The following is a 57,671-nucleotide window of genomic DNA, read 5'->3' on the forward strand; positions in this document are numbered from 1 at the left end:
CCCCTCGAAATAGACGGCACAGGGCAGCGCCCGACAGCCGGCGATCGCGGTGGCGCGACGCGGCTGCGGTGTGCGTGCTGACTGGCGGGTTGTTGGTCCGGCGGGGCGTCCGAGATCCGTACGCCGGCCATCGGGTCCGCCGTCTGATGACCGAGGTCCCACGACGACGTGGGCCCGTGGAGCCAATTGGATCGGCCGTGCCTGGTGAGTTTCGAAACACCTGGCGGCCGATTGCGTGACGAGTAAGCCTGTCCTTCCTTCCTTTGTTTATTCCGTCACGCCCGGATCAATTACTTCTCCGACCATCGATATCCTCGCGGCGTGCCCACCCGGTGTCTTCTCAAGAAGTGCTCTAGGTCCGCGTTTCGGCCGACCTGCGCAATATGGGAGAAGGGTGGCAGTCACTTCGGGGAATAGGCGCGGGCACTGCCCAAAGTGGAATGTCCCGGTAGCCGGGGACGGGGGCCGGCGAGACGCCGGTCGGTGGCCCGGGGATCCCGGGACCTGGCCGTCAGTCGGCCGACGTGGCCTGCTCGGGGCCGGTGACACTCGCCGGGCTCAGGGCCAGGTAGTGCTCGTATGCCATCCGGCGCATGGCGGCGAAGGCGACCTCGTGCAGCACGGTGAGGGCCACCGCGGTGGCGGCGCTCTCCTGCGGCGACTCGTCCAGTTCGCGCCTGGCCAGGGCGTCTGCGGCGGACGCGTACAGCTCGAAGGCGTTACTGTCGCCGTCGCGGCCGAGGTACTGGAGCGCGGCGAAGACCTGCGTCAGGGTGCTCCTGGCCGGGGCGTCGGGCTCGACCCGCCACCCGACATTGCGGACAAAGTCATCGATACGCTGGCGCGCTGATTCGAGGGCGCCGGGCTCCGAGTCCTCCGCGGGGTAGTCCGCGAGCAGCGCCTTCGTGACGACCTTGGCCACCGCCTGGGGCGAGAGGCAATTGTCGTCGATCGCCGCCAGTACCTCTCGGACTGAGGCGATGCTCATCATTCCTATGCCGGTTAGGACCCGAATTAGTTTTAATCGGATAAGATGCTCTTCGCCGTACTCGGCCTGGTTCCGGGCGGTAGGTGTGCCCGGCGGCAGTAGTTGTTCTCTGAGGTAGAACTTGATCGTCGCGACCGGGACCCCGCTCTGCCTGCTGAGTACCGAAATTCTCATCGAACTCCAGAGGTTTGTGGGGTCCGCTCAATGCATGCTGCCACACATGATCGAGCATCGCAAGCCGTTCAAGTGGTAGCTAAAACATGCTCTGACCAGGGGTTATGCGGCGCCGGCAGGGCCGGAAACCCGCTGTCTGTAGGGTTCCGGTCCCTTCGTCGGCGACCGATGTGCTGGTGAAAACAAAAGCGATATTCCGCGAAAATCGCCGCTGAATCACCGCTATCAGCACCTAAAGCGGACGCAACGCCCGACCCTATGGCTCGGGTCGATGGATACCGGGAATCACCACCATCCTCTTTCCAAATTATTGCTCAGTTTGTCCCGGCTCGGTATGTACGGAACGTGTTTCCGCAGGCCAGCGCGTTGCCCACGAGGTGGGAAAGCCTTCGCCACCTGCGCGAACACTGTCTGCTGACGAAGGCGTTGCCGATCGTTACGGAGTGGTCTAGCATCGACAACTATCGCTTAGGGATGTGTGTGGGCCACGGAAGTGGGCTTTTCAAGCCCAATTCCGAATCGCACACCCTGGGTGATAGGGGCTTCGGGGATGCGCGGCCAGCGTACCGACGAGGAATGGCGAGTGAGGGGCCACCGCCATTCTGATCGGTAAACGTCAATAAGGAAGCGTTTTTGTCCCTGTGTGTCACCTGTCGGGTAACGGCTACGATCCGGGGGAGAATCGCGATGCACGATACCGCCGAACAAGCTGTCGAAAGAGTAATCGCCACGATGCTCGACAATCTGAGCGAGCCACTCACGATCGACGACATGGCCCGGGTTGCCATGTTCAGCAAGTTCCACTTCTCACGGATGTTCCAGCGGGCGACGGGCCTGTCGCCGGGTCGGTTCCTGTCTGCTCTGCGCCTGCAACGCGCCAAGCAGCTCCTGGTCTCGACCTCGCTCAACGTCGCGGACATCAGCATGCGGGTGGGCTACACCAGCGTGGGCACCTTCAGCTCCCGCTTCTCCCGCAGCGTGGGGCTGTCACCCACCACCTATCGCAGGCTCGGCGGCTTCGCCCCGCAGATCCACCCGGACAGCGGGGCCGAGGGCGCGTACGGCACGGTCAGGGGCGTCATCCACCCGCACCCGACGACCGCGCGGCAGCTCACCTTCGTCGGGCTGTTCCCCGACCGGATCCCGGAGGGCCGGCCGGTGAGCTGCGCCATCCTGGACCGCGCCGGGCAGTACGCACTGGAGAAGGTGCCGAAGGGCGCCTGGTACCTGCTGGCACACGCGGTTCCGGCCGGTACCGAGGAGTCCTCCGACACGGGGCTGAACAGCGACGACCTGTCCGTGGGCATCGTCGGGCCGATCGACATGCGCCGGGACAGCGTGGTCGAGTCCGTCGACCTGCAACTCAAGCCGATGCGGACGATGGACCCGCCGGTGCTGCTCGCCCTGTTCGACGTACGCAAGGACGCACTGATCCGAGCCGGCGCACACAGCGGCAACTCCTACGGGCCGTCGGCCGCGGCCTGACGGCAACAAACCCGACGAGCGCGAGCCGCTGACCCGGCCCGCGCTCGTCGGGCTGTCCGCCGTCGCCACCCGAAACGCGAAACGCACACGTTCCGTGGGGAGAACGGATGCAGCCGGCGTACCGGACGGGCACCGTGCCCCATCCGGTACGCCGGCTGCGAAGCTCAGCCGACGCTGTGCACCGTCATCGGCAGCCCGCCCCGCATCCGCAGCGACAGCATCGGCTCCGGCACCACGTCGTGCTCGGGCGCCTTCACCAGCCGCAGCTCGCGGGCGAGCATGGCGAGCACGAAGGCCGCCTCCATCATGCCCAGGTGGTTGCCGACGCAGAACCGGGGACCGGCACCGAACGGGATGTACGCGTACCGCGGCCGGTCGCCGGAACGGGCCGGATCGAACCGCTCCGGGTCGAAGCTCTCCGGAGACGGCCAGAAGTCCGGGTGCCGGTGCAGGGTGTACGTGCACACCAGCACGTCCGCCCCGGCCGGTACGTGGTACCCGCCCACGTTGTCCTCCTGCAGCGCCTTGCGCGGCAGCAGCCACACCGGCGGGAAGAGCCGCATCACCTCCTCCACCACCATCGCCGTGTACGTCAGCCGGCGCAGGTCCTCGTAGACCGGTGGCCGGTCACCGAGCACCTCGACCGCCTCGGCGTGCATCCGCTCCCACACCTGCGGATGCTGGTCGATCAGGTAGAGACTCCAGGTCAGCGTGCTCGCGGTGGTCTCGTGCCCGGCCAGCAGCAGGGTCACCAACTCGTCGCGCAGCCGCTCCCGCCCCACCCGGGGGTCGGACTCCTGCCCGGTCGAGATGATCAACCGGGACAGCACGTCGTCCCGGTCACCGGTGCTCGCCCGGCGTTCGGCGACCAACTGGTCGACGATCGCCTGCAGGTCCCGCCGCGCCCGCCGGAAGCGGAGCTGGCCGGACAGCGGGATCCAGGTCGGCACCGCACTCAGCGTCGCCAACTCGAACATCGCCTGGTCCTGCACCGTGGCGAAGGAGTCGCCGATCGAGCTGAACGCGCCCAGGTCGGCATCGAGCAGGGTCCGGCCGAGCACACCCAGGGTCAGCCCGGTCATCTCCTTGACCACGTCGACCTGCCCGCGGCCCTCGTACGCCCGCAGGCGCTCGACCAGCGCGGCCGCCTCCAGACCGATCACCCCGGCCTGGGCGGCGATCCGCTTGCTCTGGAACGCCGGCTGGATCACCGAACGCTGCTTGCGCCATAGCTCGCCCTCGCTGGTCAACAGCCCGTCGCCCAGCGCCCGCCGGGCGTGCACCAGACCGATTCCCTTGTGGTAGTTCGCGCTGTTGTCGGCGAGCACGTGTTTGGCGTAGTCGGGGTGGTTGAAGAAGTAGAGCGACTTGGGTCCGACCGGCAGGCGAACCGCGTCGCCGTAGGTCGCGGCGGCGTCGGTCATCATGCCGAGCCGGTCCCGGTTCATCACCGCGAGCATCCGCATGGCGGAGGCGCGCGACGGTCCGGGTGGCACCCGCCGTGCTCTGTCCAGGGTTGTCATGTCGCCACGTCACCTCACTCGGAGTCGAACTGATGGAACCTGCCCATGTGGAACAGCAGGGCCTTGTCGTCCAGATGCCGGTCCAGCGACAACAGTTCGCCGACGAAGATGGTGTGGTCCCCACCGTCGTACCCCGCTCGTAGCTTGCATTCGAAGTGGGCCAGGGCGCCGCGGATCAGCGGCGCCCCGGTGACCAGACCGGGTACGCAGTCGACGGCCTCGAACTGCTCCGCGCCCAGGGGGCGGCGCTTGTCGGCGAAGTACCGGGCCACCGCCTCCTGCTGCGCGGCGAGCACGGAGATGGCGAACGAGCCGGCCCCGGCCATCAGGTCGTGCATGACCGCCTGCCGCCCGACGCAGACCAGCACCAGCGGTGGATCCAGCGAGACCGTCGTGAACGAGTTGGCGGTCATGCCGTGCGGCGCGTCGCCACCGACGGTCACCACCGTGACGCCGGTGGCGTACGCGCTGAAGGAACGTCGGAGCAGTTGGGTATCGGCCTCCGTCGAGGACGGTTTCGCCTGAACATCCACAGTCGGCCTCCGCTGCCGTGCGGGTCAGGCCCGAGGCGCCGCGAGCACGTACGGCTCCAGCGCTCGGACCAGGGATTCCGGCACCCGGGCCGGGAGAGTACGGGTGTTCGGGCCGCGCATGCACGCCACCCGCTGGTTGCCACGGGCGATCAGGCTCTCGCCCCCGCCGGGGTCCAGCCGGACATAGTCGAAGCCGAACTGGACCTGGGTCTGCGCCAGCTCGACCAGCCGCATCCTGACCGACAGCTCGTCGAACGCGGTGATCTCGGCGAAGAACTCGCAGTCCACCTTCAGGGTGAACAGCTTCAGGTCGTCGCGCAGGTCGTCCAGCACCGCCGGGGCCCGCTCCTTGAGGAACATCTCCCGGCAGCGCCCCTGCCACCGCAGGTAGTTGACGTAGTACACGTTGCCGACGAGGTTGGTCTCCTCGAAACCGACCGTGTGCCGGTACTCGTAGTACATCTCCATCACGCTCAACGCCCTTCGGTCAGGATGGCGAACGCCACGGGTTCCGCGACGTCGCGCACCGTGGTGACGAACACGGCGACCCGCAGCTCGCCCGAGACGAGCACGGTCCAGCCGGCGCGCTCCGACGGCAGCAGCGACAGCGGTGCGTGGTTCGTCCGACCCGCCTTCTGCAGGCACTCCACCGCGGCCCAGACCCGGGTTCCCGCGATGTCCGCGCTCTCCCCGGTCATCTCCGCGACGAGCACGGCCAACTCGTGGTGCGGGCCGAGCAGCCCCTGCCAGACCGAGGCCGGTCGGGCTGCGGCGGCCTCGACGTCGCAGCCCAGCGGGCCGGTGCCGGCGACGCAGAGGGTGAGCCCGGCGCCGTGGGCACTGGACAGCACCCGGTCGCCGTCGACCTCCGGGCGGCCGTCCGGGCGGTAGCGGACCTCCACCGGGCGCCCGAAGGCCCGGCCGGCACCGAGCGCGGTGTGCGCCCGGCGGGTGGTGATGGCGTCGCCACCGTCGGCGCCCGCCGTACCGACCGGGTCGGGTTCGACCGCGACCGCCACCTGCGCGCCGAGCAGGTCGCCGACCGCCCGTTCCAGGTACGACCCGAGCAACGGCGCCGCCCACGGGCCACGCGCGTCGTTCTTGCGTACGGCCCGCAGCCGTAGGCCCTCCCACCGCTCGACGGCCTGTCCGGTCCGGTCGCGCAGCACGATGTCGTACACGTAGTTGTCACCGTCGCGGCTACGTTCGGTGGCGCAGTACCGCAGTTCCTCGGTGCCGGACATCCGTGGCCCCGCCGGGTAGATCCGTTCGATCCCGGCCGGCAGCAGCGTCGCGTCGGGTACGCACACCTGGTTGCCGTGCATCAGCGCGTCCCGTACGCCGGGGTCGCCGAGCAGCAGCTCGCCGGGAAGGTAACCGGCGAACCAGCCCACCGAGGCGTCGGCCGCCAGATCCGCGTCCACGTCCCGGGCGGCGGCGCGGTGGTAGCGCCGTACCCGTTGGAACCGGGGGCCCTGGAACAGCACGTCGCCGTACAGATCCCGGTGCGGCTCCAGCGGCACCACCGGCAGCCCCGCCGCGACCTGGTCCGGTGCGCCCTCCGGGATCACCCCGTCACCGCGACGCAGCCGGGCCCGGAAGTGCTCGGCGGCGAACGCCGTCTCGGCGCTGTGGATCGCCACGTCCACCGTGTCCGTGCCGGTGACAACCGCGGCGATCCGGATCCGGGTGCTGCCCTCCGGCGGCACCACGATCGGCCGCAGGAACTGCGCGTCCTCGATCACCGGCACCTCGGTCCAGCCGGTCATCGCGGCCGTCACCTGGGCCATCGCCTCCATGCCGAACACCGCCGGCATCAGCAGGTTGCCGTCGAGCAGGTGGTCGGGCAGGTAGAGGTCGGTGCCGCCGTTGAGGTCGACCTCGGTGACCAGCTCGACACCGTGGTAGCGGACCAGCGGCCGGTCGACGAAACGCAGCAGCGGCAGCGTCGGCAGGTCGTAGCGGACGGTGCCGATGCCCTCGGTACGCCCGCTGATCACCACCACCTCGGGGGTGTCCGGGTCCGCCAGCAGCCGCCGCAGGATCGCGATGCCCTGGTCAGGGGTGACCGGGGTGATGCCGTCGCGGGTCAGCGACTCCACCACCGACAGCCGCTCGCCCATGCCGACACCGGACCAGACCGACCACTCCAGGCAGATGCTGCGGCACCCGGGGTGCCGCCGCCCGATCTCCCGGGTCAGGTCGGCCAGCCACTCGTTGGCGGTGGCGTAGTGCGCCTCGCCGCGCAGACCGGCCCGGCCGATGATGCTGCCGAGCGTCACCAGCAGGCGCAGCCGCTCCGGACGTACCGCGTCGAGCACGACCCGCAGCCCGTCCAGCTTCGGGGCGAACGTCTGGCGGAACGCCGCCATGTCGAGACCGGTCAACGCGGCCGGCTCGTTGCGGCCGGCACCGTGCAGCAGCGCGGTGACCGGGCCGAGCGCCCCGACGAGTTCGGCGACGGCGGTGCGTACCTGCTCGGGGTCGGTCACGTCGGCCCGCGCGTAGCGTACGTTCACCCCCAGGTCGGCCATCCGCTTCAGGTTGGCCGCCAGTTCCTTGTCCGCGGCCGGGTCGGAGCGGCCCAGCACAGCCAGGCTCGCCCCGCTGTCCTGCACCATCGCCAGCGCGCACTCGGCCGTGATGCCCTTGCCGCCGCCGGTGACCAGCAGCACGTCGGTGGCGTCGAGCGCGGCCACCGTGCGGGCAGGTTCGACCGGCATCACCCGCAGCGTCGGCACCCGCCGTACGCCGGCCTCGTCGTAGTAGACCTCGGCGTAGTCCCCGGTCGCGGCGACCTCCGCCACCACCAGGTCGACCGCCGTCGCCGTCGCCGGCAGGTGGACGATCGTGGTACGCACCTTCGGCGACTCCAGGTGCAGCGTCTTGGCCAGCCCGGCCGCACCCCGGTCGTGCTGGACCAGTACGAACCGGTCGCCGACCGTGCCGCCGAGCACCGCCTGTGCACCGCGCAAGGCGTACTCGAGCTGTTCCTCGGTGCAGCCCTCGGGCAGGCAGACCAGCACACCCGAGCCGAGGTTCGCCCGCTGCAACGCGTGCCGCAGCGGTTCGGCGAGCGGGTTGTCGGCGTCGGCGTACACCTGCCACTGGCCGCCCGGTGTCGCGGCGACCGCCGCCCGGCCGGGCAGCGGCACCTCGTCCAGGTCCAGCGTCCACGGTCGGGCCCAGGCACCGGCACCGGCCACCACCTGCGTGGGGGTCAGGTCACCGCTGTGCGAGGTCGCGGCCAGCGCCTCCAGCGCGTCGGCGAGTTCGCGTACGGTCGCGGTGGCCAGGTTGGTCGGCGTCTGGGCCGCCGGCATGCCCAACTGGGTGGCTACCTGGCTGACCACCTGCCCCACCGTGATCGAGCTCAGGTGCAGGTCGTCGAGGAGCCGGCTGGAGTCGTGCACCAGTTCCAGCGGCAGTTCCGCCCGTTCCGCCGCGAGCCGGCGGATCAGGTGGGCGGTGCTCTCACCGGGCTGCCCGGCGCTCGCCGGTTCGGCCGGTCCGGCGGCGGGGGCGTTCGGCACCCGCTGCCGGGTGGCAAGGTCCAGCGGCGGTGCCGTCTCGCACGGGCTGGCGAAGAACCGGAACTCGGTGCCGACCTGCAACGGCCGGATCAGCCGGCCGTGGAACAGGGCCGAGTCGACCGGGCTCGCGCCGACCACGTACGCCGCACCGACCACCCGCAGCAGGCCGCTGATCGACTCGTCGTCGGTGTCGAGCGCGACCGCGGGCAGTTCCGCCGTGCCGACCAGCCCGCTGAGCACCCGGCCCGGTCCGACCTCGACGAACAGGTCGACCTCCTTGGCGGCGACCGCGATCGCCTGGCTGAACAGCACCGGGTCGGTGATCTGCCGGTGCAGCAACGCCGGCAGGTCGGTGTCGGCGGGCAGCGCCTCGCCGGTCACGGTGGAGATGATCCGCCGCTCGACCGGGCCGAAGTCCTCGCCCTCCAGGGCCGCGCCGAAGGCCGCCGCAGCCGGTGCCACCAGCGGCGAGTGGAACGCGTGCGACACCGACAGCCGGGTCGCGACGAGTCCGGCCGCCTGGGCTCGGTTGCAGGTCTCCTCGACCGCGTCGACCGGGCCGGCGACGACGGTCTGCTGCGGGCTGTTGTAACCGGCGATGACGACCGGCAGGCCGGCGGTCAGGTCCGCGGCCACGGCCGGCGACGCGGCGAGGCCGGCCATCGTACCGGTGGCGCTGTTCTCGGCCATGGTCCTGCCGCGCAGCGCCGCCACCCGCAGCAGGGCCTGCTCGTCCAGGGCGCCGGCCCACTGCAACGCGGAGATCTCGCCGAGGCTGTGCCCGACCGCGACGACGGCCTCCAGACCCAGCGTGGACAGCACCCGGACACCGGCCATCGAGCCGGTCACGATCCTGGGCTGGGCGACCGACGTGGCCACCATGTCGCCGGAGGCGGGCAGCGCGGCCTGGTCGTACATGTCGGCGGCCTCGGCGAACCGGCGGCGCAGCGCACCTCCGCTGGTGCCGCGTCCCGAGCCCTGGCCGGGGAAGAGGTAGCCGATCCGGCCGGGCCCGCGTACGTGCCCGAGCAGGATGCCACCGTCGGCGGCGAAGAGCTGGGTCTCACCGGCGTCGAGCGCGTCGGCGACCCGGCGCAGCCGCTGCTCCGCCTCCTCGGGGGAGGAGATCACCACGGCCGCCCGGTACGGCAGCTCGCGCAGTTCCCGGTGCAGGGTCGCGGCCAGGTCACCCATCTGGGCGTACGCGAGCTGCGGCACGAAGTCGATCAGCCGCTGCACCCGTTCCCGCAGTTCGGTGGGGGAACCGGCGTCGACCAGCAGCAGTTCGGAGTCCTGCACCGACGAGGCCAGCGCCCGGGTACGGGTGTCGAAGCGGACCCGCCGACGCGGCTGCTCGTTCTCCAGCACGATGTGGGTGTTGATGCCGCCGAAGCCCATCGCGGTGATGCCGGCCCGGACCGGGGCGTCGGACGCCCACGACTCGGCCTTGCGCAGCACCCGCAGCGCGGACCCGTTCCCGTCGAGCAGCTCGTGCGGGTCGACGCAGCCGATCGACGGCGGGATCACCTCGTGGTGCACCGCCATCGCCGCCTTGATCAGGCCGGCGACCCCGGCCGCGGCCTTGGTGTGCCCGATCATGCCCTTGACCGAGCTGAGCGCGGCCGGTCGGGCGTGCGGGTCGGCCTCCAGCCGGGCCTGGGTCAGCGCGGTGAGCTCGTTGGTGTCACCGACCTTGGTGCCGGTGCCGTGGCCCTCGAACATGCTGACCGTCTCGATGCCGAAACCGGCCCGCTCGTACGCCCGACGCAACGCCAGCCGGTAACCGTTGATCTCGGGCCGGGTGATGCTGCCCTTGCCGTCGGACGAGATGCCCCAGCCGGCGATGGAGGCGTAGACGCGGTGACCGGCCCGCCGGGCCTCGTCCTCGCGCATCAGCACCACCATGCCGCAGCCCTCGCCGGGCCAGAAGCCGTTGGAGTTGCGGTCGTAGACCCGCATCTCACCGGTGGCGAGCGCACCGGTCTTGGCGAAGCCGATGATCTCGAACGGGTCGATCGACAGGTCCACCCCGCCGGCCACCATCACGTCGAGGTCGCCGTCGAGCAGCGCCTTGCACGCCGTCGCCACCGACAGCAGGGACGACGAGCAGGCACCGTCCACGGTGTACCCGCCGCCCTTGAGGTCGAAGTGGTTGCAGATCCGCCCGGCGATGGTGTTCGACAGGCCACCGGCCAGGGTGTCCTCGTCGATCTCCGGGAACGGGCTCTTGAAGGTGGCCTCGAAGTCGTCGAGGAACGTGCCGAGCTGGTCGTCGTCCCACTCCTGCTCCTTGAGCGCCGCCGCGACCATCCGCCGCACGTACGGCCACCGCAGCCGGAGCTGGTTGGCGCGGGAGAACTCGCCGGTCAGGGTGTTGCCGACCACCACACCGGTGCGCTCGTGCGGCACACCCTCGGCCATCGGGAAACCCGCGTCCGCGAGAGCCAGGGCCGCGGTGTCGAGCGCCAGCCAGTGGGTGAGGTCGGTCGAGCGGTACGTGCTGCCAGCCACCTTGTACGCGATCCGGTCGAACTCGTACCCCTCGATGACGGCGGCGTTTCGGGCGTAGAAGCGGTCCGGCGCCTTCGGGTCCGGATCCCAGTAGTCGTCGAGCCGCATCCGTACGTCGGGCAGCCGGCGGAACGCGCGCCGACCGGCGACCGCGTTTTCCCACAGTTCTCTCGGTGAGGTGGCGTCCGGATACCGGCACGCCATTCCCACGATGGCAATTTTGGACATGGACACGACCTCTTCTCCTGCGGACGCCCGCTGCTGCGCGCCGTCCGCGACCGGCGATGTGCGGGGAACGGTTACGGGGCGGTGTCGAGGGAGTCGAACCGGGCGGCGATCCGGCGCCGCCACACCTCCCAGGACGGGACGTCCCCGTCGTCCGGCAGGTCCACCAGCGCCTCGTCGGTCACCTGCTGGGCTTCCTCCGGTGACATCCCGCAGAAGACCTGGGTGGCGATCTCGTTGTGCGGCACCACGAGTCCGGCCCGCACCCGGGCACCGGCGGCGAACGCCGACCCCTGCGCCACCTGCCGCTGGTACGGCCCGGCGTGCTTGGCGAACCAGCGCAGTTCGGTGTCGTCGCCGCCACCGGCGTACGTGGCGGCGAGGCCGGCACCGCTGTAGAGGTCAGACCGGCGGTGTTCCGGGAACCGGTCGATCAGCCCGGCGACGACCTCGGCCTCGGTCCCGCCGACGAACCACAGCGCCCGGCCGATGCCCTGGTCGATGGCCCGGTTCGCGTACCACTGGTGAGGTCCGGCCGGCCAGGGGAAGTTCTCCTCCTGGAACCGTTGGTAGACATACCGCTCGGTCTGGAAGTAGGCCTGGTGGAAGCCGTAGCCGTCCAGCACCAGCCAGCGCAGCAGCGGGTCCGGCGCGTACAGGGTCGACCAGCGGAACCTCGGCAGCCGGGCCATCGCCCAACCCACGCCGACGTACGCCATGTAGATGTGGTCGTCGCCCCGCCCGGCGAGGAAGTCGCGCACCAGTCCCCGGCCGCCGATCGGCAGTCCCTCGCGTACCGCGAAAGCCATCGCGGCACCCTCGTACGCGAATCCGCGGAAGCGGGTCGGCACCTCTTCGAGCCGCCCCTCCGCCTCGTCGGTGGTGACGGCTTCGGCGGCGTACGCGTACCCGGTCAGAAATGACCGGCCAACCGTTTCCAGCAGGTCCTTGGCCTCGGGGCTCTTGACGTGAAATCCGCGTACTTCGAGCCGGGTCTCGGAAACGTTCGGCGTCAGGATACGGCGCCGCAACGCGCGGTATGATTTCATGGAACGCTCCCCAACATCTATTCGTCCACGCTAATCCGATCCTCGCAGGGCCTGACCGGCATTTCTTCCTCAGAGTTGCCCATCTGGCCTTTGTGAACGGATGCCGACACGATCGAAGAAACGAACGGACCCGCCCGTTCGGCGAGCGAACGGACGGGTCCGGTGACCGCTGCGGTCGTCCGCTCAGCGCAACCCCGAGGGCGCGGTGACCGACTCCCGTACCTTCGCCCGCCACACCTCGTACTGCGGCACCCCGTCGGCGTGCAGCCCACCGACGGCCACGTCGTCGGCGAGCGCCGACGCGGCGGCGACGGTCAGGCCCGTCAGTGCACCCATCGCCGCCTCGGTCCGCTCCGGCACGTGCCCGGAGAACGCCCGCGCCTTGGCCGCGAACACCGCGCCCTGGGCCAGGTGGGGTGCGTACTCGCCCGCGTCCCGGCGCAGGTTGGCCAGTTCCGCCGGTCCGCAGCCACCGGCGAAGATGGCGGCCAGACCCACCCCGCTCCACAGGTCCGCCTGTCGGTCCACGTCGAACCGCTCCACCGCGGCGGCGACGTCGGCCACCTGACCGCCGTGGATGAACCACAGCGCCCGGCCGACACCCTGGTCGAAGGCGCGCGGGAAGTAGTCGGGCCAGCCGTCCCACGGATAGGGCGTCGGCCTTTTCTGTCCCGTCACCCATTTCTCGGTGTCGAAGTAGGCACGGTCGAATCCGAATCCGTCGACCGCGAGCCAGCTCATCGTCGGGTGGTACGGCACCCCGGTCAGGTCGGGCACCACGCGCTTCCACAGCGGTCGCGGCAGCCGGGCCATGGCGAAGCCGATGCCGATGTACGTGAGGAAGATGTGCGGACGTCCGGGACCACGCAGCAGGTCCCCGGCGAGCCGGCCGCGTCCACCCGCCATCGAGTCGCGGATGGTGAAGGCCATGGTCACACCCTCGTACGCGAATCCGTGCAGTTCCGGTTCGACCAGCTCGACCCGGCTCTGCACCTCCCACAGGCTCCGGGCGTCGATGCCCCATTCGAAACCGCAGATCACCGACTGCGGAATCGCCTCCAACCGGCGGGTGGCGTCGGTCGGGGTGATCGGGAAGCCCCGCCCCTCGAAGCTCACCTGCGTAAGCGATGGCGTCATGAGCAGGTTGCGCAGCGAACCAAGGGCGGTAGCCATGATCTCCCTTTCGCTGAATTGGCGCGGCCACCGGACGGCGGCGGTTCCATGGTGGACCGCCCGACCCGTAGCCCACGCCTCCTGCAGTGCTCTGTTCCCCGCCGATACGTCCACACGGGCCCCTACTCCGTCGCGGAGCGACGAGAGGAGCCCGTGTGGCAGGTCAGCTTGGGCGGGGGCGGCGCAGGAGCAGGTTGAGCAGAGCGCCGATGAGCAGCAGGGCGACGCAGGTCAGCACGATGCTGAGCGGGTCGGCGCCGCCGCCGTGGGCGTGGGCGCCGGACGTCGCCGGGTCGGGCGGTGGCGCGACCCAGCGTTCCGGTGAGCCGGCGGCGACCGAGAACTCGCTCATCCCGGTCACCTCACGCCCGTCGGGCAGCACCACGTGGTACGCCACCCGGTACGCACCGGCCGGCACCAGCGTGAGCGGCACCACGATCCGTTGGCCGTCCAGCCGCTCGTCGCCGCTGGTCACGGCGCGGCCGGTGCGGTCGGCGACGGTCAGGTGGAACTCCCGCGAATCGACCGGCCCACTGAAGACCAGGGCAACCTCGGCCGGTGGCCCGGGTACGGTCGCACCGTCACCCGGGCTGACCTCGGTCAGCTCGATCTCCGGCCCACCGACCACCGCCGGTACGACGATCGCCAGCGCGGCGAAGACCGCCAGCGCCGTGCCCAGCCTGGCCCGCCAGCGGCGTGGCCGGGCCGGCGAGGTTGGTTCCTCCACCCCGCCGGCCGTCGACACCGAGTCGAGCACGACTACCGGTGGCCCGAGGAGACGAGTTCCGGCGCGCAGTTGCAGTCCGCCTCGGCCCGCTCGGTGGGGCTCGGCCGCAGGTGGTAGTACATGGCGATGACCATGGGCAGGAACACCACGGTGTTGTAGAACAGGTGCAGCTCGACCCGGGGGAACACGAGCTGGGCGATGCTGGTCGGCACCGCCTTGCCGAAGAAGATCACGCCGGCCTGGGCCTGGATGAACAGCAGCAGGTGTTCGATGTGGTGCCAGAACTGGATGCCGAAAGCCACCATCCACCAGGTACGGGCGCGTCCGACGAAGCCCTTGCGCAGGAACCACAGCCCGGCGAGCATCACCAGGGCGTACCCGTAGTGCAGCCACTCGGAGCTGACCAGCCACGGAAACCACTGGCCGAGTACGCCACGCGACTGCTTCGCCGGCCGGTCGAGGACCCAGATCTGGAACGCCTGGGTGAGGTGTTCGGCCCAGTGGGCGAGCACGATGAGCATGAACACGTTGAGGGCGACCCGGTGCCGGGCGCCGTTCAACCGGTCGAGCAGGCCGGTTGCGGAACCGCCAGCCGGGGCGGTGTAGGCCGTCATTTTTCCTCCAGCGGGGATGGCGAGTGGTCGCTGTTGCTTGCCGAGGCGACAGGGATCGCCACCGTTACAGGTTGTCAGGCAGTCGAGACTCGGAGTTGTTCAGGATTGCTCTTTTTCGATGACCCGGACGGCTTTCTCAGCGCCCCGACACCGGCTCCACCGGCCCGGCTGCCAGGGCCGCGGGGGCGTACCAGGCGCCGACCTGCCGGGCGGTGATCCAACTCGCCCACGCGGTGACGTCGAGTAGTGCGGTGTCCTCGGGTTGCGCCTTGCGGAACTCCCGTACCACGTGCTCGTCGACCTGGTACGACGCGAAGGCGGTCAGCAGTGCCAGCCTTCCGGACGCCTGTTCCCCCTCCGGCAGGTCCTCGATCAGCCGCTCGCACCAGCGCCGGCTCAGCCCCGTCTCCTCGCCGCGCCACTGCCCGAGCCGCCGCCGCACCAGGTCGCGTACGGCCGGGGACAAGGCCCGTACCCCGGCCGCCTCGAAGGTGGCGTCGGCACGACCCACCGCCGCGGCGATGGCCGGGTTCCCGGCCGCCCACTCCGCTCCGGCGGGCAGCGGGGCCGGCGGCAGCAGCACCACCGACCGTCCGGCCGGGTGTTCGGCGCGCAACGTGGAGCGGAGCATGATGCTCGCGCCGCGCTTGAACCGGCGTCGTCCGGCGGCGTTGAGCCGCGGCGGGATGAGGAAGCTGGAGAGGAAGACGTTCACCATCCGCGACAGGTAGTGCATCGCCACCACCACACCGACCAGTTCGGCCCGTTCCACCGGTTCGAACGGCAGCGTGCCGGCGAGCGCGTCCTCGGGTTGGTGCGCGATCCGGGCCCAGGTCGCCATGGTCCGGGTGCGCGTGTCGACGACGTCGTCGACCTTGTCGGCGACCAGTGCTTCGGCGTCGTGCTCGGTGCCCAGCTCGTACATGCCGAGGCTGTGCATGTCGACGCAGTAGGGGCAGATGTTCGCCACCGCGACGGCGGTCGCCACCGCCTCCTTGGTCTGCCGGTCCACCACGTCGACCGGCAACAGCGTCTCGCGCATGATCATCCAGTACGCGGCAGCGAGGTCGGGCACCGGCGAGTGCAGCTGCACCGGGGGGACCACGAGCCCCATCTCCTCGGCCACCTGCCGGTACACCTCGGCCAGGCCTCCCTTGACGGCCGCCATCGGTGCCGGCGTGACGTACTTGACCTGACGTTGCACGACTGACGCCGCTATCCGCTTGACGACCATGGTGGCCTCCCCTGCCGCGATGCGCGACGAGGTCGCCGGGAGACCGGGACACGGTCGCGCTCATCGATGCCAGTATTGGCACACCGGACGGCCCCGTGACGGGCTCCGACCACACTGCGCACGTTTCGAGAAGGATCCGCCTGTGCTGGGCGGACGAATAGCCATCCGTACGGCCGGCGCACGTTGGAAGAAATCGCTTCCTGTGGATAGCGCCGTCAGTCGGCGACTGTCCATTTTCGAGCACCTCCCGCACGTGAGGAGATGCGCCGCATCGGTGCCAATCGGACCATGAGATGTGGCGGGCCGATATCGATTATCCAGGCGATACCCGGACCACCGTTTCGGCTTATCCTTCCGCATTCGCCCCGCCCGGCCGGGAGCAATTATCCAACCGATCCCGGTGCGATGTGTGGTGACCATTCAGCGCAGGAGGCGACACCGTGCAACCCGGTACCGCAGAAACTGATCATTGGAAGACGATGACGTTGGAGGCGTACGCCGACACGATCGTCCCGGGCGAGCGGCGTACGCCGGACGACCGGGCGGTCGCCGGGGCGGCCGAAGGCGGCGGCGCGGTCGCCTCGGGTGCGGTGGAACTGCTCGAACTGCCCGGCAGCGGCCTCGGGGACATGCTCGAAGGCTTCATGACGATGCTCAACGGCCACGCCGAGGAGTACGCCGGTGAGCACGGCCTCACCCTCGACGAGTCGGTACCGGCCTTTGTCGCGCTGCCGTTCGCGGACCGTACCGCCCTGGTGGTGCGACTGACCGCACCCGAGCACCCGGAACGGGGCGTCTGGGTCGGCCTGGCGATGTTCAGCAACATGGCCTTCGACAGCGCGGCGCACATGAGCACCGCGGACGCCCTCGCCGCGGGTCACCCGGGTCTGCTGGCGATCGGCTACGCCAAGCCCGAGCCGGACGGCGTCTGGCGGTTCCCGCGTTTCTCGTACGGCCGCGCCCTGTCCCAGCTCCACCCGCAAACCACCGCCACCGGGAGCCCCGCATGAGCAGTACGGAACGCACCGACGTCCTGGTGATCGGCAGCGGCTTCGGCGGCGCCATCGCCGCGTACCACCTGGCCGCCGGAGGCGCGAAGGTGGTCGTCCTCGAACGTGGACCGTGGCTGTCCGCGCAGGAGTTCGACCAGGACTTCGAACTCGGCAAGTCGTTCACCCGGATCTTCGACTTCACCCTCGGCGACGGCATGAGCCTGCTCGGCGGCAACTGTGTCGGCGGCGGCAGCGTGGTCTACTTCGCGACCATGCCGAGGGCGCCCCGGTTCGTCTTCGAACGCCACGGCAGCATCGGCCGCCGGATGTGGCCGGCCGCGATCACCCGGGACACCCTCGACCCCTGGTACGACCGGGTCAGCGAGGCACTGCCGGTGACCAAGACGAGCTGGGACGAGGTGCCGTACGCCGGTGGGCTGTTCGCCGCCGCCTGCGACCACGCCGGCCGTACGGCGAACCCGGTGCCCTCCGCGGTCGACGTCTCCATGTGCACCAACTGCAACTGGATGATGGCCGGCTGCAAGTTCGACGCGAAGCGGTCCCTGCTGCTCAACTACCTGCCGGCGGCGATCTCGCACGGCGCCGAGATCCGCCCGCTGCACGAGGTGCAGTACCTGTCGCGCAACGACGACGGCGGCTACCGGGTGCACTACTCGACCGTGGACGAACTCGACTACCGGGTGCACCACGAGCACGGCACCATCGACGCGAAGATCGTCATCCTGGCGGCCGGCGCGGGCGCCACCCCGGTGATCCTGCAGCGCTCGGAGGAGACGCTCGGCACCATGCCGCACGCCGTCGGCCGTTACTTCTCCGGCAACGGCGAACGCCTCAACACCGCCATCATCGACGAGGACAAGGTACGCGACGTGCTCGGCCTGAGCCGGGAGAACGGTCTCGCGTACGCGGCCAACCAGGTCGGGCGCGGGCCGGTCGTGGCGACCTGGGACCACCTCGACGGGAACCTGCCCGAGTTCGACCGCTTCTCGCTGGAGCAGCTCTACTTCCCGCCGGGGCTCGGCACCATCCTCGCCCAGGTGCCCGACGCGGTCGGCCCGAGCTGGTTCGGGGTGGAGAAGAAAGAACTGATGCGTCAGTGGCCGTCCTGGCTCACCATATTCACCATGTCCGAGGACGACAACGAGGGTGTGTTCGGGCCGCCGCCGCCGACCGGTAACGCGAACCGGATCTCGCAGCAGATGCTGGGCCAGGGCGCGTTGCAGTACCGGCCGACGGCGAACACCCGACGCGGCTGGGACCTCTCCGACGCGGAGGTCAAGGCGATCCTGGAGAAGGACGGCCTGTCGCGGGTGATGCCGTGGACGAACGAGGTGGTCGGGGCGTACACGGTGCACCCGTTGGCGTCCTGCCGCATCGGCGACGACCCGGAGACCTCGGCGCTCGACGACCGGCACGAGTTGCGTAACCACCCGGGCATCTTCGTCACCGACGGCTCGGCGGTGCCGGGTGCCCTGACCGTGAACCCGGCGCTGACCATCGCCGCCCTGGCCGAGCGGGCCATGCCCGGCATCGTCCGGGCCGCCCAGGAACGCGGCGTGCCGGTCACGTACGTCGGTGCCCTGCCCGAGTCCGCCAGCGCCAGTGTCCGTGCCCCGAGCCTCGATCTCGTCTGATCCCACCGGCACCGGCCCCGATCCAGGGGCCGGTGCCGCCCCCCATTACCCGCTCCTGATCGGAAGGGAACCCGCATGAGTGGGCTGATCGAACGGGCGTCGCGCCGCCCGGCCACCGCACACGTACGGCACGTCCAGGCGGTGCCGCCGGGCGCCGCGACCGGGCTGGTCGCCCAGGTGTACCGGCAGGTCGAGCGGGACTTCGGCATGCTCGCACCCCCGGTCAGCCTGCACTCACCGGCGCCCGGGGCGCTGGCCGCGGCCTGGCTGATGCTGCGCGAGGCGCTGCTCGCCCAGGGGGCGGCGACCCGTGAGGCGAAGGAGGCGGTCGCCGCCGCGGTGTCGGTGGCGAACCGGTGTCCGTACTGCGTGGAGGTGCACGGGGCGACGCTGCGCGGGCTGCTGCGGGGCGAGTCGGCGGCGGCCGTGGCCGAGCAGCGCTGGGACGACGTCTCCGATCCCCGGCTGCGCGAGATCGCCCTCTGGGCCGGCGCCTCCGGCCTGGGCACGCCCGTCGCCCCGGGCGGCGAACCTGCGCCGCTGCGCGCCGACGAGGCACCCGAGCTGATCGGGGTCGCGGTCACGTTCCACTACGTCAACCGGATGGTGAACGTCTTCCTGGTCGAGTCGCTGCTGCCGGCCGGCATTCCCGGACCCGCCCTGCCCGGCGTACGCCGGATGGCCGCCTGGCTGATGGGTTCGCTGGCCCGCCGTACGGTCGAACCGGGCGACTCGCTCCAGTTGCTGCCCGCGGCCCCGCCCCCGGCGGACCTGCACTGGGCCGCCGGCAACCCGAACGTCTCCGACGCCTTCGCCCGCGCGTACGCCGCGATCGAAGCCGGCGCCGAGCCGGTGCCGGACGAGGTCCGCGCGCTGATCCTGGAACGCCTCGCCGACCCGACCGCCGAACCGCCGGGGCTGAGTGCCCGTGCCTGGGCCGACAAGGCCGTGGCGGGACTGCCCGAGGCGCACCGCCCGGCCGCGCGGCTGGGCCTGGTGACCGCCTTCTCCTCCGCGCAGGTCGGCCCGGACCTGGTCGACGCGTTCCGTCGGGTCCACCCCGGCGAGGACACGCTGATCGAGTTCACCTCGTGGGCGAGCCTGGCCGCCGCGAGGCAGATCAGTACGCAGCTCGCCCCCGCCGGCACCACCCCACCTCCCGCCGTACGGCACCTCGAAGCATGACCACTACCCGGCCGGCACCTCGAAGCGTGACCACACCCAGGCCGGTCAACCCGTGGGCCGCGCTCGCCGTGCTCTGCCTGGGCAACTTCCTGATCCTGCTCGACACCAGCATCGTCAACACCGCCGCGCCGGTCATGATGAGCTCGCTCGACACCGGCATCGGCACCGTGCTGTGGGTGCTCAACGGCTACCTGCTGGCACTGTCCACCTTGCTGATCGTCTTCGGCCGGCTCGGTGACCTGGTCGGCCCGCGCGCGGTGTTCGTCGGCGGGCTCGGTGTCTTCGCGCTGGCGTCGCTGCTCTGCGGCGCGGCGCAGAGCCCGGGTCAGCTCATCGCCGCGCGGGTGCTCCAGGGCATCGGCGCGGCGGCGTTGCTGCCGCAGGCGCTGGTGCTGCTCTCGGCGATCTTCCCGCCGGCCCGCCGGGGTGCCGCGTTCGGCATCTTCACCGCCGTCGCCGGCATCGCCGCGGTCAGCGGACCGACGGCCGGCGGCCTGATCGTCACCCACCTCGGCTGGCAGTGGATCTTCTACGTCAACGTGCCGCTGAGCCTGGCCGGGATCGTGCTGGCGCTGCGGCTGGTCCCGGACCTGCGCCAGCCGCGACCGAAGAGCTTCGACCCGGTCGGGCTGCTCCTGGCCACCCTCGGCCTCAGCGGCCTGGTGTACGCGCTGGTCGAGGGCGAGCGGCACCACTGGGGCACGATCGTCGGCCCGGTGACGGTTCCGCTGGTCCTGGTCGCCGCCGGAGTGCTGCTCGGGCTGTTCGTGCTCTGGGAGCGGCGCCAGCCCGAACCGCTCGTACCGCTCGGGCTGCTGCGCAACCGCGACTACACCATCGCCACCGTCATCACCCTGATCACCTCGTTCGCCCTCTACGGCTTCCTGCTCGTCTTCGTCATCGAGACCCAGACCCTGTACGGCATGACCCCGCTGATGTCCGGGCTTGTCGCGCTGCCGTGGACGATCACGCTCAGCGCGGTGGCACCGGTGGCGGGCCGGCTCGCCGACCGGCTCGGTGGCCGGATCCTGCTGGTGTTCGGCCTGGCCGCGTTCGCGTTCGGGGTGCTGGGCATGGCGTACCTGCCGGCGCGCGACTCGGGCGTGTGGGTGTTCTTCGCCCCGCTGGTCCTGATCGGCATCGGGATGGGCGCGGCTATCGCGCCGACCACCACCGAGGCGATGCGCGGCATCGTCCCCGCGCAGGCCGGGGCCGCTTCCGGGGTGCTCAACACGGCCCGCCAGGTCGGCGCGGCGCTCGGTGCCGCCGTGATCGGCGCGGTGCTGCAGAACCGGCTGGTCGCCTCGTTGCACGACTCGGCGCAGCAGCAGGCGGAACGGTTGCCGTCGGAGGCGCGACCGGGGTTCGTGGCCGGTTTCGCCGACGCGACCGAGCACGGGTTGCGGCTCGGCAGCGGTCAGCAGGGCGGTTTCACCGTCCCCGAGCAGTTGCCGCCGGACCTCGCCGAACGGGTCGAGCGGTCGGCCGCGGAGGCATTCGGCGACGCCCTGCTCGCTTCGGCCCGCCCGACGTTGACCGTGGTCGCCGCCGTACTGCTGCTCGGCAGCGTGCTCGCCACGTTCATGGTCCGGCGTACGCGGGCCGCCCGGGTGGCGGCGGCACAGCCGGAGCAGGTGGCCGCCGAGCGGCGCTAGGAGCCCTTCCGGCCGTCATAGGGTGGGGTGCTGGCCGCGGACCGGGCTCAGCGACTCCAGCAGCGCGGCGATGTACAGGATCGTCGATTCCGCGTAATAGTTCGCCGCCAGCTGCACACCGATCGGCATGCCGTCGCTGTTCGTGCCGAACCGCATCGACAGGGCGGGTAGCCCGGTCAGGTTGAACGGGACGGTCGGCGTCATCAGCCGGAAGGCGTCCACGGTCTGGCCGTCGACGGTGAACTGCTTGAGTCCGTGCGCGTGCGCGGGAATCGACGTCACCGGGAGCAGCAGGGCGTCGTACCGCTGGAAGTATTCCGCGAAACCGTCCCGCAGCCGCTCGATGCCCTGCTCGGCCTCGACGTAGTCCTGTACGGGCGTGTCCGGGGTGCCGATCATGGTCTTCGAGTACGTGAACCTCTGGTCCTCGTGACCCGCGGTGACCTGCCGCATCAACGGTTTCATCTCCATCACGTGCTGCCGGGCGAAGATGTCGAACGGGTTGTCCCGCTGCAGAGCCGGGATGCTCACGGCCTCGACCCGCATCCCCGCTCCCCGTAGGGCGTCGGCGGCCTCCTGTACGGTTGCCGCGATCTCCGGGTCGATCGGACCGAGTCCCGAGTCGACCAGCCAGCCGACGCGTACGGGCCGGTCCGGCGAGGCACCCAGGCCGGCGTCGAACTCGCCCGGGACGGCGGCGAAGCCGTCGGCGCCGTCCGGACCGGCCAGCAGCGAGTACGCCAGTGCGAGGTCGCGGATGCTGCGGGCCATCGGGCCGGCGTGCCAGTCACGACGCGGCTCCCGAGGCCAGGTCCCGGTCATCGGGATGCGCCCGTGCGTCGGCTTGAGGGCCGCGACACCGGTGTCCGCCGCTGGTCCGCGCAGTGAGATGGACAGGTCGCTGGCGAGTCCGAGCGGCGACATCCCGGCGGCGATCGCCGCGGACTCCCCACCGCTGGAACCGCCGGAACTGCGGTCGAGGTCCCAGGGGTTGTTCGTCCTGCCCGTCAGGAGGTTGTCGGACTCGATCCAGTACGCGAACTCGGGAAGGTTGGTCTTCGCCAGGAGGATCGCACCGGCCCGCTTCATCCGCGCCACGCTGGTGGCGTCCGTGTCCGGGACACGCCCCGCGAAGATCGGCGAACCGCGCTGGGTGAGCACCCCGGCGGTGTCGAACGAGTCCTTGACCGTGAAGGGCACGCCGTGCAGCGGTCCGACTTCCCCGCCCGCCGCGAGCTGGTCGTCGGCCGCCCGCGCGGCGTCCAGCGCACCGTCGGCGAGCGTGACGATGGCGTTGAGCTTCGAGTTGGTGGCCTTGATCCGGTCGAGGTGCGCCTGGACCACCTCGACCGAGGAAGCCTTCCTGGTGCGGATCAGCTCGGCGAGTTCGGTCGCGTCGAGCCGGTTGAGGTCGGTGGTCACGATGGCTGTCACGATGGATCCCTCCCCAGACGTGGATGACCTCGGTGATGGATCGAGAGTCCTCCCGCATCTTGCGACGAAACCGACCGAAGCGCGTACGTTAAGGCCGAATTTCGCCCCGATGGGGGAGTGCGCTCGCCACCAGCGATGTCGGTCCCGGTCCGGTGCCGTCCAGCGGCCCGGGACGTCCGGGGGCGGACGACGAACGCCGGCCGGTGGGAACCGGCCGGCGTCCGACGTTCTCGGGCGGAATCAGGAGCGCTGCACGGCGGCGAACTGCCCCGGGCGGCGGCCCGGTCCGGCCGGGCCCCGGTAGGCCTGGGCGATGTCCAGCCACTGCTCGGCGTCCGGGCCGGTGGCGACCAGGTCCAGGTCGTCGCGGTGCCGCCGCCGGGTGACCAGCAGGCAGAAGTCGGCGGCCGGGCCGGTGATCCGCTGCTCGGCGTTTTCCGGGCCGCTGACGAACTTCGCCCCAGACGGCAGGGTGAGTTCGAACCGGAACTCCACCTCCGGCGGGGTCAGGTTCCGGGCCAGGTAGCCGAAATCCCAGGTCCGGACCGCGAACCCGACCAGGTGCGCGATCCGGTCGGTGAATTCCCGCTGTACGCCGAGCGCGTCGGCGATGTCCTGACCGTGCCCGAACATCTCCATCATCCCCGCGGCGGCGAGAACCGGCGCGGGCAGCGGCCGGACCAGCCACGGTACGAGCTTGCCGGCCGGCACCGACGCCAGCGCCTGCTCGGCGTTCGCGCGTTCGGTCCGCCAGTGGCCGAGCAGCACCTGCGGCGGCGCGGCCAGGAACGGTGCCATCGCCGCGTCGACGTTGGCGTTGAAGTCGGGGCTCAGGCGCTGGGCCATCGCCATGAAGCCTTCGGGGCGTGACGCGGCCATGGCGGCCAGGTGGAAGGTCGCGGCCAGGTGGGCCACCTGGTGCGCGATCGTCCAGCCCTCCGACGGGGTGGGCAGCGCCCACTGGGCGTCGTCGAGGTCCGCTACCAGACCGTCGATGTCGTTTCCGTCGGCGATCAAGGCGGGGATCACGTTTTCCGGTGTTGTCACGCGTGTCTCCTCATCACTCGTTCGGCTGGCTTCCGGTCCGGAGGGGGCGGACCGGGCCCGCCGCGGCACCGGCCCGCCCGGTCACCCCCGCTGTACGCCGAGGCAAATGAGCACGCCGACCGCTCCATCGGTGCAGTCCGACCAAGCTTCGCTTCGGTCGACCTGGGCTGTCTTCTCTGTGGATGCGGACTGCCTTTTGCGCACGCTGAAACGCTCCGATGTGGAATTGCGGATTGGGCACTTTGGAAGAAGGACAGCGGGACAGAATGTCCTACGGTCGGGAAATGCGGGTGTACGACATGATTGTCGACGAGCGTCGGCGGGCCGCGGACCTGCTCGCCGGCCTGACCGTCGACCAGTTGCGCAGCCCGAGCCTGTGCGCGGGTTGGACGATGCACGACATCGCCGCGCACCTGGTCACCTTCCTGCGGTTCGGTCAGGCGAAGCTCTACCTGGGCATCGCCGCGACCGGGGCGGACCTCGACCGGGTCAACGTCACCCTCACCCGCTGGTACGCCAAAAGAAGCACCGACGTGCTGATCGACCAACTGCGCCGGGACGCTTTGTCGCGTACCACCATTCCTCGGTCCGGATATGATCCGGTGCTCGCCGACATCGTGCTGCACGACCTCGACATCCGACGCCCCCTCGGCATTCCACGAATCCTTTCCGAGGAACGGTTGTGGGTGGCGTACCAGCATCTCGCGGCGAAGCCGTCGCCCGGATTCGCGTTGGGCGGGCGGCTGCGCGGGCTGCGGCTGGTGGCCGACGACGCCGGCTGGGACCACGGCACCGGAGCGGCCGTACGCGGCAACGCCGAGCCGTTGGTGCTGGCGATGGGAGGCAGGATCTCCGCGCTGGACGAGCTGACCGGTGACGGTGTGCCCGTACTGCGGGAGCGGTTGACCTCGGCGACGAAGATGCGCCCCGCGCAGCGGCTGGGCAAGGTGCTGGGGGTGCTGGTCAGCCCACCACCACCGGACCGCCGATCCCGCGACGCGGTCGGGCTGGGCTAGCGGCCGGTACGCGTGCCGGCGGTCGCCGCCTGTCGGAGCGCGTCGAGCAGGCCGTGCAGGGCCGGCTGGGCCGGGGACGACTCCCGTACCGCCGCGTAGATCACCCGTACCGGGACCGGGTTGCGGACCCGGCGTACGACGACGGCCGGGTGGCGGCTGCCGAGCCCCATCTCCGGCACCAGGCCGATGCCGAGCCCGGCGGCGACGAATCCCTGCGCGGTGGCGTAGTCCTCGCTCTGCACCACGAAGTCCGGGCGGAAGCCGGCCGAGTCGCAGGCGCCGAGTACGGAGTCGAGGCAGGGGCCGGGCCATTCGCTGCCGACCCATGGCTCGTCGGCGAGGTCGGTCAGGTCGAGCACCCGTTTCGCGGCGAGCCGGTGCCCTCGGGGCAGCACGGCCACGTACCGGTCGTCGAGCAGGTGCGCGAACCGGAGGCCGTCGCCGGCCAACCGCCCCGGGTCCTGGACCACGATCGCCAGGTCCGCGCCGCCCTGTTTCAACTCCGGTAGCGAGTCCTCGGGCTCACCGAGCCGCAGGTCGACGCGGACGCCCGGGAAGGCGCGGCGGAACAGGGCGACCGCGGGTGCCACCAGGCTCGCCCCGGCGGTGGCGAAGTAGCGGACCGCCAGCCGACCGGTGCGCCCGGCCCGCAGGTCGGCCAGCGCGGTCTCCGCCTCGGCGACCTGCTCACCGATGGCGGCGGCGTACTCGTTGAGCAGGCGGCCGGCGTCGGTGGGGCGTACACCGCGCCCGGTCCGCTCCAGCAGCGCGATCCCGGCCTCCTTCTCCAGCACCGTCAACTGTTGGCTGACCGCCGAGGGGGTGTAGCCGAGGTCGCGGGCGGCGGCGCTGACCGAACCGCTGGTCACGACCGCGCGCAGCAACTGCATTCGTCGTACGTCAAGCATTAGCTCAGCTTAACGCTGCGTGCAGATCTTTTCGCTTGTCTTACAACTGCTTCCGGGACACGGTGAACGTCGGTCCACCCGTCAGGAGGCGAAGGTGTTCGGTGGTCAGCGCGCAACCCTCGTACGCATGGGGGTGCTCGCCCTACTCTGGGGGTCGGGCTTCCTCTGGATCAAGGTCGCCCTCGGCGGCGGCCTGACCCCGCTCCAGATCACCGTCATCCGGTGCGCCCTCGGTGCGGCCGTGCTGCTCGCGCTCGCGTACGCCGCGCGCCAGCGCCTGCCGCGCGACCGGCGGACCTGGCTACATCTCGTCGTGGCCGCCTTCTTCTGCAACGCCCTGCCGTTTTTCCTGTTCAGCGTCGGTGAACAGACCGTCGACTCCGGCGTGGCCGGCGTCCTCAACGCCACCACTCCACTGTGGTCGTTGCTGATCGGCCTCGCCCTCGGCGCCGAACGGCACCCGCATCCACTCCGGCTGACCGGCCTCGGGCTCGGCTTCGCCGGCACGCTGCTCATCTTCGCGCCCTGGCACCGGGCCGGCCTGACCAGTTGGGGCGCCCTGCTGCTGCTCGCGGCGGCGGCCAGCTACGCGATCGCGTTCGCCTACATGGCCCGGCACCTGACCGGCCGGCAGACCGGTCCGCTCGCCCTCTCCGCCGCCCAGCTCCTCACCGCCACCGGCCTGACCACCCTCGCGTTGCCCGCCGGCTCCGCCGGCCCGTCGACACCCACCCTCACCGCGATCGTCGCGGTCGTGGTCCTCGGCACCCTCGGTACGGGCGTCACGTTCCACCTCAACGCCCGGCTGATCGCCACCGAAGGCCCGGTCACCGCCGCCACCGTCGGCTATTTGCTCCCTGTCGTCTCGGTGGCGCTGGGCGCGCTCGTCCTCGACGAACAGCTCAGCCTCCGGATCATCGCCGGCATGGCGGTCGTGCTCGTCGGCGTCGGCCTGACCCGCACCCGCCCCTCCGGCACCGCGCCCGTTGCTCATTGTGACGACCGAACGGATACAGCGTGCAGCCCCACTCACCCTGGCGGGTCCCCGACTTCCGGGTCCTCTTCACCGCCACCACCCTCAGCCAGCTCGGCACCAACATCGGGTACGTCGCCGTACCGCTGATCGCGGTCACCGCACTCGACGCCAGCCCCGGCCAGGTCGGCGCGCTCGCCGCCCTGAGCACGGTCGCCTTCCTCCTGATCGGGCTGCCCGCCGGGGCGTGGGTGGACCGGATGCGCCAGCGCCGGGTGCTGATCACCGCCGACCTGATCCGAGCCGCCCTGTACGCCTCCGTCCCGGTCGCCTGGTCCCTGGACCTGCTCACGCTCGGCCAGCTCTACCTGGTTGTCCTGCTCACCGGTGCCGCCACCGTCTTCTTCGACATCGGTTCGCAGAGCGTGCTGCCGCAACTCGTCGGCCGCGACGGACTGGTCCAGGCGAACGCGGCCGTGGTGAGCCTGATCGCCGCCGGCAACGTCGCCGGACGCGGTGCCGGCGGTTTCCTGGTCCAGTTGCTCACCGCCCCCGTCGCCATCGCCGGTACGGCGGTCGCGTACCTGGCCTCGGCGCTGCGCCTCACCGCCATCCGCCGTACGCCGGCACCGCCGCCGCCCGAGCGGCGCATCCGGCTCGGGGCGCAGATCGGGGCGGGCCTGCGGCACGTCTTCGGCAACCCGGAACTGCGGGCACTCGCGCTCACCGCGGCCCTGGGCAACCTCGGCTCGCAGATCGTCAACACCATGCTGCCGGTGCTGTTCATCCGCGAACTCGGCCTGCCGGCGGGGCTGCTCGGTCTGTTCTGGGCGGCCGGTGGAGCCGGACTCCTGCTCGGTGCCCGTTGCGCCCGCCCGATCGCCGCCCGCCTCGGGTACGGCCGCACCCTGGGCCTGGCCGGTCTCTGTCTGGCCCCGTCCGCGCTGCTCGTACCGCTGCTCGACCGTGGCCCGTGGTTGTGGGTGGCCGGGGCAGGCTGGGTGCTGGCGCTGTTCAAGACGGGTCTGGACAACGTGCTCGGGGTGAGCCTGCGCCAGCGGATGACCCCCGACGTGCTGCTCGGCCGGATGAACGCGACCTTCCGCTTCCTGCTCACCGGGGCACTCGCGCTCGGCGCCGCCGTGGCGGGCCTGGTCGGCGAGCTGACCAGCGTGGACACCACGCTCTGGGTCGGTGCCGCCGTCATGACGACCGCCTTCCTGCCGGTCTTCCTGTCGCCGGTCCGTACCCGCCGGGAGCTGCCGGCCGCCCTCCTCGTCCGTGGCTGACACCTTGTTCTGTCAGGAACCAATGATGTAGTGCTAGACAATGGTGTGTGCCGCACAGTAAAGTGTGATGCATGGCGAACGACGAACTCCTGCGGACACACCTCCAGGAGCTGCGGCGGGGCACGGTGGTCGCGGCGAGCCTCGTCGCGCTGCGCCAACCCGGCTACGGCTACGCACTGCTCCAGCGCCTCACCGAGCACGGCTTCCCGGTGGACGCCAACACCCTCTATCCACTGCTGCGCCGGCTCGAAGACCAGGGCCTGCTGACCAGCGAGTGGAACACCGACGAGAGCCGACCGCGCAAGTTCTACCGCACCAGCGACGAGGGCGAAGAGATCCTGGGACGACTCCTCGACGACCTTGCGGCCATCCAGACCTCCATGACCGGCCTGATCGAAGGAGTGGACCGATGAACACCCTGACCGACCGCTACCTCGCCGCGACCCTGCAATCGGTGCCGGCACAGCGCCGCGACGAGATCGCCGCCGAGCTGCGCGGCTCGATCGAAGACATGATCGAGGACCGGGCCGGCAACGGGCAGGACCCCGCCACCGCCGAACGGGAGGTGCTCACCGAACTCGGCAACCCTGACCGCCTCGCCGCCCGTTACGCCGACCGCCGGCTCCAGCTCATCGGCCCGAAGTACTACCTGCACTGGGCCAAGCTGCTGAAGACGCTGCTCAGCTTCGTACCGGCGATCGTCGGGACCGTGGTCGCGATCGTCGACGCCGCCGACGACGGGACGGTCGGTGGGGCGATCGGCTCGGGAATCGGTGTCGCGATCGAGGTCGCGGTCCAGATCACCTTCTGGGTGACCCTCGGATTCGCCATCGCCGAACGTACCAACACCCCCCTCGGCCTGCCCGAGTGGAACGTCGACCAGCTTCCCGCCGTACCGGTCAAGCGGGAGATCAGCCTCACCGACACCATCGCCGCGATCGTCACGATCGGGCTGAGCATCGCCTACCTGGTGTTGCAGCACTTCCACTCGTGGCTCGAAACCGACAACGGCACCAACATCCCGATCATCGACCCGGCGCTGTGGAACTCATGGCTCCCGATCCTGATCGCCCTGCTGGTCCTCAGCGCCGGCTTCGAGTTCGTGAAATACCGCGTCGGACACTGGACCTGGCCCCTGGTCGGCGTCAACGTCCTGCTCGACCTGGCCTTCGCGATCCCGGTGTGCTGGCTCCTGCTCAACGACCAACTGCTCAGCCCGGCCTTGGTCGGACACTTCGACTGGCTCAGCGAGGGCGACAACCTCCACACCCTCGCCACCTTCAGCACCGTCGGGATCGCCGTCATCACCGTCTGGGACATCATCGACAGCATCATCAAGACGGTCCGCCGCACCGCCTGACCCACGTACAACTGCCCGTCGGCCCGGCACGCACCACGTGCCGGGTCGACGTTCGCGTACGCCTCTGGTCAGGCGGCGATGACCCGGGCGGCGTGGAACATGTCGGCGGGGAGCGGCCGGTCGAGCCGCCAGATGACCCGCATCGGCTTGTCACCCGTGTGCCGCTCGTACGTCATCGCACCCGCGTACAGGTAGGCCGGCACCCCCAGGTCGCCGTCACGGTCCTTGGTTTCGCGTACGAACAGGTGCACGCTCGACCCACGCTTCGCGTGGTTGATGTAGCGCTGCCCGGTCGCCGAGGCCGACGAGGTGGTGCTCTGCGACTCCCACTGGAACAGCTCCGGGGTGATTGCCCGGTCCGCGTACATGGTGGTGGGGGAGTAGTGCTGCTCCGACTTGACCAGGGTGACGAAGAAGATGTCGGCCTGTTCGGCCTCGACCCACTTCACGCCCTCCCGCATCGACGCCGGATCCGGTACGCCGAACGCCGCCAACACCTCGTTGCGGCTGTACCGCGCATGCACCCGCAACGGCACACGCGCCGAAGCCGCCGGCCCCACCACCCGGTGCATCCGCTCCCGCAGCACCTCATAGAGCTGCCCCAACTCGGCCTGCCGGTCCGGGTGCTCCGACCAGAGCCGGACCAGCCGCTGCTCCCGTTCGCTCGCCGGCACCTTCGGCCCCCAGAGGCTGAGGTGCATCAGGTCGGCCAGCCGCCCCGGTGCCGGCGCCTCACCGGCGGCGATCTGCCGCAGCAGACCGAGCCGGTCCGGGTCGTCCAGGTGCAGCATCCGACCGATCGCCGGGCCGAGCACCCGGTCCTCCGGGCCGGGCGCGCTCGTCTCCAACCCCGCGAGCCGCCGCAGCCCCGCCCAGCCACCCATGCCCTTACGCCGGTAGAGGTCTTCGACCTCCAACCCAGTCTCGTGCAGGTATTCGGTCAAACTCATGTCCCCGAGTGCCCGCAGCTCCGCGGTCAGGTTCCTGGTCGAGCTGGGCAGTGCGTTGCGCAGGTTCGCCAGCACGATCTCCTTGGCGACCCGGTCCAGTTCCACGTGGCAGCCACTGGGCAGGGTGGGAAAATCTTCGCGTACGGCGACTTCGACCGCCCGCCGGCTGACCCCGGTCAACGCCCGCCAGCGCAGGTCGAAGCGGAAGTTGGCGTGCTGCCCGCCGATGAAGTCGAGCACGGTCAGACAGGCTTTGTTGTCGTCCAGGCGCAGCCCACGGCCGAGCTGCTGGAGGAAAATGGTGGCGCTCTCGGTCGGGCGCAGCATCAGGATCGTGTCGACCATCGGCAGGTCGACGCCCTCGTTGAACAGGTCGACGGTGAAGAGGACCCGTACCTCTCGGCGTTTGAAGGCGTCGATCAGCGCGCGGCGACCGGCGGCATCGACCCGCGACGTGACCGCCCGTGCGGGTACGCCGGCCCGGGTGAACCATTCGGCCATGAACTCGGCGTGCCCGATGCTGACGCAGAAGCCGAGCGCCCGCATGCTGCCAACATCGACCTTGTCGGCCAGAGCTTGCAAGATGTAGCGGGCGCGGGCGTCGTTGCCGGTGTAGACCCGGTCCAGGTCGGCGGTTTCGTAACCCTGCCCGCGTTTCCACGTCAGCGTCGACAGGTCAACATCGTCGTGCAGCCCGAAATACTGGAACGGCGCGAGCAGTTGCCGCTCCAGCGCCTCCCACAGGTGCAGCTCAACGGCCGTGCGTCCGTCGAACCACCGCCGCACGTCGCCGCCGTCAGCCCGGTCGGGCGTCGCCGTCAACCCAAGGAGCACGCGAGGCCGTACGCGCTCCAACAACCGGGCGTACGTCGGCGCCTCGGCATGGTGGAACTCGTCCACGATCACCATGTCGTACCGAGTCGGGTCGATGTCCCGCCTCTGTAGCGACTGGATCGAGGCGAAAACGTGCCGCCACTGCGTCGGTTGCTCACCACCGACCAGGACCTCACCGAAACTCCCGTCCCGCAGCACGTGCCGGAAGACGGATCGGCTCTGCCGCAGGATCTGTTCCTGGTGGGCGACAAACAGCAGCGATTCGACGGTCCCGCGTTGGCGCAGCTCCCGGTAGTCGAGGGCGGCGACAACGGTCTTGCCGGTGCCGGTCGCCATCACCACCAGGTTGCGGTGCCGCCCGTGGACCAGCCGCTCGGCGGCCAGGTCGGACAGGATCTCACGCTGGTAGCCGTACGGCCGGACGTCGATGTTGGTGATCTCGACGTCGGGTTCGCTGATCGTGCCGTTGCCGGTGTGCTCGTGCGTCAACGCCCGACGCAGCCGCTCCCGGTCCGTGGCCGGGGCGTACGGCTCGAACGCCGGGTCGCTCCAGTAGTCGGTGAAGGTCGCCTCGAACGTGTCGATGACCGAGGGTTGTTCGAGGTTGGAAACCCGGATGTTCCACTCCAGGCCGTCGACCAGCGCCGCCTTCGAAAGATTCGAAGACCCGACGTACGCGGTGCTGGTCCCGTTGTGACGGCGGAACAGCCACGCCTTGGCGTGAAGGCGGGTGGTCCTGGTTTCGTAGGAAACCTTGACCTCGGCGCCCAACTCGACCAGCCGGTCCAAGGCCCGTTGATCCGTCGCGCCCAGGTAGGTCGTGGTGATGACCCGGACCCGGCCACCACGCTCGATCAGCTCCCGGATGGGGCGTTCGACCAGGCGCAGCCCGTGCCACTTGATGAAGGCGCAGAGCAGGTCAACCTCGTCGGCCGAGGCCATCTCGGTCGCCACCTCGTGCCCGATGCGCGGCTGGTGCCGCCCGTTGACCAGCAGCGCCCCGGTGGACAGGGGAGTGCGCGGGCGTACGGGGAAACTCGGCTTCGCCGGTGGGGTGGGCGGGTCCGCGATCGCGGTGAGGAGCTTGTGAACGTCGGTCACCTGGTCGGCGGTGTCGACGGCCCGTGGCTCGATCGACGCGATCGTCTCGGCGATCTGGTTCGCGATCGCGACCTGCCGAGCCAGACTCTCCCGATCGGAGCCGCTGACCGCACGCAACGCCCGAGTGGTCAACGCGGCAACGTGCCGCCCCAACACCTCGTGCGCGTCCGCCGGATCCAGATCCGCACGTTCCACCAGCTCAGACCCGATTCCGTCAAGCTGACCAGCCAACCCGTACGTGATCAGGTGCTCGTAAATCCCCCGCTCCAGCTCAGTCACGCCAACAACCTAACCACCCGTACGCCCACCCGCTGTCCCTGCCACCGCGACATCGATCGTCTGCAGCCTGCCTTGGTGACTAGGAAAGGGCATCGGTTCCCTACACCTCGCCGCTCGGGCGGCGATCCCGACTTCGAGGCGACCAGTCGGGGCAGGGCGACCTGAGGCAGGCGCACTGCTCAACAATCGGGACAGCCCCATAATGCGTCCTTTAGAGACCTAGGACGGGCGTCATTGTTCTCCGGACTATGATGCCGGCAAGAGATGAAAACCTCCGTCGCAGAATTCGCCTGAATCACTCAGTGCAATAAATAGCGCCGACTTCCAATGATTAAACCCGTGCCGGGCAACAGCACTATCCGCCTCGCGGCGTAAGTACCGACGGACTGCGTCCTTGTTGCCTTCGTCATAGTAAGCATCCAGGGCCCATGATCGATCACATAACTCAGCTACGGCCTCAGCCTGAAAATATCGATCAAGCTGAAGTCTCTCGAACTGAAACTGAAAATTCCTGACGTGATCGGATGCGCTTGGAGTCGAGGATACGCTGTAGGAGACTGCAACGGTTTCGCCCACATCGACCTCTGCCCTCAAAATCGGCTCCAAGGGCGGACTTTCGTAATAGGAGTGGAGAAAACGCCCTTCTAGCTCCTCGACAAGGTCCCGCTTCAAATTGTTACAACGATGACATACTGGAACGAGATTCCGGAGAAGGACGGAGAACTCTGGATATCGCGCCTTCGGAAGGAAATGATCGAGTGTGGCTACTTGACCTCGATCACACATTGGACAGCGTCCAGCGGGAGCTAAGGCCAAGAGTTCGGCGCGTAGCATCGCGTGGGGTCGACCCGACGAGAGTTGATCATAGTTTCCAATTAGAGCTTCCTTCCCGTCGTCTGAGACGCCAAGTTCGGCAACTCGGCTTGGGACCCCGCGTTCGTCAATGTATGTCTGGTAGGACTTGAGGACGCTCGGGCTGATCGCCGCAAGGGCGGCCCTCACAGATCGATACCTCCGGGCCTGGCAGATCTCTGTGAAAACTAGGTTGTCGTCGCGCGATGGTTCGGGAAGAGTGTGCATACTAAGCTCGCGCCCTTCGGACGCTGGCCACGTAACTTCTAGCCTGAACGCTCATACCTTCGTCAAATAGGCCGTCAATCTCGTCGAGGGTTAGAGTCTCGGCCAACCGTCGAAGCACGCCTTGGTAGTCAGTCGACGAACTGTCCAAGTTGAATATGTGGCGGGTCAGGAGTCCTAAATTCTCGCCGAAGGTCTCAATCTCGGGCTCGTGGACTAGGGTTAGATCATCAAAGCGTCTAAGGATCTTGACATAGCGTTTCGGAATTTCTTGCAGGACCAGTGGTGCATGTGTTGCCACAACAGCGAAAGAATCACGTTCGTTGAGCAATATTGTGATACCACGCAGTAGGGCCGCCAATAGTGGCGGATGGAGATGGCTCTCTGGTTCGTCAATTAGTACCAGTGAACGCCGTTGAAGATTGGTGACGAGCTGGACGATCATGTTCAAGACGATCTTATGGCCTGTGCTCAGGCTCGGAAACAGGTCAGTGCGAAACTGCTTTTGATATAGAGACGAGGGTTCGAAGCTCAAGCGTTGAAAGGACGGGTCCTGTGCGATCGGTACGAGCGCTTTATCGAGAAGTCGACGCCCGCGACCCTCGTGTATGCGCGACAAGGATCTAAAAAATTCGCGCGATATTTCGCTGATGCTCTTGAGTCGATGTGGTTCCGTGTCGCTCGACTTGCCATTATCGGTCGTAAAACTCCGTAAGCCACAGTATGCGTAGCCCCGAACATCACCCGAGCGTTCTAGATGCTCCCGCTCCTGCGGGGTTCGTCCAGGAACCTCGAAAGTGTCGAACGCGCTATATGAAACCGCGATTACTGACCCAAACGGAATAGATTCACTACTCAAAAATGCACCATACCGACCGGAAAACTCTGGTCCTTCACGCTGGCGCGGATCAGCCTGAGCCACCATCGCCAAATTCGCCAATAGATGCGTCTTGCCTGTCCCGTTATAACCGATCACTGCATTGATGCGATCAGGGAGGCGCGACGAATCGTTGAATCGGAGGGGCAATATGAAGGACGATCCACCTACGTTCGATTCGAATTGGAGATGGAGTGGCCTGCCATCGCTCTCAGGCTTAACGTCGCTCCTGAGGTCGAATAGTCCAGCAGCGTCTTCTAGTGCTCGAATCGAACTCCCTGAGCGCTCTAGAGACTTCGAGAAGCCTGGCTCGTTGGCGAACGAATCTCTGATGCTGGGGCGAAATATCACATCGCGCAGTCCCCGAAGGACGGGGACATAGATCTCGGGTCCCAACTCCTTCAGACCTTCGTAGTAGGAAAGGCTCTGCCCGAGTGAGCAATATTCCGAATCGAGCCCTTCATCGAGATAGGTGGGAACTTGCGTCGGACCTTCTGGCTGGCCACGCCGTAGGATCTTGACGGTACCGAGCTGAATCGTGCGCCGATCAGTAGTGTGTACCTCCAAGAAGAACGACGTTCGAAACCCGTAATCGTCCCAATTGTCGCGAACTAGTACAGCGAATGGGTGCCCCTGCGCGGCGAGCCGCCTCTTACCCCTCTCGAAGACCACGAACTCCATCCAGCCTCCTCGTGTGCTTGTTCGAGCCAGTAGCAGCCGTATTGCTCGCCGGACAAGACCCTAGTGGCGACATGGACGTTTGACGAGGTCTTAGGACGAGCATGCGTCGCACCCAAGCCCTTCGGGCCCGGATGGCGCGCAATCTACCGCGCGGTGGCCCGGGTACCAAGATCAAATGTGGGCCGCGACCTGACAGCTCGTGGGCGATGACTAGTGCCCACGAGCCAACTGAAATCTCCAGTTGTCGCACTAGCACCTGGCCCCGTCTCAACCCGCCGCAGCCTGGGCGGCGTCCTCTGTGGGTTCGGGGTATCGCTGCGTTCCCTTGTGCACGTATCATCTTGAGCCGGGGGATTCTCAACCTGATCGGGGCAACCTAGGGATGGCACCGGCATCGCATGTGGACGGGCCAACCAGGGTGTCATTGGTGGTACGGGTGCAGGAGATGTTGCTTCGAGTGGAAGGCATGAATGAGCGACAAGCCGAAGGTTAGCGTTCGTCGTAAACCGTGGCCTTCCGAGGCAGCCCTCGACAAGCCGCAGCCTGTGTCGGACGAAGCGCTATTCCGCCGGTCCGTGCTGAGCCCGCTCAGATATCCTGGCGCAAAACGACAATTAGTACCGATAATGGAATCTATTGTTAGGGCGAACGTTCCTTTGCCAAGGCTTGTCGTGGAGCCGTTCTGTGGCGGCGCAACCACGACACTCAGGCTTCTTGGATCGGGACTGGTGGAGCACGGCGTTTTGGCGGACGTAGACCCAATTGTTGCTGCTTTTTGGTATACAGCGGCTTTTGATGCACGTTGGCTTATCGACGCTATTGCAGACGAGCCAATCACGGTAGCCCGATGGGACTGGTGGCGCGCGCGTTCTCCTGCGGGACGGCGAGAAAAGGCGTTGAAGTGCATCTTTTTGAATCGAACAACTTTTTCTGGCATCTTGCATGGTCGCGCTGGTCCTATTGGTGGTCGCGCTCAGCAGTCGGCCTACAAAATCGATTGCCGATTCGGCGTCGCCGGATTGATTCGACGCATCCAGGGAGTGGCCGATCTCGCTGCTACCGGCCGCTTGTTGGACGTCTGGGAGGCCGACTGGCGTAGTGCGTTGAGCAGGACCGCTTCGTCTTTCAAGTTCTTGGATGCTGACGAGGTCCTTTTCTACCTTGATCCACCATACGTAGACAAGGCTGAGTGGCTATACAAATGGTCATTCACTGCCGAGGAGCACCGGGCTCTGGCGGAGGCACTCCGGGAATCCTCTTCGTTCCGCTGGTTGTTGTCCTATGACGACAACGCGGCAGTACGAGACCTCTATGCAGATTCCGAGTGCTACACGATGCTACATGTGTCTCAGCGCTACACCGCGGCAGGATCTGATGTCAGAAACACCAAAGATGAGCTGTTGGTCACCAATTACAATTCCGTACCGCGATCCGACCTCTACAGGATCCTTGAGGTGTCGGAGCCAAGTGGACGGATTCCGTTGGGAGAGCCTGAAGACACCGACGGCGCAAAAGAGGATCTCCGCTAAGCGGGCGCCGTTGCCGTGGACAAACGACGGACTGGAGGAACGTCATGGTTGCGTTGTCTGGGATCGCCGGCTTTGCATCGGCCGGCGCGGATCCGCTAATCGCTCTCCTCAAGGGCGCGAAGCGTCTTGGTGGTATCTACAGGCTCGACTATGATCGAGCTACGGTAATCACTGACGACTTCGTAAAGCATACTGTGGGCGGCGTCCCTCGAAATGGGTTCCTGCTTGCTGCAGCTACGGTGCCAACCAAAGAGACGAACGCTCCGCTTGACGAGGACGAGATCATTCTACTTCGTGTCCGTGGTACAGCTAACTTGCCCAATGAAAGTGAGTTGGTAGCGACGAGGCTGGCTGCTATGCGTGATGCAGACATCCGTGAACAGCGCCCGGACGACGTAGTAGACAACCTGACCTCCAGCCAAATTCAGATGTCTGCATTTGACTGTGAAGTGCTCGGGACGTTCTACAGCGACTTTGTTTCGAGGCAGCCCTACGTGCAGTGGGGTTCAGATCTGGACAACGTGTACGCGGGTGCCCGATACTTTGTTTACGCTCCGTCCCGAGAGGTGTTGTCGTTCATAGCCTCATACCCGGAACAGACTGAACAGGAAATTGGGGATGGCGTTGCACCCAGTCTAATCGACTTGGGTGTAGTCAGGTTTTCGTCGACGCGTCGACGCGCCACGAGCGCCGTCATGGACCAGGTCCCAGTGCGGGTACGTGTAACGGACTTTATCTCTCGAAAGACCGCTGTTCTTGGGATGACACGTGCAGGGAAATCCAACACGAACAAGACCATCTGTACGGCTGTGTTCGAATATGCGGCCAAGAACGGTGTGAAGATTGGTCAGCTCGTCTTTGATCCCCAAGGCGAGTATGCCAACGTGAACGCTCAGGATATGACGGGTCTCCGACTTTTGGGGCAAGGGACTGACCTCGTTCGGATTTACAAGATGAAACCGGATGTTGCATCCGACCAGGAATTTCCGCTCGCAGTCAATTTTTACGACACTGGTGAGCTGGCGATGGTGTGGGGTCTTTTGCAGGACGCTTTGGTCGATATGAATTCGTCCTACGCCAACGCTTTCAAGACGGCGTCGATCTTGGAGCCGGATCGAGCGGACTACGCTGACGGGCGGGCAGGTGACTCCGAATACTACGACGCTGTCTTTTCTGCGCAGCGCGGCAGGCTCGCACTATATGCCACCTTTGCCAAAGCGAGCTTCATGGCTCCGCAGCATGGGTTTTTGTTGCAGTTCAAGATGAACAAGGAGACCCGTGAGGCTCTTGAGGCAGACCGGCCTGGCGTTATACGGTTGACGAACCCCCGCTTGGGTGTCTGTGCTGTCGATTCCCCCGCTTCTGCGCGACACGTGGTTTCCTGGCTTTCGGATCGAATCGCCGAAGTTGTGAACAATCGTGTGCCGGCCCCTTATCAATCATTGGATTTTACCACCTGGCAAAATTCTGATCCATTCATGGCTATTCTTGCAGTTTTCGATGCCACGGTAGGGACTGCGGTGATGAACCGCATTCGTACCCTTGTCGACTTTCACGACCCCGCGAGCAAGGGTGATCTGGCAGACCGCGTGTGGGGCGATCTAGTCGAAGGTCGGCTTGTAATTGTCGACCTGTCAGTTGGGTCTGATCAGGTGATCAAACTGATGTCTGAACGCCTAGTCTTCCGCCTCATTGACATGGCTAACCGTCGATTTCGCAACAATCTCCCGAACATTCCTATTCAAATTGTTGTCGAGGAGGCTCACAACCTCTTTGATCGCGAGAAGGCTGGCAAGTCGTCCGTTCAGAATGACCCTTGGGTGCGTCTCGCCAAGGAGGCTGCCAAATACGGAATGGGTCTCGTTTATGCGACCCAGGAAGTGACGAGTGTTGACAAAAGAATTTTGTCAAATACATCGAATTGGATTGTAGCACACCTTAATTCTGATCACGAGACGAAAGAACTTGCTCACTACTATGACTTCGCAGTCTTCGCGGATGACTTGCGGCGTGCGGAAGATCGAGGCTACGCGCGTGTTAAGACGTTTTCGGGCAAGTACATTGTCCCGGTTCAGATTGCGAAATTCGACCACGCAATGATTAATCGAGCGCGAGTTGCCGCTGGACTGTCGATCCTGGACTTTCCTGCATAAGGAGTGAAGGTGTCTTATTCCCGTGAGCGAGCATCTCGGCTTGGCCATGTACCGACGGCGCTTAGCCCGGCGATCGCCGATGCGATGCGACGTTGGGATACGCCTGCTCTTTATCCACCCGACTTCGGGGATGTAGCAGCTAGATGTGTTGCGCTTGCGGATCTTGCCGGTGACCAGCGACCCGATCCGGCTTTTGCGATTGCCTTCGACGGATCGAGTCAGGAGGTAGAGGCAAGGGCTGGATATCCCTCTATTCGAGTTGGTTTTTTTCAGATAGCCGGCGTGTATGTTGATATTGTGAAGTTCTTGGCGGCTGGACAGCACGGGCTAGTGGACGTTCGGGAGCTTGAGCGCGCGCAAATCACCCAGACCGTGAATAGTGTACTCCCGAGTTCAAATGTATTTGTTCGCGGCGCTTCTGGCCGAGAGAGTCTCCGAGTAGAGTTAGCCCGCGCATTTGAGGATGGCGGCATCACGGACTTCGGGTCAAAGTTCACTCTCACGGACGCATTGTTGGCGATCCACGGAAGTCCTGGTGTGCCGGCATCCTCGATTTCGTTAAGTAAGTGTCCGATCTGTGAAACTGCTGGATTGGGTCACACTGTATCGCGGTCCGGTGGTCGATGTGCGGCACCTATGTGTGGTGCTCCCTTATATGTCACCGATGTGCTCCGAATCTACGAAGAGTTTGCTGAGGATGGCCCGAACGTCTTGACGCTTACGCGAGCAATGAACATTGCAGAGCGCTTACTTCTGGTTGCATATCTCGATGGATTTTTTCGTAGCAGCACGCGACACCTTTCTCGGGGTCTTTTCATTACAGATGGCCCATTGGCGGTTTACGGACCGATAGCGCCCATGAAGTCGAAGCTGCGAGAGTATTGGGAGTCGCTGTGCGCCCAGCTCGATCAAGTAGATCTGGCGCCGCCGCTTTTGGTGGGTATTGAGAAGACGGGCCGATTTGTCGATCATGCGGCGGTGATTCGCGATGCGATTCCCTATGGCCATGTGATGAGTCTTGACACTCCATACATCAATGCCCATATAACGAATCAAGACGAAGAGCATTACTATGGCAAGGATGAGTTTTACGGCCGGCGCTTCATTTATCGCACATCGACCGGCGAGGTACTGGTTGTGTCGGTGCCAAGGACCCCGGGTGGCGCCCCTTACGAAAAGCCTGTGCGGGACTCGTCAGGTGAATTTGTTCGTCAAGATTCGGACTCATTTGATTCCTATCCCACCTTAAGGGCGACGCTTGAGGTGTTGGATCGCTTGCAGACAAAGCTCTACCCGAATGCCGTCATCCCTGTCGCGCTCGCGCACTCGGCCGCTTCCCTGCCACTTGGTACTGGGCGCAGCGTGCTCACCCTCTTGGCGCAGCAGGCGCTTGGTATGCCACAAGACAGCGTGAGTCTTAGCCGGCTTCGGCTCCAGCATTTCGGGAAGTAGGCCGTGTCGCCGCTTGCTGGTGTCCTGGTTGGCATGGCTTATTCCGGGGAATCCGCTGTTACGTCGGTCGTCCGCGTTCAGTGGGTGGGGAATGGCCGTGGTCTACATGTCAAGTTCCCTTGTTGATCCCTCAGAGGTGGACTTTGGCGCCTGCTGAGCGACGTTCCGGAATGAAACACGAACTGGCGATCCGATGGCATCGCGGAGGGCTCGACGGTGGACAGCGTGCCGTGATGAGGTCGACGGGTGTCTGCCGAAACTGGCATTCGGTAGTCGTGCGGCCTGACGCCCTGGTTTGCCGTGCAAGACGTTTCCGGCGGCGGTCACCTTAGCCCTGCGCCAGCCGTCGCTCGTACCGGTCGCAGCCGAGCCGCCCTACGGGCAGGAGATGCTCTGGTAGGGCTGCGCCCGAACCAGAGCAGCGATACGGCCATCCGTTCGGCTTGTAGCCGTGTGTTCCGTGCTTTCTCGCGGTCGAGTGGCTCGCCCTTGATCTGAGGGCGTTCGGTTCAGGCGGTCTTTGGCCGGGTCAGTTCGATCTGATCGCCTGGCTGGACCTCTACCTCGCCCTGTGGGTAACGGATTTCGAGCACCGGCACGCCCTCGTCGAGCTGCATGTCGCGGCGTTCCCTGCCGGTCGGCATCCGCGCGACCACTGACCCACCAGGCGGCAACTCCGCCTTCGTGCGCTCCGGGTTCTCGCGTACGCGGGTGCCGTGGCCTCGGACGGTGCTGACCAAGCCCTCGGAGCGGAGCAGGGACACGGCCATCCGTACGGCTTCGCGGCCGATGCCGTACTCCTGGGTCAGTCGCGCCTCGCTCGCCAGCGTCGTGCCAGGCGCCAGTTCGCCGGACTCGATGCGCTCGCGGATCAGGTCAGCGAGCTGCACATAGACCGGCGTGTGCGAGCGCGGATCGATGGTCATACCGCACAAGTCTTGTTCCCCCGTGGGGCGGGCTGGTTGTGCCCCTGAGCCCCTGTCCGTATAGTTGCAGGATCGAACCCCGCTCATGGGCGAATTCGGATTACTGCCTGTGCGCTCCGGGCTCGATTGGCGTGGCCATGAGCGGCCCTGCTGTCGTACTGCCGATCGAGGCTGCGGTGGTGGGGCGGGGTGGTCCGCCCGTTCGCGGCGGACGGGCGGGCCACCCCTTCCAGACCCCAATCCGAACCGGAAGGCAGGCACAGGAATGCGCAACTTCTTGGCACGGTTTCGTGGGACCGAGCAGGAGAGCAGAGGCGTCCACTACCGGTCCAGGGCGTACGCGCCGTTGCGGCCGTGGCAGGTGCGCGGCCGGCGGTTCCGTACGGTCGGACGGTTCGGGCGGCGCGGGCTCGACCCGGACGAGGTGGGGGAGTTCCTGGACCGGGTCGCCACCGACATGACCGGCCTCTACGACGAGCTGGCCAAGAGCAGGGACGAGACGATCCGGGTCAAGGTTGCGCTGCGTCAGTGGCAGTCGCGCCAATCCCGTACGGCGAACGTCTCGGAGCGCTACTGATGGCCGACCGGGAGCGTTTTGTCGTACGCCTGCCGGTCCTTGCCCGCGACCTGGCCGGCGCCCAGCGTCTGGCCCGGGTGATGGGTCGCTCCCTGCGGCTGCTGCCGCTGGTCGACCCCGGCGAGATCACCGTGTCCTACGAGGACGACCAGGGCGTACACCATCGGGTTTTCTGCGACCGGTTGCTGGGAGCCGGACGACGCTGCCTGCTCCACGCCAACCACGATGGCCCCTGCACCCGCGTCCCCCGCCGCTTTCGCCGACGATCATGCAGTTGTGGTGCCTCGATTGCGGTGTTCGCCGGGATTGTCTACCGCCACAACTGCAAGATCGACGCGCGCTACGCGGAGCGCGCGCTACGCGGAGCGGGCGCTACGCGGAGCGGGTGGTGGTGGCGGTGGTGTTGACCTCGTTCTGGACCAGGTCGATCAGGTCCACGATCTTGGCGGCTATGCGTTCGCCGAACGGGGTGAGGCTGTATTCGACGTGCGGGGGGATGGTGGCCTGTACGTCGCGCAGGACCAGTCCGTCGCGTTCGAGGCCCTGGAGGGTCTGGGCGAGCATCTTCTCGCTGACGCCGTCGACCCGGCGACGCAGGGCGTTGAAGCGGTACGACCCCTCGTGCAGTGCGGCCAGGGCGAGCATGCCCCACTTGCCGGCCAGGTTCTCCACGATGCGCCGGGAGGAGCAGTCGCGGGCGAAGACGTCGGCGATCATCGCCTCGTCGCCGTCGTACCCGTCGTCCGCGGGGGTGGAGTCAACCATGGTGACTACGGTAGCCGTGAGCAGGGCGCTGTCGTTAGTGAAGGTGCTCACTATTACTCGGCACTTTCGAAAAGTTAGTACATTCTTCAGGGAGGCAACTCGTCAGTTGATCCTTCCAAGGAGTTACGCATGATCGTCGTCACCGGGGCCACCGGCCAGCTCGGTTCCATCGTCATCGAAGACCTGCTGGCGCGCGGTGTGCCCGCCGCGGAGATCGTCGCCGCCGTACGGACGCCGGAGAAGGCGGCCGGGTTCGCGGAGCGCGGGGTGCAGGTGCGGCACGCCGACTACAACGATCCCGCGAGCCTGGCCAGCGCGTTCGAGGGCGCGGACAAGATCCTCTTCATCTCCGGCACCGATGTCGGGCAGCGCGAACCGCAGCACCGCAACGTGGTCGACGCCGCCCGCGCGGCCGGCGTCGGGCTGCTCGCGTACACCAGCATTTTGAACGCCGACACGGCCAAGCTCGTCCTCGCCGGCGAGCACCAGGCCACCGAGGCGTTCATCCGTGAGTCGGGCGTTCCCTTCGTGTTCCTGCGCAACGGCTTCTACGTCGACCTCTACACCAGCACCTTCGCCCAGAACCTCGAACACGGTGCGATCGTCGACGCCTCCGGAGACGCCCGCCTGTCGCTCGCCACCCGCGCCGACTTCGCCGGCGCGGCCGCCGCCGTGCTCACCGGCGAAGGACACGAGAACAAGGCGTACGAGCTGGGTGGCGACTTGGCCGTCACGATGACCGAACTGGCCGCCGAACTCAGCCGACAGAGCGGCCGTACGGTCGAATACCGCAACATCACGCCCGCCGAGTACGCCGCCTTCCTGGTCAGCGTCGGCCTGCCCCAGGTCGCCGCCGACGTGTACGCGGACTCCCGTGTCGGCATGCTCCGGGGTGAGCTGTACACCGACAGCAAGGACCTGTCCCGCCTGCTCGGCCGCCCCACCACCTCGCTCGCCGACGCCGTCGCCGCCGGACTGAAGCAGCTCGGCTGAACGGTCGAAACAGCGGCTCGGCTGAACGGTCGAAACAGCGGCTCGGCTGAACGGTCGAGACCGGTCGACGACGCCGGCCACCGGGCCGACGGGGAGTGCGCTGGTGAACACCCTCGGGTGACACCGACCGCATCCCCGTCGCCCGGTTGGCGGGATCGGCACCCGGCTCCTACGGTGGGGGAGACACGGAGGGTGGGTGGGAGTGGTCGACGCGGGCAATGCTGTGCGCTGGCTCCAGTTGACCGCGCCGCGAGGCGGGCCGGACGACCTGTCCGACCTGATCACGCGGGCCGCGCCAGCGATCGGCGCCACCGAGATCGTGGTCTACCTCGCCGACTACCAGCAGACCCAGCTCGTGCCGCTGCTCGGCAACGGGCTGCACCGCGACGTGCTGTCGATCGAGGGGACGCTCGCCGGCCGGGCGTTCAGCGGCGTCGACGTGCAGGTGACCGTCGACGGCGGGAACCGGATGTGGGTGCCGCTGCTGGTCGGCTGCGAGCGGATGGGCGTACTGGAGATCGTCTGTCCGGCCGACGAAGATCCGGACATGGAGAGTGCCGTACGGGAACTCTCCGTCAGCGTCGCCCAGCTCCTGGTCAACCGCCGCCCGTACGGCGACGTGGTCGAACGGATGCGACGCCGGCTGCCGATGCAGGTCGCCGCCGAGATCGTCTGGGGGCTGCTGCCGCCGCTGACGTTCGCGACCGACGACATGATGGTCACCGCCATCCTCGAACCCTGTTACGACGTCGGCGGCGACGTCTTCGACTACGCGCTCAACGACAACGTGCTCAGCGTCGGGCTCTTCGACACCTGCGGGCACGGCATCAAGGCGAGCACGCTCGCCTCGCTCGTGGTCAACGTCTACCGCAACGCCCGCCGGTGCGGCCTGGACCTGGTCGACACCGCGCTCAGCATCGACAAGTGGATCCGCTCCGAGCACCCGAACCTCTTCTCCACCGCGCTCCTGGCCGAACTGGACCGGAACACCGGACGGCTGCGCGTCATCAACGCTGGTCATCCAGGTGCGCTGCTGCTGCGCGACGGGCACGCGATCCGGGAACTGCCCGGCCCGACCGCGCTGCCGCTGGGACTCGGCCACCTGTCGCCGCGCCGGCCACGGGTGCACGAGGAGGACCTGCACCCCGGTGACCGGGTGCTCGCGTACACCGACGGGGTGACCGATGCGGTCAGCGTCGAGGGGGAGCGGTTCGGGGTGGACCGGCTCGTCGACTTCGTCAACCGGGCGCTCAACGACGAGCTGCCCACACCCGAGACCATGCGCCGGCTCGTACGCGCGGTGGTCACGCACCAGCAGGACGAACTCCAGGACGACGCCACCGCGGTGTTCCTCGAATGGCGACCGCCCCGGAGCCCGCTGGCCCACCTCCCGTACTCCGACGAGGGCCGGTAGACCTATCCGTACGTGGGGTGCTGCGGCCAGCCGGCCGGCGAGTCCTCCCAGTCCTCCTGCCGCCCGTACGCGGTCAGGTCCAGCATGCTGTTGACGAAAACGAGCCGGTCCACACCCCGTGCCGTGGTGTTGTAGGTCCGGTAGACGTCTTCGCCGTCGCGCAGGAACACGCTGAGCATGAACCCTCGGCCGGCGTCGCAGTCGTCCGAAAACGACGTGCCGCGCGACGACACGAACGGCAACGTCCACCCCATCTTCGCCTTGTACGCCTCGATCTGGGCCAGCGGCATGTTGGACACCGTGACCCACGAGACGCCCCGGTCGGCCAGCCCGGCGAGCCCGGTCACCGGGACGCTGTTGGTGAACCAGGTGCAGCCCGGACAGAAGTGTTTCGGACCGTTGTCCATGAACTGGTAGACGATCAACTGCCCTCGGCCCTCGAACAGGTCGAGCAGCGTCCTGGTGCCGGTCGGGGTGTCGAAGACGTACCCGTTGTCGAATTTGACCATCGGCAGCCGGCGGCGCCGCGCGGCGAGCGCGTCCAGCGCGCGGGTGGCTTCCTTTTCCGCCTTGAGTAGTTCGTCGCGGGCCTGCTGCCACTGCGCTTGCGAAACGATGCTGGGTTTGTCCATCCGTCGAGTGTGGCGCCAGGGTCCGACAAGTAACGGCCCTGAGCAGCGTGTCTTCGACTGGAACCATCGTTAATGCCTTGTTGTGTTGCCGGCGCGGTGCCTACCGTCTGCTGATGCGTTCGCGACTGCTGGCAGTGACCTTCGAGGCGCCCGACCCGGCTCGTCTGGCGCAGTTCTGGGCCGCTCTGTTAGGCCGAGAGGTGATCGGGGATGCCGATGGTGCGTTTGTGTCGGGCGATGACGTCCAGCTCGGTCTTCGGTTCGTCCCGGGTCGCGCGGGCCAACTCGGAGCGGACCGGATGCACCTGCACCTGACCAGTGCCGATCTCGACGAGCAGCAGCGTACGGTGACGACGGCGCTGAAGCTCGGCGGTCGGCACCTCGACGTCGGACAGCGACCCGAGGAAGGGCATGTCGTCCTGGCCGACCCCGCCGGCTACGCGTTCTGCGTGATCGAGCCCGGCAACGCCTACCTTGCCGGATGCGGCACCCTCGGTGAACTCACCTGCGATGGCAACCGGGAAGTCGGCCTGTTCTGGGGCAAGGCGCTGGGCTGGCCGCTGGTGTGGGACCAGGACGAGGAGACCGCGATCCAGTCACCGCGCGGCGGCACCAAGATCGCATGGGGAGGCCCGCCCGTGGCTCCGAAGAAGGAGCTGAACCGGCAGCGCTTCGAGCTCGTCCCGGCCGCTGGCGACCAGCAGGCGGCGGTCGACGGGCTGATCTCCCTCGGGGCCACGCGGCTCGAAATCCGTCAGGACGGCACGATCCTGCTGGCGGATCCGGACGGCAACGAGTTCTGCGTCAGGGGCGAGTGACCACAGCTCCGACTGACCACAGCTCCGACTGACTACAGTTCCGACTGACCACAGTTCCGCAGGAACGGCGCGAGCCCGCAACCCGCTGGTGGGGTACGGGCTCGCCGTCCTGTCCAGTGCCCTAACGGGCTGGCGGTACGGTCAGTGCGTCGCCGGGAGGGTGACGGCTGCCTCCTGTCCTTCCTGTTCGAGTCGTTCGGTGCCGCTCAGCGTGCTCAGCGGCTTCTCCTTGATGAACAGCACCGCGACGAACGCGAGCAGCGCGATCGGTGCGCCGATCAGGAACAGGTCGGCGGTGGCGGTGCCGTACGCGTCCTGCACGATCCGCAGCACCGGGGCGGGCAGGGTGGCGAGGTCGGGCACTGCCGCGGTGCCGGTGCCGCCACCGGCAGCCGGTCCGAGGTTCTCGGCCAGCAGCGAGGTGACCCGGTTGGCCAGTACCGCACCGAGGGCGCTGACGCCGATGGCGCCGCCCATGCTGCGGAAGAAGGTCAGCACCGAGGTGGTCGCGCCGAGCTCGTGCGCGGGTACGTCGTTCTGCGCGGCGAGCACCAGGTTCTGCATCAGCATGCCGACGCCGATGCCGAGCACCGCCATGTAGATCGACAAGATCAGCACGCTGGTCCCGGCGTCGATGGTGCCGAGCAGCACCATGCCGGCGGTCATGATGGCACCACCGGCGACCAGGTACATCTTCCACCGGCCGTACTTGGTGATGAGTTGGCCGGCGACGGTGGACGACACCAGCAGACCGAAGATCATCGGCAGGCTCATCAGCCCGGCGACGGTCGGCGACTTGCCCAGCGAAACCTGGAAATACTGTGACAGGAACACGGTGCCGCCGAACATGGCCACACCGACCAGCACGCTCGCCACGGTGGCCAGCGAGACGGTGCGGTTGCGGAAGATGCTGAGCGGGATGATCGGCTCCGCCACCCGCGACTCGACCCAGATCGCCAGCGCCAGCAGCACCAGGCCGCCGCCGACCATGAGCGCGGTCCAGCCCGAACCCCAGGCGAACTTGTGCCCGGCGAGCGAGGACCAGACCAGCAGGGTGGAGACGCCCGCGGTGATGAGGGCGGCACCGGCCCAGTCGATGTTGACCTTCCGGCGTACGACCGGCAGGTGCAGGGTGCGCTGGAGCAGGAAGATCGACAGCAGGGTGAACGGCACACCGATCAGGAAGCACCAGCGCCAGCCCAGCCACGAGGTGTCGACCAGGACACCGCCGATCAGCGGGCCGGCGATGGTGCCGACGCCGAAGACCGCACCGAAGATGCCGGCGTAGCGGCCCAGTTCCCGCGGCGGGATCATCGCCGCCATGACGATCAGGGCGAGCGCGCTCATGCCGCCCGCGCCGATGCCCTGCACGATCCGGCTGATCAGCAGCACCTCGACGTTCGGGGTGAAACCGGCGATCAGCGAGCCGACCACGAACAGGCCGAGCGAGAGCTGGATCAGCAGCTTCTTGCTGTAGAGGTCGGCCATCTTGCCCCAGAGCGGGACGGTCGCGGTCATGGCCAGCAGTTCGCTGGTGACGATCCAGGTGTAGACGGTCTGGCTGCCGTGCAGGTCGGCGATGATGCGCGGCAACGCGTTCGCCACCACCGTGGAGGCGAGGATCGACACGAACATGCCGACCATGAGGCCGGACAGTGCCTGGAGGACTTCCCGGCGGGACATGCGCCCCGAGCCGGCATCCGCGGTCTCGGCTGGCGCGGCGGTTGTGGTCATCAACGCTTCCTTACTCACGAGCAGATGTGGTGGCCCCGGCACTGGCAGGCCGGGGCGGAAAGTCGGTGGGTCAGGCGGCGGATCGGGGATCTGGCAGGCCGGCGGCGACCGCGGCGAACGCCTCGTCGACCAGTTCGGTCAACGGCAGACTGCCGCCGCTGGCGGACCAGCGGATGATGGCGACCCGGAAGGCCGCGCCGGTGACGGCGGTGACCAGGGCCGGATATCCGTGGTCCGGCCCCACTCCCGTACGCGCGGCGAGCGCTTCGGTGGTCATCCGTTCGGTCTCGACGCTGCCCGCCACCAGCCGGGGCAGCAGCGACGGGTTCTGCGCCACGACCTTCAACCGCAGCAGCCAGAGCGCGGAGTCGGCCTGCATCTCCTCCAGCATGGGGGTCAGCGCCAGCCGGAAGGCCTCCAGCGCGGGCACCTCCGGCGGCACGGTCGCCAGCACCGCCAGCACCCGTTCACTGTCGCCGGCCTGGTCGCCGACGAGCGCCTCGTCCTTGGACGAGAAGTAGTTGAAGAACGTACGCGCGGAGACGTCCGCGGCCTCGCTGATCTCCTCGACGGTGACCTGGTCGAGCCCGCGCTCGGCCACCAGGCGCAGCGCGGCGGACACCAGGGCGTCCCGGGTCTGCCGCTTCTTGCGGTCCCGGCGCCCGGCGGTGGCGTCCTCGACGATGGTCACCCCGTCACCGTACGAAGAAACTTGCAGGTGCTGCAAACTTTTATTGTGCGCAACGAGGTGATGTAGAACACCGCCCAGGTCAAGCGGTGTAGACCGCCATCGCCCGCTGGAGTCGATCATGCTCTTCCAGGGTGCCGATCGCGGCCCGATGCTCCGGGTGCAGTAGGTAGTGCTTGATCGCATTGGTGAGGAAGGCCGGCTGCACGCCCAACTGGTGCAGCGGCAGCGACACCTGCGGGAAGACCTTGATCAATCCACTGGTACGGACCAGGTCCCGCCGGCCGATACCGATCGGGCTGGCGTCCCAGCTACCCGGGCGCAGTAGCGGGCCCACCGCGATCGCCTGCCATGGCACCTCCTGGCGACCCAGCAGGGTGACCACCAGCAGGCTCTCCGGGCGCAACTCCAGCCGGATCCCGTCACGGAAGATCGCCACGACCCACAGCAGCGACAGCCCGAACACCCCGACCGCCACCAGCAGGCCGATCACGATGAGCGCGAGCAGCGCGGACCCCTGGTCGGGTTCCAGCATCCGCAGTTCCAGGTTGGTGACGAACACGGTCAGCGTCAGTTGTTGCGCCGCCGTTCCCCCCAGCAGCAGGTACTCGGGCGGGGCCACGAAGGCCGGTTCGCTACCCAAGCGCAGCGCGGTCGGCTTCGACCTGCGCGCGAGCCACGGGCCCAGCGCCGACAGGCCGAAGATGATCGGCATCGGCAGGAACAGGCCCAGGGCGAGGCCGGGCCAGGTGGTCACGCCGACGAACTCGGCCGTCACGATCCCGGCCACCGCCAGCCCGACCGCCACCACGATGAGCAGGACGGCACCGGACCGGCCCCGGATCCACGTACGGCCGGTGTCGTCAGTGGGCAGGGTGGCCATGCGGTGCAGTGTGGACCACGCCGTCCAGGTCGCCCCGTCCGACCGAAGCCGGCAGTTGACTTCGACCGTGCTCGAAGTCCTAGCGTCGGCCCATGACGACACCCCAGCGTTCGATCGGATCGGGATTCGGTGCCCGGAGCAGCGCGGACGACGTGCTGTCGGGGATCGACCTGTCCGGAAAGCTCGCGATCGTCACCGGCGGCCATTCGGGCCTCGGCCTGGCGACGACCCGCGCGCTCGCCCGAGCCGGTGCGCGGGTGCTGGTCGCCACCCGGCGGCCGGCGGACGCCCGGAAGGCGGTCGACGGGATCGACGGCGTCGAGGTCGACGAACTGGACCTGGCCGACTTGGACGGCGTACGTGGCTTCGCCGAGCGGTTCCTGGATTCGGGTCGGGAAATCGACATCCTGGTCAACAACGCCGGGCTGATGGCCTGCCCGGAAACCCGGGTGGGTCCCGGCTGGGAGGCGCAGTTCGCCACCAACCACCTCGGCCACTACGCCCTGGTCAACCGCCTGTGGCCGGCGCTCGTACGCGGCGGAGGTGCCCGCGTGGTGGCCGTCGCCTCCGGTTACGCCAACTCGGCGATCCGCTGGCACGACCTACAGTTCGAGCGCGGCTACGACAAGTGGCAGGCGTACGCGCAGTCGAAGATGGCCAACGTACGGTTCGCCGAACACCTCGACACCATCGGCCGGGCGTACGGGGTGCGGGCGTTCTCCGTACATCCCGGTTACATCCTCACCCCGCTGCAACGTCACCTTTCCCGGTCGGAGATGGTCGCGGCCGGTTGGGTCGACGAGGACGGCAACCAGGTCGGGGCGGATTTCAAGACCCCCGAACAGGGGGCGGCGACGCAGGTATGGGCGGCAACGTCACCGCGGCTCGCGGGCATGGGCGGCGTCTACTGCGTGCACTGCGACATCGCCGACCTGCCGGAGCGGGCCGGCGCCGACGACGGCATGCCACCGGAGGCCGCACGGCTCTGGGCGGTGTCGGCCACACTCACCGGAGTCGACGCCGTCAGCCGTTACACAGGGCGGTCCGGAGCAGGTTGCCGAGTTCCGCGGCCTGGTCGTCCGACCACGCGATGACACCGTTCTCCGCCAGCAGTGCCTGGAACTGCTGCTGGGCGTACGGGGTGCCCGGGGGGAGCGGGGCGATGTGCCAGTGCAGGTGGGAGTTGCCCTGCTGGCTGCCGAGCGAGAGCAGGTACGTCCGCTCGCTCGGCACCACCGCCTCGACCGCTCGTGCGACCCGGTAGACCACCTCCTGCAACCGCAGGTACGCCTCGACGTTCAGGTCCCGCACCGCGTGCTCGACATGCTGTCTCGGTACGACCAGCACGTGCCCGTACAGGGTCGGGTACCTGCTGACGAACGCGACGTGCTCACCGTCGTCGTAGACCAGCTCGTGCCGGTATTCCGGATCACCGGAGAGGTAGGCGCAGACGAAGCACGGGCCGGTACGCACCCGCGTCTCGTACGCGGCCAGATCCATCGGATGCCGTACCCGTTCCACCATGCGTGGCCCCCCGCCGAGATCCCGTGTCCGGACCCTAACGAAACAGCCCGCGGATCGCTGCCCGGACCACACCCGACGGGCACCGGCCCGGGTAAACCGCGGATACCAATATCGGCGGTCCGATCAGGTCAGGGCGTTGGTCAGGCGCCCCGGGTGTCCTGGATGGCGATACGCAACGCGGCGACGATCCGGGGACCGCGTCTGGTCAAGCCGAGTTCGCGGATCGCCTCGGTGATGATGTCGTCCTCCGTACGCAGGCGTCCGTCGCTGCCGATCCAGCGGACCAGCGCCGCCAGTTCGTGCCGGCTGTACTGGGTGATCGACGCACCGAGATGGACGGGCGGTTTCGGTGCTGTGCGAACGGGCTCGGTCGACGACTCCGGCGGCGCGGTTCGGGGCGCGACGACCGGTCTCGTCACCGGCTCGGGGCGGTCGGCCAGCTCGACCGCCGCGTCGTAGGCGGCCCTGACCCGGGCGACTTCCCGGTCCCTGTTGCGGAACCATTCGGTCGACCAGATCCGGTGGAAGCGCCAGCCTAGGCGTTCCAGGTGCTCCTGGCGAAGCCGGTCGCGGTCCCGGGCGCTCGGCGAGGAGTGGTACGTCGCCCCGTCGGCCTCGATGGCGAGCACCATTTCGCCCGGACGGTCCGGGTGCTGGGCGGCGAAGTCGATCCGAAAGCCACTCGCGCCGTACTGCGCCACGAGGGGGATCCCGGCGGCGGTGAGTTTGTCCCGGACATCGGCCTCGAACGGGTTGAGTACGGCGTCGCCTCCGGTCGTCGTCAGCCGGCTGCCCTGGCTTTCGGCGTACTCCAGATAGCCGCGCAGCAGTTTCGCGCCGAACGCGTTGAGCTTGTTCGGGTCCATGTCCCGAGAACCGAACGAGCTGACGACGATGGCGCGTCGGCGGGCCCGGGTGACGGCGACGTTGAGCCTGCGGTGTCCGCCGTCGTTGTTGATCGGGCCGAACCGGTAGAGCATCCGTCCGTCCGGGCCCTTGCCGTATCCCACGGACAACACGATCGCGTCCCGTTCGTCGCCCTGGACCCGCTCGATGCTCTTGACGAAGAACGGCTCCTCCGCGCGTTCGTCGAAGAACCGCGAGACAGCCGTACGGGTGAGCAGCGCCCGACGGAGCGCGGCGTCGATTCGCTGCGCGTGCGCGATCCCCATGGTGATCACGCCGAGGGATTCGTCGGGCCGGCGCTCGGCGTGGTCGAGGACAAGCTCGACCACCCGGTCCACCTCCGCGCCCACCCGGTCGGCGGGGCCGAAGCCGATCGGGCCCTGGTCGACCAGGATGTGGCTCAGGCAGTCCCCGGCGACCGCGCCGGGGAAGGTGACCAGCTCGTTGCCGTTCGGCGCGTAGATGTGCCGGTTGGAGAAGGCGATGAGTCGTTCGTCGCGGCTGCGGTAGTGCCAGGCAAGGTGTTTGACCTGGGAAAGCGGCAGGGCGGTGGCGAACGACTGCAGCAGCGACTCCACGTCGTCGGTCAACGCGTCGGCGTCGTTGTCGTCCTCGGACCCGGTGTCGCCGCTGTCGAAGAACCGGGTGGGCGGTAGCTGGTGCTCGTCACCGGCGACGACGATCTGACGGCCCCGCATGATCGAGGTGATGCCGTCCACCGGTTCGACCTGGCTGGCCTCGTCGAAGACGACCACGTCGAACAGTCGCTGCGCGGGTAGTACCTGGCTGACCAGGAGCGGGCTCATCGCCCAGCAGGGTTTGACGGCGAGCAGCACCTCCGGCGCCGAACGGAAGAGATCGCGTACGGGCACATGGCGGGCCTTCTTCGCCGCCTCCTTGCGTACCCGTTGCTGCTGCTCCGGGTGCGCGTCGAGCACACCGACCAGGTGGGCGGCGGCCAGTCGGCGGATCCGGGCCGGCGTCGACTCCACGTGCTGCCGGTCGGCCCGTCGGAAGTCGGCGACCGCCGAGGAGAGCGCCGCCGCGTTGACGGCCGTGTACCGAGGGTCGGTGAGCGCGATGTGGTCGACGATCGAGGCCAGCCACGCGTACTGGAAGGTGTTCTCCGCGTCGTCCGAGCCCGCCTGTCGGTCGGTCAGCTCGGCGAGCAGGGCGTGCAGGTTCCAGCCGGCCAGGGTGCTGGCCAGTTCGTTGCGGCGGGCGATCCGCTGGAGTCCGAGCTGGTCGCTCGCCAACGAGTTGAGCAGCAGGGTCAGATCGGCGGGGCCGGCGGTGAACGGTGTGGGCAGAATCGTCTCGATCGCCTTGACCAGGCGGTCGAGTCGGTCGAGCGAGTCGATGGCGGCGGCCAGCCGACTCGCCGGCCGGGGGAGTCCGGTGTCACGTCGGGCGAGTTCCCAGCGCCGCAGTTGGTCGGCGACGTCGAGCAACGCCGCGTGAAGTTCGCGCCGGGAGGGCTTGGTCGGCCCCGTCCACAACGCCCGCGCCTCCCGCACCGCCGCACGCCGCTGCGACCAGCTCAGCGAGACCGATCGGGTCTTGCGCCCACGGCGGTCCATGGTGGCGACGACCCACCGGTCGACATCACCAGCGAAGATCTTCGGGTCGAACCGGCTTGTCAATCCGGTGACGTCCTGGACCAGGACCAGGCGTTCCCGCCACGCGGCACGGGTCTGCGGTGGCTGCAGCCCGCACTCGGCGAGCACCGTGTCGAGTAACTGCCGGGCGGCCGGCAGGACCTCGTACGCCGCGGTGTGTGCCGTACCCATGGTGGCGGACACCGTGGCGGTGGTGCCGATCGTCGCCCCCTGCCAGGGGCTCTTCGCCAGCGAACCGTCGAACGCGCCGAGGTGTGCCATCTCGACCAGCGCCGCGCGGAGCTGTTCGGCCACCGTGCGGTCGATCCGGCGCAGGGTGGCGGGCGCCACACGGAAGGTGGTCTGAGCCCGCGCGGGCAGGCCGAGTAGCCGCTCCTGGACCTCGAACGCGGAAAGTCCCCACGGCTCGTGCCGGCGGTGCAGCATCTCGTCGTGGGCGACGAGCTGGGCCCGGCGGGTGAGGAGTTCGCGCCCGAGGTCGTCGAGCCGCGGCTGCCGTTCCTGGGCGATGCGTTCCAGTCGGCTGCCGATGGCGGCTGCCAACTCCCGCCGGCTCGTTCCCCCGCCATGCAGGTTGACCACGAGGTCGTCGAGCCCGACGGCGGCGAGCCGGCCGAGTACGGCGTCGATGGCGGCCCGCTTCTCGGCGACGAAGAGGGTGGTACGCCCACGAGCGGCCAGCGCCGCGATGATGTTCGCGATCGTCTGGCTCTTGCCGGTGCCCGGCGGTCCCTTGACCACCAGATGCTGGCCGGCGACCACCGAGTTGATCGCGTAGCTCTGGGACGAGTCGGCGTCCAGGACCAGGAACTCCTCGCCGAGCGGGACGGTGTCGGGCGCGGACGGGCTCACCGGGACGGGACTGGCCAGGGCGGCCGCCGCGGGGATGTCCCCGGCCAGGGCCGCGATTGCGTCGCTGCTGGTCAGCAGGTCGATGTTGCGTTCGATGTCCTGCACCATCGGCAGCTTCTCGTAGAGGAAGGTGCCGACGACCTGCGTCGGTGCGACCTCGAAGCCGTCGATCCGGGCGGCGGCCCGGGCGAGCCGGTCGAAGAGCGCGGACGGTGCGAAGCCGCTCTCCGGCAACTCGGCCAACAGCTCGCCTTCGGTGATCTCCAGCCGGTGATCGCGCGCCAGCTTGAACAGCAGGACCGGGTTGACCATGGGAGCGGGGTCGACCTGCAACCGGAACTCGGTTTCGGTCGCGCTGAGCGCCTCGATCTGGAGCGGGTGCAGGAGCACCGGGGCGTGTGGTGCCCGTTCCGGCTCCCGCCAGGTGGCCATGCCGGTGGCGACGTACCCGGCGTCGAGCCCGCGTTCCTCGGACAGCTCGCGCATCTTGGCCCGGATGGCCCGCAGCCGGTGACGGGCTCCGGTCTGGGCGTCGGGTTGTGGAAAGAGTTGGGTGAGCGTCTGGGGTCGCCCGGCGAGAAGCTGGGCCACCGCCCCCGGATCGGCGGTGGCGAGGCTCAGGGTGCCGGCCTTGAGATCGCGGTAGTAGAGCAGGCGGTTGTTGCCCGAGGTGTCGATGAGCCCCCGGGCCCACCGTTGTGCTGCCGCCGCGACCCGCCGGGCCCGCTCCCCGTCAAGCATGGATGTCCGACTCCCACGGTTGTTGGAGGGTGCCGCGCCGGTTCTTCCGCTGGCCCGAGTGCGTCACCATATCGAGGTTTGCGCGCCTGCGTAACCGTCCTATTACAGCCGACCGGCCAGCCACGAGGTCCATTCGTGCATGACCCGCTGGGACTCGACGCCGAGGCGCAGGACCGCGTAGTTGCCGAACTTCGGGTGTGACACGTCGTCGTAGCCCTCGTCGCGCATCCAGGCGAGTTCCTGTTCGAACGCGGTCAGCGTGGCGGCGGCCTCTTCGGCCAGGCCCTGGTACATCGCCGCCATCCGGAGTGGATCGGCACTGTTCACCGCGTACGCCTTGAGGGCCACCTCGCTGCGCGGGGCGACGGTCGGTGGCTGCGGCAGCCAGTCGGCCAGCGCCTCCCGGCCGGCGGCGGTGAGCGTGTACGTCTTCTTCGCCCGGGGGCCGGGACCGGCGTCCTCGCGTACCTCGACCTGGCCGGCCTCCGTCAGTCGGGCGAGTTCGGGATAGATCTGGCTGTGGTTGGCCACCCAGAAGTGGCCGATCGGCACCTTCATCCGCTGGCTGAGCTGGTATCCCGTGGCGGGGCCGCGGGTCAGCAGGGAGAGCAGGGCGAAGCCGAGAGTGGACACGCGTACATTGTGGTCCTGCTCGTGACTATGTAAGTTCTGACATATGAAGCGTGCCTGGATGATCATACTCACCCTTGCCGCCGTCACCGGCACCGCGACCGGCTGCTCGGCCACCACCGAGGAGACGGTGACCCCGAAATCCAGCGCCGAGATCACCCTGCCACCGGAGAAACCCGCTCCCGGCGACCACACCCTGGCCTTCCTGACGGCCGAGGGCGCGAAGCTGGAGTTCCTGCTGCACGCACCGCCCGGCTACGCATCCGGGAAGGCATATCCGCTGGTCCTGGCCTTCCACGGCAGCGAGACGGTGGAGACCCTGCCGGGGCGGACCGGGCTGAACGAGGTCGCGGACGACAACGGCTTCCTGGTCGCGTACCCGAAGGAGTTTCCGGACGCCACGGCGGTGGGCGCGCTGCTCGACCACCTGACCCCCGTCTGGGGTGTCGACACCAAGCGGGTGTACGCCACCGGTTTCTCCCGTGGCGCCACCCTCGCCTACGACGTGGCCGAGCGGCTGGCCGACCGGATCGCCTCGGCCGCCCCGGTCAGCGGCTCGAACCCGGTCACCTCGGCGCCGTCCCGGCCGCTGTCGCTGCTCACCTTCCAGGGCGGCGACGACCGGCTCAGCCAGGCCTGGCCGGTGACCAACACCGGCTGGGACAAGGCCCTCGGCTGCGGAAACGAGCAGGTCAGGAGCATCACGATGGAGGGTGGGCCGACCCACGTCTACACCACCACCTGTCCCGGCGGTACGGAACACGTCGTCTACGCGGTGGCCCGGATGGGACACGCCTGGCCGGCCGACGCGAGCAAGCTGATGTGGGAGTTCTTCAGCCGGCACCCGCTGCCCTGACCGCGCACCAGACAGGATGCGGTCAGTCCTTCATCTTGACGGTGACGGTGGCGGTGTCGCTCAGACCGGCCTCGGTCAGCCGGTAGACGAACGTGTCGGCGAGTTGGTGCCCGGCGGTACGCACGTACTGGATCTCGTAGCGGGAGTCGACATTGGTCAGGTAGCCGTACTTCGGTAGCTGGGTGACGGTGAGCTTGGCGCTGCTGCTGGCCAGGTCGTTGACCCGTACCTTGATCACCTTGGGGGTGGCCCGGTACGCGTACGCGAGGTCGTCGTTGGCGATCGGGGTGGTGGCGAAGGTGCCGTCACCGCGACCGAGGTAGTCGATCGTCGTACCGCTGACCTCGGAGGTGGTCCGTACGTCGGGCCGACCGTCGTCGTTGAGGTCGAGCACCTTCAGGAGGTAGCTCTCGTGGTCCTGCCCGGCGCGCAGTAGTACCTTCCTGCCGTCGTCGAGCAACACGTCCACGTTGCCGTCGTTCGGGATGTCGACACAATTGATCACCACGTCCTGTCGTCCGTTGCGGTTGAAGTCGGCCAGCAGATAGCGCGGGTCACCGCAGGTGTGGTTGATCGGGCCGGGGGTCAGGGTTCCGCCGGTGGTGTTGAGATAGCTGGTGAAGCCGCCGAAGTAGGTGCTCAGGTAGAGGTCGGGCAGCTTGTCGCCACCGAACTGGGCGACTCCGATCTCGTCGGTCTCCCATAGGCCGGGCAGCGTGCCGACCGGCTGGAAGTTCCGCAGGATCAGCAGGCCGTAGTCGACCGTCGGGCCACAGCACCAGCCCACGATCACCTCCGGGGTCCCGTCCCCGCCGATGTCGAGCACGGTGCCGACGTCCGGACAGGCCGAGTCAGGGTCCTCCGGGATCGGGTACGGATGCACGGTCGGTGGGCCGA

General features: G+C 68.0%; 44 protein-coding genes and 1 pseudogene (1 of these 45 running past the window's edge). 20 read left to right on the plus strand and 25 right to left on the minus strand.

Annotated features, from left to right (window positions below; genetic code table 11):
• Positions 1-511 precede the first annotated feature (511 nt).
• Positions 512-1,162 carry a MerR family transcriptional regulator gene (locus AB0J90_RS05705; RefSeq protein WP_363592533.1) on the minus strand — a complete coding sequence of 217 codons (651 nt, stop codon included), beginning with the start codon at positions 1,160-1,162 and terminating at the stop codon, positions 512-514.
• Positions 1,163-1,894: 732 nt separating this feature from the next.
• Here AB0J90_RS05705 and AB0J90_RS05710 point away from each other — a divergent pair.
• A complete protein-coding gene (locus AB0J90_RS05710) occupies positions 1,895-2,647 on the plus strand; it encodes a helix-turn-helix transcriptional regulator (RefSeq protein WP_363592535.1) in 753 nt (250 codons plus the stop codon).
• Positions 2,648-2,811: 164 nt separating this feature from the next.
• Here the strand turns inward: AB0J90_RS05710 and AB0J90_RS05715 are convergent, their stop codons facing one another.
• The 9 genes from AB0J90_RS05715 to AB0J90_RS05755 all read right to left on the minus strand — a co-directional run bounded on the left by AB0J90_RS05715 (position 2,812) and on the right by AB0J90_RS05755 (position 15,769).
• The gene (locus tag AB0J90_RS05715) at positions 2,812-4,170 is read right to left on the minus strand and encodes a cytochrome P450 (RefSeq protein WP_363592537.1); all 1,359 of its coding nucleotides are present in this window, start codon (positions 4,168-4,170) and stop codon (positions 2,812-2,814) included.
• Between the two features lie 14 nt (positions 4,171-4,184).
• On the minus strand, positions 4,185-4,703 hold the full coding sequence (locus AB0J90_RS05720; RefSeq protein ID WP_363592539.1) for a flavin reductase family protein: 519 nt from the start codon (positions 4,701-4,703) through the stop codon (positions 4,185-4,187).
• A 24-nt stretch (positions 4,704-4,727) separates the two neighbouring features.
• Complete coding sequence (locus AB0J90_RS05725) at positions 4,728-5,171, minus strand: acyl-CoA thioesterase (RefSeq protein ID WP_363592951.1); 444 nt, start codon at positions 5,169-5,171, stop codon at positions 4,728-4,730.
• Positions 5,172-5,176: 5 nt separating this feature from the next.
• A complete protein-coding gene (locus AB0J90_RS05730; RefSeq protein WP_363592541.1) occupies positions 5,177-10,975 on the minus strand; it encodes a type I polyketide synthase in 5,799 nt (1,932 codons plus the stop codon).
• 71 nt (positions 10,976-11,046) lie between these two features.
• Positions 11,047-12,021, minus strand: coding sequence for a DUF1702 family protein (locus tag AB0J90_RS05735; RefSeq protein ID WP_363592543.1), 975 nt, complete (start codon positions 12,019-12,021; stop codon positions 11,047-11,049).
• 183 nt (positions 12,022-12,204) lie between these two features.
• Positions 12,205-13,194 (minus strand): DUF1702 family protein, encoded by a 990-nt coding sequence (locus tag AB0J90_RS05740; RefSeq protein ID WP_363592545.1) that lies wholly within the window; start codon positions 13,192-13,194, stop codon positions 12,205-12,207.
• Between the two features lie 163 nt (positions 13,195-13,357).
• Positions 13,358-13,921, minus strand: coding sequence for a copper resistance CopC family protein (locus AB0J90_RS05745; protein ID WP_363592547.1), 564 nt, complete (start codon positions 13,919-13,921; stop codon positions 13,358-13,360).
• Between the two features lie 32 nt (positions 13,922-13,953).
• Positions 13,954-14,535, minus strand: a complete 582-nt coding sequence (locus AB0J90_RS05750) for a hypothetical protein (RefSeq protein WP_363592549.1) — start codon at positions 14,533-14,535, stop codon at positions 13,954-13,956.
• Between the two features lie 136 nt (positions 14,536-14,671).
• Positions 14,672-15,769 carry a carboxymuconolactone decarboxylase family protein gene (locus tag AB0J90_RS05755; protein WP_363592551.1) on the minus strand — a complete coding sequence of 366 codons (1,098 nt, stop codon included), beginning with the start codon at positions 15,767-15,769 and terminating at the stop codon, positions 14,672-14,674.
• Between the two features lie 479 nt (positions 15,770-16,248).
• Here AB0J90_RS05755 and AB0J90_RS05760 point away from each other — a divergent pair, with 479 nt between their 5' ends.
• The 4 genes from AB0J90_RS05760 to AB0J90_RS05775 all read left to right on the plus strand — a co-directional run bounded on the left by AB0J90_RS05760 (position 16,249) and on the right by AB0J90_RS05775 (position 21,256).
• Positions 16,249-16,779 (plus strand): DUF5987 family protein, encoded by a 531-nt coding sequence (locus AB0J90_RS05760; protein WP_363592553.1) that lies wholly within the window; start codon positions 16,249-16,251, stop codon positions 16,777-16,779.
• The gene (locus AB0J90_RS05765) at positions 16,776-18,416 is read left to right on the plus strand and encodes a GMC family oxidoreductase (protein WP_363592555.1); all 1,641 of its coding nucleotides are present in this window, start codon (positions 16,776-16,778) and stop codon (positions 18,414-18,416) included. Before AB0J90_RS05760 ends, AB0J90_RS05765 begins: the two co-directional genes overlap by 4 nt.
• A 75-nt stretch (positions 18,417-18,491) precedes the next feature.
• A complete protein-coding gene (locus tag AB0J90_RS05770; protein WP_363592557.1) occupies positions 18,492-19,601 on the plus strand; it encodes a carboxymuconolactone decarboxylase family protein in 1,110 nt (369 codons plus the stop codon).
• Between the two features lie 26 nt (positions 19,602-19,627).
• Positions 19,628-21,256, plus strand: a complete 1,629-nt coding sequence (locus tag AB0J90_RS05775) for a DHA2 family efflux MFS transporter permease subunit (protein ID WP_363592559.1) — start codon at positions 19,628-19,630, stop codon at positions 21,254-21,256.
• A gap of 15 nt (positions 21,257-21,271) precedes the next feature.
• Here the strand turns inward: AB0J90_RS05775 and AB0J90_RS05780 are convergent, their stop codons facing one another.
• On the minus strand, positions 21,272-22,690 hold the full coding sequence (locus AB0J90_RS05780) for an amidase (RefSeq protein WP_363592561.1): 1,419 nt from the start codon (positions 22,688-22,690) through the stop codon (positions 21,272-21,274).
• A gap of 240 nt (positions 22,691-22,930) precedes the next feature.
• Entirely contained in the window at positions 22,931-23,737 is an 807-nt protein-coding gene (locus AB0J90_RS05785) for a TIGR03084 family metal-binding protein (protein WP_363592563.1), read from the minus strand.
• 284 nt (positions 23,738-24,021) lie between these two features.
• On the opposite strand from AB0J90_RS05785, the gene AB0J90_RS05790 reads away from it, so the two are divergent.
• Positions 24,022-24,753, plus strand: a complete 732-nt coding sequence (locus tag AB0J90_RS05790; protein ID WP_363592565.1) for a maleylpyruvate isomerase family mycothiol-dependent enzyme — start codon at positions 24,022-24,024, stop codon at positions 24,751-24,753.
• Here AB0J90_RS05790 and AB0J90_RS05795 read toward each other — a convergent pair.
• The gene (locus AB0J90_RS05795) at positions 24,750-25,661 is read right to left on the minus strand and encodes a LysR family transcriptional regulator (RefSeq protein ID WP_363592567.1); all 912 of its coding nucleotides are present in this window, start codon (positions 25,659-25,661) and stop codon (positions 24,750-24,752) included. The genes AB0J90_RS05790 and AB0J90_RS05795 overlap by 4 nt on opposite strands.
• A 94-nt stretch (positions 25,662-25,755) precedes the next feature.
• Between AB0J90_RS05795 and AB0J90_RS05800 the strand changes: the two genes are divergently transcribed.
• The 4 genes from AB0J90_RS05800 (at position 25,756) to AB0J90_RS05815 (ending at position 29,283) form a co-directional block, all read left to right on the plus strand.
• Entirely contained in the window at positions 25,756-26,784 is a 1,029-nt protein-coding gene (locus tag AB0J90_RS05800; protein ID WP_363592569.1) for a DMT family transporter, read from the plus strand.
• Positions 26,679-27,923 carry an MFS transporter gene (locus AB0J90_RS05805; RefSeq protein ID WP_363592571.1) on the plus strand — a complete coding sequence of 415 codons (1,245 nt, stop codon included), beginning with the start codon at positions 26,679-26,681 and terminating at the stop codon, positions 27,921-27,923. The genes AB0J90_RS05800 and AB0J90_RS05805 overlap by 106 nt, the downstream gene beginning before the upstream one ends.
• Positions 27,924-27,994: 71 nt before the next feature.
• Positions 27,995-28,336 carry a PadR family transcriptional regulator gene (locus AB0J90_RS05810; RefSeq protein WP_363592573.1) on the plus strand — a complete coding sequence of 114 codons (342 nt, stop codon included), beginning with the start codon at positions 27,995-27,997 and terminating at the stop codon, positions 28,334-28,336.
• Positions 28,333-29,283 carry a permease prefix domain 1-containing protein gene (locus tag AB0J90_RS05815; RefSeq protein WP_363592575.1) on the plus strand — a complete coding sequence of 317 codons (951 nt, stop codon included), beginning with the start codon at positions 28,333-28,335 and terminating at the stop codon, positions 29,281-29,283. Before AB0J90_RS05810 ends, AB0J90_RS05815 begins: the two co-directional genes overlap by 4 nt.
• Before the next feature lie 68 nt (positions 29,284-29,351).
• Here AB0J90_RS05815 and AB0J90_RS05820 read toward each other — a convergent pair whose 3' ends face one another.
• Together AB0J90_RS05820 and AB0J90_RS05825 are read right to left on the minus strand one after the other, a co-directional pair.
• Complete coding sequence (locus AB0J90_RS05820; RefSeq protein WP_363592577.1) at positions 29,352-32,447, minus strand: DUF3427 domain-containing protein; 3,096 nt, start codon at positions 32,445-32,447, stop codon at positions 29,352-29,354.
• 1,081 nt (positions 32,448-33,528) lie between these two features.
• A complete protein-coding gene (locus tag AB0J90_RS05825) occupies positions 33,529-35,082 on the minus strand; it encodes an AAA family ATPase (protein ID WP_363592579.1) in 1,554 nt (517 codons plus the stop codon).
• Between the two features lie 470 nt (positions 35,083-35,552).
• On the opposite strand from AB0J90_RS05825, the gene AB0J90_RS05830 reads away from it, so the two are divergent.
• Genes AB0J90_RS05830 through AB0J90_RS05840 form a run of 3 tightly spaced genes read left to right on the plus strand, consistent with a single transcriptional unit; the run spans position 35,553 to position 40,216 of the window.
• Entirely contained in the window at positions 35,553-36,611 is a 1,059-nt protein-coding gene (locus AB0J90_RS05830; RefSeq protein ID WP_363592581.1) for a DNA adenine methylase, read from the plus strand.
• Positions 36,612-36,655: 44 nt separating this feature from the next.
• Positions 36,656-38,764 (plus strand): DUF87 domain-containing protein, encoded by a 2,109-nt coding sequence (locus tag AB0J90_RS05835; RefSeq protein WP_363592583.1) that lies wholly within the window; start codon positions 36,656-36,658, stop codon positions 38,762-38,764.
• Positions 38,765-38,773: 9 nt separating this feature from the next.
• Entirely contained in the window at positions 38,774-40,216 is a 1,443-nt protein-coding gene (locus tag AB0J90_RS05840; protein WP_363592585.1) for a hypothetical protein, read from the plus strand.
• Positions 40,217-40,725: 509 nt separating this feature from the next.
• Here the strand turns inward: AB0J90_RS05840 and AB0J90_RS05845 are convergent.
• The gene (locus tag AB0J90_RS05845; RefSeq protein ID WP_363592587.1) at positions 40,726-41,142 is read right to left on the minus strand and encodes a winged helix-turn-helix domain-containing protein; all 417 of its coding nucleotides are present in this window, start codon (positions 41,140-41,142) and stop codon (positions 40,726-40,728) included.
• Positions 41,143-41,407: 265 nt separating this feature from the next.
• On the opposite strand from AB0J90_RS05845, the gene AB0J90_RS05850 reads away from it, so the two are divergent.
• Together AB0J90_RS05850 and AB0J90_RS05855 are read left to right on the plus strand one after the other, a co-directional pair.
• Entirely contained in the window at positions 41,408-41,719 is a 312-nt protein-coding gene (locus tag AB0J90_RS05850) for a DivIVA domain-containing protein (RefSeq protein WP_363592589.1), read from the plus strand.
• Positions 41,719-41,961 (plus strand): annotated as a pseudogene (locus AB0J90_RS05855) (hypothetical protein); the annotation flags it as partial. The gene AB0J90_RS05850 and the pseudogene AB0J90_RS05855, both read left to right, overlap by 1 nt.
• 130 nt (positions 41,962-42,091) lie before the next feature.
• Here AB0J90_RS05855 and AB0J90_RS05860 read toward each other — a convergent pair.
• Positions 42,092-42,484, minus strand: a complete 393-nt coding sequence (locus AB0J90_RS05860) for a helix-turn-helix domain-containing protein (protein WP_363592591.1) — start codon at positions 42,482-42,484, stop codon at positions 42,092-42,094.
• A gap of 129 nt (positions 42,485-42,613) precedes the next feature.
• Between AB0J90_RS05860 and AB0J90_RS05865 the strand changes: the two genes are divergently transcribed.
• Complete coding sequence (locus tag AB0J90_RS05865; RefSeq protein ID WP_363592593.1) at positions 42,614-43,477, plus strand: SDR family oxidoreductase; 864 nt, start codon at positions 42,614-42,616, stop codon at positions 43,475-43,477.
• 196 nt (positions 43,478-43,673) lie between these two features.
• Positions 43,674-44,891 (plus strand): PP2C family protein-serine/threonine phosphatase, encoded by a 1,218-nt coding sequence (locus AB0J90_RS05870; RefSeq protein WP_363592596.1) that lies wholly within the window; start codon positions 43,674-43,676, stop codon positions 44,889-44,891.
• 2 nt (positions 44,892-44,893) lie between these two features.
• Here the strand turns inward: AB0J90_RS05870 and AB0J90_RS05875 are convergent, their stop codons facing one another.
• On the minus strand, positions 44,894-45,523 hold the full coding sequence (locus tag AB0J90_RS05875) for a DUF899 family protein (protein WP_363592598.1): 630 nt from the start codon (positions 45,521-45,523) through the stop codon (positions 44,894-44,896).
• A 134-nt stretch (positions 45,524-45,657) separates the two neighbouring features.
• On the opposite strand from AB0J90_RS05875, the gene AB0J90_RS05880 reads away from it, so the two are divergent.
• On the plus strand, positions 45,658-46,341 hold the full coding sequence (locus AB0J90_RS05880) for a VOC family protein (RefSeq protein WP_363592599.1): 684 nt from the start codon (positions 45,658-45,660) through the stop codon (positions 46,339-46,341).
• 141 nt (positions 46,342-46,482) lie between these two features.
• Here AB0J90_RS05880 and AB0J90_RS05885 read toward each other — a convergent pair whose 3' ends face one another.
• The 3 genes from AB0J90_RS05885 to AB0J90_RS05895 all read right to left on the minus strand — a co-directional run bounded on the left by AB0J90_RS05885 (position 46,483) and on the right by AB0J90_RS05895 (position 49,646).
• The gene (locus AB0J90_RS05885; RefSeq protein ID WP_363592601.1) at positions 46,483-48,075 is read right to left on the minus strand and encodes an MDR family MFS transporter; all 1,593 of its coding nucleotides are present in this window, start codon (positions 48,073-48,075) and stop codon (positions 46,483-46,485) included.
• A gap of 70 nt (positions 48,076-48,145) precedes the next feature.
• A complete protein-coding gene (locus tag AB0J90_RS05890) occupies positions 48,146-48,766 on the minus strand; it encodes a TetR family transcriptional regulator (RefSeq protein ID WP_363592603.1) in 621 nt (206 codons plus the stop codon).
• Between the two features lie 79 nt (positions 48,767-48,845).
• Positions 48,846-49,646 (minus strand): hypothetical protein, encoded by an 801-nt coding sequence (locus AB0J90_RS05895; protein ID WP_363592605.1) that lies wholly within the window; start codon positions 49,644-49,646, stop codon positions 48,846-48,848.
• Positions 49,647-49,738: 92 nt separating this feature from the next.
• On the opposite strand from AB0J90_RS05895, the gene AB0J90_RS05900 reads away from it, so the two are divergent.
• On the plus strand, positions 49,739-50,740 hold the full coding sequence (locus tag AB0J90_RS05900; RefSeq protein ID WP_363592607.1) for an SDR family NAD(P)-dependent oxidoreductase: 1,002 nt from the start codon (positions 49,739-49,741) through the stop codon (positions 50,738-50,740).
• On the opposite strand, the gene AB0J90_RS05905 is transcribed toward AB0J90_RS05900, so the two are convergent.
• The 3 genes from AB0J90_RS05905 to AB0J90_RS05915 all read right to left on the minus strand — a co-directional run bounded on the left by AB0J90_RS05905 (position 50,670) and on the right by AB0J90_RS05915 (position 55,921).
• A complete protein-coding gene (locus tag AB0J90_RS05905) occupies positions 50,670-51,170 on the minus strand; it encodes an HIT family protein (RefSeq protein WP_363592609.1) in 501 nt (166 codons plus the stop codon). The genes AB0J90_RS05900 and AB0J90_RS05905 overlap by 71 nt on opposite strands.
• Positions 51,171-51,310: 140 nt before the next feature.
• Positions 51,311-55,288 carry an AAA domain-containing protein gene (locus AB0J90_RS05910; protein WP_363592611.1) on the minus strand — a complete coding sequence of 1,326 codons (3,978 nt, stop codon included), beginning with the start codon at positions 55,286-55,288 and terminating at the stop codon, positions 51,311-51,313.
• Positions 55,289-55,390: 102 nt separating this feature from the next.
• On the minus strand, positions 55,391-55,921 hold the full coding sequence (locus AB0J90_RS05915) for a PadR family transcriptional regulator (protein WP_363592613.1): 531 nt from the start codon (positions 55,919-55,921) through the stop codon (positions 55,391-55,393).
• 58 nt (positions 55,922-55,979) lie between these two features.
• On the opposite strand from AB0J90_RS05915, the gene AB0J90_RS05920 reads away from it, so the two are divergent.
• Positions 55,980-56,774, plus strand: coding sequence for a hypothetical protein (locus tag AB0J90_RS05920; protein ID WP_363592615.1), 795 nt, complete (start codon positions 55,980-55,982; stop codon positions 56,772-56,774).
• A 22-nt stretch (positions 56,775-56,796) separates the two neighbouring features.
• On the opposite strand, the gene AB0J90_RS05925 is transcribed toward AB0J90_RS05920, so the two are convergent.
• Positions 56,797-57,671, minus strand: partial view of a hypothetical protein gene (locus AB0J90_RS05925; protein ID WP_363592617.1) — the 3' portion only. Its footprint extends 229 nt past the window's final position; only the last 875 of its 1,104 coding nucleotides appear in the window; its start codon lies off the right edge, out of view; its stop codon occupies positions 56,797-56,799.

The sequence above is a fragment of the Micromonospora sp. NPDC049523 genome (assembly GCF_040676775.1).
GTDB lineage: Bacteria > Actinomycetota > Actinomycetes > Mycobacteriales > Micromonosporaceae > Micromonospora_G.

Bases quoted from the DNA above. Each gene is read 5' to 3' on its own strand.
- AB0J90_RS05705 (WP_363592533.1), bottom strand. From the start codon at position 1,162: ATGAGAATTTCGGTACTCAGCAGGCAGAGCGGGGTCCCGGTCGCGACG.
- AB0J90_RS05710 (WP_363592535.1), top strand. From the start codon at position 1,895: ATGCTCGACAATCTGAGCGAGCCACTCACGATCGACGACATGGCCCGG.
- AB0J90_RS05715 (WP_363592537.1), bottom strand. From the start codon at position 4,170: ATGACAACCCTGGACAGAGCACGGCGGGTGCCACCCGGACCGTCGCGC.
- AB0J90_RS05725 (WP_363592951.1), bottom strand. From the start codon at position 5,171: ATGGAGATGTACTACGAGTACCGGCACACGGTCGGTTTCGAGGAGACC.
- AB0J90_RS05730 (WP_363592541.1), bottom strand. From the start codon at position 10,975: ATGTCCAAAATTGCCATCGTGGGAATGGCGTGCCGGTATCCGGACGCC.
- AB0J90_RS05735 (WP_363592543.1), bottom strand. From the start codon at position 12,021: ATGAAATCATACCGCGCGTTGCGGCGCCGTATCCTGACGCCGAACGTT.
- AB0J90_RS05740 (WP_363592545.1), bottom strand. From the start codon at position 13,194: ATGGCTACCGCCCTTGGTTCGCTGCGCAACCTGCTCATGACGCCATCG.
- AB0J90_RS05750 (WP_363592549.1), bottom strand. From the start codon at position 14,535: ATGACGGCCTACACCGCCCCGGCTGGCGGTTCCGCAACCGGCCTGCTC.
- AB0J90_RS05755 (WP_363592551.1), bottom strand. From the start codon at position 15,769: ATGGTCGTCAAGCGGATAGCGGCGTCAGTCGTGCAACGTCAGGTCAAG.
- AB0J90_RS05760 (WP_363592553.1), top strand. From the start codon at position 16,249: ATGACGTTGGAGGCGTACGCCGACACGATCGTCCCGGGCGAGCGGCGT.
- AB0J90_RS05765 (WP_363592555.1), top strand. From the start codon at position 16,776: ATGAGCAGTACGGAACGCACCGACGTCCTGGTGATCGGCAGCGGCTTC.
- AB0J90_RS05770 (WP_363592557.1), top strand. From the start codon at position 18,492: ATGAGTGGGCTGATCGAACGGGCGTCGCGCCGCCCGGCCACCGCACAC.
- AB0J90_RS05790 (WP_363592565.1), top strand. From the start codon at position 24,022: ATGCGGGTGTACGACATGATTGTCGACGAGCGTCGGCGGGCCGCGGAC.
- AB0J90_RS05795 (WP_363592567.1), bottom strand. From the start codon at position 25,661: ATGCTTGACGTACGACGAATGCAGTTGCTGCGCGCGGTCGTGACCAGC.
- AB0J90_RS05810 (WP_363592573.1), top strand. From the start codon at position 27,995: ATGGCGAACGACGAACTCCTGCGGACACACCTCCAGGAGCTGCGGCGG.
- AB0J90_RS05815 (WP_363592575.1), top strand. From the start codon at position 28,333: ATGAACACCCTGACCGACCGCTACCTCGCCGCGACCCTGCAATCGGTG.
- AB0J90_RS05825 (WP_363592579.1), bottom strand. From the start codon at position 35,082: ATGGAGTTCGTGGTCTTCGAGAGGGGTAAGAGGCGGCTCGCCGCGCAG.
- AB0J90_RS05830 (WP_363592581.1), top strand. From the start codon at position 35,553: ATGAGCGACAAGCCGAAGGTTAGCGTTCGTCGTAAACCGTGGCCTTCC.
- AB0J90_RS05835 (WP_363592583.1), top strand. From the start codon at position 36,656: ATGGTTGCGTTGTCTGGGATCGCCGGCTTTGCATCGGCCGGCGCGGAT.
- AB0J90_RS05845 (WP_363592587.1), bottom strand. From the start codon at position 41,142: ATGACCATCGATCCGCGCTCGCACACGCCGGTCTATGTGCAGCTCGCT.
- AB0J90_RS05850 (WP_363592589.1), top strand. From the start codon at position 41,408: ATGCGCAACTTCTTGGCACGGTTTCGTGGGACCGAGCAGGAGAGCAGA.
- AB0J90_RS05860 (WP_363592591.1), bottom strand. From the start codon at position 42,484: ATGGTTGACTCCACCCCCGCGGACGACGGGTACGACGGCGACGAGGCG.
- AB0J90_RS05865 (WP_363592593.1), top strand. From the start codon at position 42,614: ATGATCGTCGTCACCGGGGCCACCGGCCAGCTCGGTTCCATCGTCATC.
- AB0J90_RS05875 (WP_363592598.1), bottom strand. From the start codon at position 45,523: ATGGACAAACCCAGCATCGTTTCGCAAGCGCAGTGGCAGCAGGCCCGC.
- AB0J90_RS05885 (WP_363592601.1), bottom strand. From the start codon at position 48,075: ATGACCACAACCGCCGCGCCAGCCGAGACCGCGGATGCCGGCTCGGGG.
- AB0J90_RS05895 (WP_363592605.1), bottom strand. From the start codon at position 49,646: ATGGCCACCCTGCCCACTGACGACACCGGCCGTACGTGGATCCGGGGC.
- AB0J90_RS05900 (WP_363592607.1), top strand. From the start codon at position 49,739: ATGACGACACCCCAGCGTTCGATCGGATCGGGATTCGGTGCCCGGAGC.
- AB0J90_RS05905 (WP_363592609.1), bottom strand. From the start codon at position 51,170: ATGGTGGAACGGGTACGGCATCCGATGGATCTGGCCGCGTACGAGACG.
- AB0J90_RS05910 (WP_363592611.1), bottom strand. From the start codon at position 55,288: ATGCTTGACGGGGAGCGGGCCCGGCGGGTCGCGGCGGCAGCACAACGG.
- AB0J90_RS05920 (WP_363592615.1), top strand. From the start codon at position 55,980: ATGATCATACTCACCCTTGCCGCCGTCACCGGCACCGCGACCGGCTGC.